Here is a 57,671-nt window from a genome sequence, read left to right on the forward strand (position 1 = left end):
TCCCTGTCGGTCCTGTTTATGCAGCAAAGGCTGGCGGTTTCTTCTTCATCGTTTTCGGTATCATTGCCTTCCTGGGCGCGACCTTTACCATCAACGCTATCTGGAACTACGGCCCCTACGATCCCTCACCTGTGCAGGCAGGAACCCAGCCTGACTGGTATGTCGGCTTCGGCGATGGCGCTCTTCGCCTGTGGCCCGGGGTTTGGCCCTGGCCCTGGGAGTTTGAGTTCCTTGGTGGAACCTGGGTTCTCAATGTTCTTCTCCCCTTTGCCTTGATGGCCGGTTCCGTCATGATGGCCATGGTCTTCTGGCCCTGGATTGAACGCTGGGTTACCAAAGACGATCGTGTTCACAACATCCTTGATCGCCCCCGGAATGCCCCGTTCAGAACTGCTTGTGGTGTAGCTGGTATTACTGCCTACTCATCCCTCATGATTGCTGCAAGCTCGGATCTCATTGCAACCCATTTCCATGTCTCACTCAACGATGTGGCCTATTGGTTGCGTGCCTCCTTTGTCCTGGGCCCCATTATTGGGTTCCTGCTCACTCAGCGCATTTGCCTGTCGCTTCAGCGTAAAGACCGTGAGCTGGTTCTGCATGGTGTTGAAACAGGTAAGGTTGTTCAGCTGCCCCACGGCGAGTTCATTGAGGTTCACAAGCCTATTGATGAATACCGCCGCTACGAGCTGGTTTCCTTTGAGTCACCTGCGCCAATTCCTGCTCAGCCCAATAAGAAGGGTAAGATCAGCTCGATTGAGAAGTTGCGTTCAGGCATCTCAAAGATTTGGTTCGAAGACCGCGTTCTTGCCGTCACCCCCACAGAACTAGAAGCTGCTCACCATGAGCATCACGGCGATCATGCTGTGACTGCTAGCTCTGCAGAATCAATCGAAAAGTAAATATAGGTTGTAGTTAGGTGTGGGGCATCCGCTTATGCGGGTGCCCCACATTTGTTTAAAGCGGTTTAATCTGTAGCGGACGAGCTTTCTCTGCTGGTCTGCCTCAAGGGGCTTATTGAGGGTATAACCCCGGCTACTCCCCTATGCCTGGAAGCAATACTGGAAGCTCAATAGATGGGCGCAAACCTTAGTGCTCGGATCATGAGTGATCTGTTTGAAAAACAGTTTGTCTCAGAGACGGCGTGTCTTGCTGCCACACAAGCTCCTTAGGCGCGAATATGCCTTCTGGGCTGTTCTGGGCTGTTCTGGGCTGTTCTGGGCTGTTCTGGGCTGTTCTGGGCTGTTCTGGGCTGTTCTGGGCTGTTCTGGGCTGTTCTGGGCTGTTCTGGGCGTCGCTTAGCCTGGTGAGCATGCCAAAAGCCTCCTGCATAGGATTGCACTAGAGTTGGAGCCCCTTAGCGAGGTTTTCAATTCGCCCCTACTAGATAGGCCCATACGGTTAGACAACCAGCTCTATCTGGCGAAAGGTAGTCATAAAACTCTAATCAACTGAAGCTAAGAGCTAAGGACTCCGTACCCCCCAGAAGGTAAAAAGAAAAACCAAACAATAAGGGGTAACTTGCCCCCAGGCGCACCCGCCGTCTCGCACAGATCTAACATGGCTTCAATACACCACTTGCAGGGAATCAAACCTTCTCATCAGCGCTCTTCCGCTAGATTTTCAAGCCAGCTACCATCACTACTCTCCCCGACAGGAAAGTACCAAACACATAAAAGCGGAGCCCATATCTTTTCAGATATGGGCTCCGCCTTACTTTTATGACCTATTGGCCCTTAGTGAGCGTGATCGCCACGGTTGTACTCATAGACCCAACCAATAACAGCGGTAGCGGCAAAAGGAATGGCCAGGAGAACAATCCACCAGTCAATTGCCAGACCGACTACAACAATGGTGCAAGCAGCGCCGATGAAGAGAGGCCACCATGACCACGGTGAGTAGAAACCATAGTCACCAGCGCCATCTGCAATCTCACCCTCAAGGTTTTCATAGGGCATATCGGGATGCCGCTTATCTGTGAACTTGAGGAAGAACCACAGGAACAAGCACATGACCGCAGTAGCCAGGATGGCCGGGAAGCCAGCCCACTCAGTGAAGTCAGTCATCACACCATAGACGATACCGACAGGAATGAGGAAGACACCGATCAGCCCAAAAATATTACCTAGAAGTTTCACGCATGTCTCCTATCGCTCGGTAGCCTGGCGGGCAGCCGCAGCAATATCGTGATTGGTTGATAGCTCGGGATGATGAAGATCCAGCGCCGGGCGTTCTGAACGGATACGGGGTAGAGCCGTAAAGTTATGGCGTGGAGGCGGGCAAGAAGTTGCCCACTCCAAGGAACCTCCAAAGCCCCAAGGGTCATCGACCTCAACACGCCTGCCTGAGCGAGCAGTTGTAAAGACATTCCAGAACCAAGGGATCATGGAGACAGCAAGAATCATTGAGCCAAAAGTTGAAAGCTGGTTCATCCAGGTGAAACCATCCTCAGGCATGTAGTCGGCGTAACGACGAGGCATGCCATCAACGCCCAGCCAGTGCTGAACGAGGAAGGTGGTGTGGAAGCCAATGAACAGCAACCAGAAGTGAATCTTTCCCAGACGTTCATTGAGCATCTTGCCAGTAAACTTAGGCCACCAGAAGTAGAGAGCAGCAAACATGCCGAACACCAAGGTACCGAAAATTACGTAGTGGAAGTGAGCAACCACGAAGTAAGAATCCGACAGGTGGAAGTCCAGCGGAGGGGTGGCCAGGATAATACCGGTGATACCGCCGAAGAGGAAGGTAATCAGGAAGCCAACAACCCAGAGCATAGGGGTCTCGAAGGTAATTGACCCCTGCCACATAGTGCCAATCCAGTTGAAGAATTTAACACCGGTGGGGATACCAATCAGCATGGTCATGAAGGAGAAGAAGGGCAACATGACAGCGCCAGTAACGTACATGTGGTGAGCCCACACGGTAACAGAGAGAGCGGCGATGGTAATGGTTGCGAAAATCAGGCCCTTGTAACCAAAAATCGGCTTACGAGAGAATACCGGGATAATTTCAGAGACAATGCCAAAGAAAGGCAGTGCCAGAACGTAAACCTCAGGGTGACCGAAGAACCAGAACAGGTGCTGCCAGAGAACGGCACCACCGTTTTCAGGGTCAAAGATGTGGCCACCGAGGCGACGATCCATGCCGAGCGCAAACAGAGCAGATGCAAGCGGCGGGAAGATCATGATGATGAGAATTGCGGTAATCAGTGTGGTCCAGGTGAACACCGACATACGCCACATGGTCATACCGGGGGCACGCATGCACAGAATGGTTGTCAAGAAGTTGACGCCACCCATGATGGTACCGAAGCCCTGCAGTGCCAGGCCAAAGATCCAGAGATCGCCACCTACGCTAGGGCTGTAGGTGGTGCTGTTCAGAGGTGCATAAGCAAACCAGCCGAACGAAGCAGCGCCCTGAGGCGTCAGGAAGCCTGCAATAGCTACCAAAGATCCAAACAGGAAGAACCAGAAGGCCAGGGAGTTCAAACGAGGGAAAGCAACGTCAGGGGCACCGATATGAAGCGGAACCAGTACGTTTGCGAAACCAGTGAACAGAGGCGTGCCAAACATCAGCAGCATGAGCGTGCCGTGCATGGTAAACAGCTGGTTGAACTGTTCCTTAGTCTGCAAGAGCTGCATACCGGGTGAGTAAAGCTCAAGGCGCATGAGTAGAGCCATGACACCGGCTAAGCAGAAGAAAATAAATGCTGCAATCAGGTACATGTACCCGATTGTTTTGTGGTCGGTGGAAGTCAGCCAATTGACGATGATGCGTCCCTTTGACTTGGGAACCACCCGCGGAACAACACTACCGGTTGTCTCCGCTGAGTACTCAAGAGTAGTCACGGGTCACCTCTTACTGGTTGGTGTTCATGTTAGGGTTACGGTTTTGCTCATCACCGAGGCGGCCTTCTTGACCGGAATCCCTCAGCGACTGGATGTAAGCGTCGTAGTCTTTCTGGCTGACTACCTTCACGTTGAACAGCATCTCTGAGTGGTATTCCCCACAGAGTTCGGCGCACTTACCCTGGTAGGTGCCAGGCTCGCTACCGGTGGTGAAGTACATGTGGTTAGTCATACCGGGGATGGTGTCGCGCTTCTCAAGGAAGGCGGGGACCCAGAATGAGTGAACGACATCATGAGACTTAAGCTGAATGTCCACGGTTGAATCCACGGGCAGGTAGAGAGTGGGGAGTGTTTCCTCAACTCCTATCTGGCCTTCCTTATCCAGGCGAGCCTGAACACCAGCAAAGTAGACATTTTCGTCGATGTAGTTGAAGTCCCAGGACCACTGCTTACCGTAAACCTCAATAGTTACGTCAGCAACATCCGACTTGGGAGCAGTAATCTCACGCTCCGCTTTATCGGAGAAGGTGAAGAAGCTGACAATCAAGATGATGGGGATTGCGGTGTAGAAAATTTCCAGGGGAAGGTGATAGCTCACCTGGCGAGGATAACCGGTTTCGTACTTGCGGCGACGGTAGGCGATAAGGCACCAAATCATGAGACCCCAGGTGACCAGACCAACTGCCAGTGCAGCGATCCAGGCACCAATCCAGAGCTCCATGATGGTATTTGCGTTATCGGTAACACCACGCCTGGTGGGCAGCCAGCCCACCTTTGCCTGTTCTGAACAACCGGTCAAGAGCAGCGCAGAAGCTGCTGTGGCAAGGACAAGTGCCTTGCCCTTCAGCCCCTTGCTGCTGGTTCGATGCTGCGAACTCACAGACGGCCCTTCCTGTAGCGATGTGCGTGCCACCCGGTGCTGTGTATGGACAGCAAGAATCCAGGTGTTAAATCTTTCATTACGAGCTTACCCTCAAATGGGCGTAAAAAGTGACAATCTGTCACCTAAGCAACGTGTCATTTCACAAGTATTTCACTATTAAAAGCAGAAAGAGGGGCACACCGTGGGTGTGCCCCTCCTGGTAAACAAGCAAGACTTAGTGGAAAGAATCTCCACAAGCACATGATCCCTGAGCGTTAGGGTTATCGATGGAGAAGCCCTGCTTCTGAATAGTGTCTTCAAAATCGATAGTTGAACCATCAAGATAAGGCACGCTCATGCGGTCCACGATAACCTCTACCCCATCGAAGTCACGGACAGCATCGCCATCAAGAACTCGCTCGTCAAAATAGAGCTGGTAAATCAGACCAGAGCAACCGCCGGGTTGAACTGCGATGCGCAGTCTTAAATCAGTGCGCCCCTCCTGCTCGAGTAAGCTGCGGACTTTGTCAGCAGCAACCTCTGTGAGATTGACACCGTGGGTGGGAAGTTCCGTGGAAACTGTTTCAGTCATTCCATGAATCCTTTCATTCGACTAATTTGCCTTTATCTTACGCCTTTATTAAATTTTGGGCGACCTGTTCGCAGACAGGTCAACTGTTAGTAGTCAAGACATTGGGAGGAAATCATCAGCGCTTCAGCCAGGATGGCTTTTTTGAAGTCTGGCAAAAAGAGCGACTCATTGGCGCTGTGGGCCCGAGTGTCGGGGTCTTCAATACCTGTGATGAGAATCTGGGCGCTGGGGAAAACCTCAGTGAGTGTCGCGATAAAAGGAATGGACCCTCCTAAGCCGGTTTTAACGGGTTCCACCCCCCAGGCTTGGGCGAAGGACGCCAGCGCGAGCTGAGCACCGTCACCATCAACTTCACCCTTATACGGGCGTCCAGAATCTACAGCACTGTATGTAATCTCAGCCCCAAACAGGTTATTTTCTGCACAGTGTCGTGCCAAAGCAGAGTGAGCAGCTGCTGGGTCCTGGCCTGGCGCAAGACGAACGCTAATCCTTGCTTTAGCAGTCGCCGCAAGAGTATTGGCTGCTTCAGATACAGGAGTGATATCCATTCCGATGACTGAAATAGCCGGCTGGGACCACAGGCGTGAAGTAATAGAGCCCTTACCAGCAAGTTTCATCGACTTGACGATACCCGAATCCGCCCTAAAATCTTCTTCAGAATATTCAACCTCAAGTTCAGGGGAAGAGATTAAACCTTCAACTGCAACCGAACCTTGAGGATCATGGAGGGTGGCAAGCAACTGAATAAGAACCGTATTCGCGTCGAGAAGGGGCCCACCGAATACCCCTGAGTGAACGGCATGGTCACTAACCTTCACCGAGATATCACCGCTTGCAACACCTCGCAGACCCACCGTGAGAGCAGGAACTCCTGCCCGCCAGTTGGCTGAGTCTGCCACGACAATATAGTCACCTGAGAGCTTCTCACGGTAAGTTGCAATGAAACTATCGAAACTGGGTGAACCCGCTTCTTCTTCACCTTCAATAAAGAGGGTGACGCCGGCTCTAAAATCATCGCCCAAGACTGCTTTCACAGCTCTAAAAGCGGCCAGATGGGCGATAACTCCAGCCTTGTCATCGGCTGCCCCACGCCCAAAAAGTCTATCCCCCTTTTGCTGAGCCTTAAAAGGTTCCGTTTCCCAGAGTTCGAGATCACCGGCAGGTTGGACATCGTGGTGGGCGTAGAGAACAAAAGTGGGGTAACCCGGGGCGGCAGGCTTCGAAGCTAGAACTGCGGGCATACCCTGCTGCCCCTTACCGTAGGTAGCTGTCAGAACCTCTGCCGAGTCAAAGCCAGCATCAAGCGCAAGCTCCTGAACCTTCTGAGCGCTCCGAGCAACTTCATCCAAATCAAAAGATTCCCAAGCCACCGAAGGAATAGCTACTAATTCTGTCAGCTCCTGGACATATTGCTCGAATCGCTCATCAATGAAGCGAGCTAGTTCATCACGTGCCGAAAAATTAAAACATGTTGTTGTCATGTATCCCAGAATACGCCGAGCCACTATAACTTTGAACAACTTGCTATTCTTAAGGGGTGTTTGGACGAAATAAGAAATCAGTAGAAACAGCGGATGCCGCAGCAATTGACTCCGCTCCCCCCGCCGCAAGCGACAAAGATAACAAGCCCGCAAAATACACGCCACCGAAGGGACGCCCTACCCCATCACGTAAGGAACGTGAAGCTGCGCGTAAGAACCCTCTCGTTCCCGCTGACCGGAAGGCCGCGAAAGAGGCTCAGCGCGCCGCAGAGCGTGAATTCCGGGCTAAGCAGCAACAGGCCCTTCAGACCGGGGATGAACGCTACCTCCCGGTTAACGATCGTGGCCCCCAGCGTCGCTACATTCGTGACTACGTTGATGCCCGTTTCAACGTAGGTGATTTTATGCTGATTGTCATCCTGTTGATTTTCATTATCGGATTGATAGTTCCCGCTACACAGCATTTAACCGCTCTACTCATGTGGGCAATGCTTCTGCTGTGGATCCTCGATTACTTCATCATGTGGCGCAAGCTCAAGAAAAAGCTAACCGAAAAATTCACCACTCTTGAACCTCGTTCTGGTCTTTACGCTTTCAACCGCACCATGATGATTCGTAGGTTCCGCCTGCCTAAACCGCAGGTAGAACGAGGAAACTACCCCAGCTAATAGAGCTCACAGGCGCATGAGAAGGGCCGCTCACCACTCGGTAGCGGCCCTTTATCGTATCTGCTGGAGACTAGGAAGCTTTCCTCAGTTTGAGGAGCTCTCGGTTGATGTGCGCAGCCCAGAGCGGCCCCTGATAGATGAAGGCTGTATAACCCTGAACCAGGTCGGCCCCAGCATCTAGCCGTTCAGCAACATCCTGAGCAGTTGTTACACCGCCTACAGAGATCAGCGCGAGCTTATCCCCTACCTCTGCTTTCAAGAGCTTCAGAACTTCAAGCGAACGATGCTTGAGTGGCTCCCCCGATAGGCCACCAGCACCGAGTTCCATGACCTTATCCATGGGGGTTATCAGCTCCAAGCCCTCACGAGCAATAGTCGTATTGGTGGCGATAATGCCGTCGAGGCCAAGGCGCAGAGCCATGGCGGCAAGGTCTCTGATATCCTCATCGGCAAGGTCAGGCGCAATCTTGACGACCAGAGGAACTCGTCGGCCTAGCACTACCCTATCGGCCTCAGCACGCACAGCGGCAAGAAGCGGCTCGAGGGTTTCGATAGCCTGAAGATCCCTGAGCCCAGGAGTATTGGGAGAACTTACATTAACCGCAAGATAATCCGCCTGAGGCGCAAGAATACGGGTGCTGATCAGATAATCCTCAATGGCCTGGTCCAACTCAACGACCTTGGTCTTACCAATGTTGATACCAATAACAGGACGTACCTTACCCCGGTATTCGGCATCAAGGTCAGCTCTAGCCGCAGCTACCCTCGGTCCAGTGTCTGCTGCACCGTTATTGTTAAAGCCCATGCGGTTAACAATTGCACGGTCCTCAAGCAATCTGAATAATCGTGGCTGAGGGTTACCAGGTTGGGCCTGGCCTGTGATGGTGCCAATCTCGACATGCCCAAAGCCCAAGTTACCCAGAGCTACGATAGCCGTACCCCCCTTGTCAAAACCAGCGGCAATTCCAAAAGGAGATGGGAACCGGATACCCATGACCTCCGTGGACAAAGAGGGGTCAGGCGAGAAGAACCTGCCACCCCACCGCGTCACACCCGTCGCTCGCAGGGTCTTCACACCCCACATACCTAGATGGTGGGCCTTTTCAGGGTCCATCGGTTTAAAAAAGAGCTTGAACAGGGTTGGGTAGATCCGCATCGGGGACCCCTTTCAGCTAGGGCATCACAACTGCCAATTTGTAAGCAAAAACTAGGGTTTGCTGACCTTATCTACCGCCCCACCGTAGCGTCTATCGCGAGAGGCGTACTCCTGGACAGCCTGCCATAAGGTGAGACGGTTTACATCGGGCCAGAGAACGTTCATGAAGACCATTTCGGCGTAGGCGCTTTGCCAGAGCAAGAAGTTTGAAATTCGCTGTTCGCCAGATGTGCGTAGGAACAGGTCTACATCGGGTAAATCGGGTTCATCAAGGTAGCGCTGGAAAATTTTTTCGTTGATGTGTTTGGCCTTCAGCTTGCCGCTAGCAAGATCCTCGGCAAGGAGGGCGGCTGCATCGGCAATCTCGGCGCGCCCCCCATAATTGACGCACATGGTCAGGGTACACAGCGTATTGTTCTTGGTCTCTTCCTCGCATTTTTCAAGGAGCGAGATGACGGACTTCCAGAGCTTAGGCCTGCGGCCGGCCCACCGAATACGGACGCCCCAGGACTTAAGCGTTTCTAATTGGCGTTCCAGCACTTCGGATGAGAAACGCATCAAAAAGGCAACCTCGTCGGGTGACCGACGCCAGTTTTCCGTTGAAAAGGCGTAAGCAGAAATGTAAGGGATGCCCATCTCAATTGCGCCAGCTACGACCTCAAGAAGTGCCGCCTCCCCCGCCCGGTGCCCCTCGTTCCTGGGCAGACCGCGCTCGTTAGCCCACCGCCCGTTCCCGTCCATCACCACGGCAACATGCTGAGGGACAAACTTACTGGGGATAGCAGGAGCTACAACACCACTTGGGTGGGCAGGTGGCTTGATGACAGTCATAGGGCTATTGTTCCTTTTCCAAGGTTGCTAGGGTCTTCAGCGGCTTATCCAACTGCCACTGCACATAATCCATGATAAGCCCGGACATTCTATGGGCTAAGACTGATGGGAACTGCCCGGTAACAGCAGGCCAGTCCCCACCAGCAAGTACCTGCAAATACTGCGGAGTCTGTGGCGGTACCGGGTAAATGCGGCTGAAATCACCCGACCGAGCGCAGCCAGTGCAGAGCAAGCCAACCTCAGGAGAATAGTAGGTAAGGCCATGCTCGAGACCGCATGATGCGCACCTAGCTAAAGCCATACTCCACCCCGCAAGATGAAGCGCTCTCAGCAGGTAGGAATCGAGAATCCGGTACGCTGGGAGCTCCCCCGCGGCCAGGGCAGATAAAGCACCAGCCAGCAGAACGAACTGGTCCTGAAGCCTATCTTGCTCGTGGGCCAGTAGCTGCTCGGCCACCTCACAGACCACAGCGGCCACCGTGTAGCGAGTGTAATCCGCAACGATAGGTCCAAGGTAGGCCCGTCGGGTCACGACCTGAGAAATCGTTGCCAAATTTTTACCGGCTGCCGCAGAAATCTCCACCAGCATGAAGGGCTCAAGACGAGCCCCAATCTTCGAACTACTCTTCCGAACCCCCTTTGCTACGGCATGGACTAGACCGTCATGCCTGGTCGCTAAGATAATGATCCGGTCGTACTCCCCCAAATCTTGGGTACGTAAAACGATAGCGCTATCACGAATGGTCTTTTTCCTTGATAGCGCTGAATTCACACTCCCATTGTGGCATAACCGCACCCCATATGCCCTGATTGGTGCTGGGGAATGTGCATCACAAGAGGCTTGACATAAGAGCCGGGGTGAGCAAAATCAGCCCACCCCGACTTAGAATTACTCCTTACTCAGAGTCACGCAAAGCACGGTTGACAGCAGAAACCATTGCCTTCAGCGACGCCCGAGTTGTTGAATTATCAATACCGATACCCCACAGAACTCGGCTACCCACGGCCGCTTCGATATACGAGGCAGCCTGCGCATTTGCGGCCGAGCCGAGGGTATGCTCCGAGTAATCCATGACGCGGACATCGACGCCCTCCTTGGCCAGAATCGACTGCAGTGCTTCGATGGGGCCGCTACCCTGAGCGACACGGTTGTAGGTATGACCGTTAATGTTTAGACCAACCCGCATGGTGGTCTCGCCGTGTTCCTCAGAATCAATGGACAGAGACTCGATGCGGTACTTACCCCATCGAGATTCCGCCTTCTGATTAGGAAGGTACTCATCTGCGAAGATATCCCACAGAGCCTTGCTAGCAACCTCCCCGCCCTGTGCATCGGTTTTAGCCTGGACAACCGCCGAGAACTCCTGCTGGGCACGCTTGGGGAGGTCCAGGCCAAAGTCCTTCTTGAGCAGGTAAGCAACACCACCCTTACCTGACTGAGAATTCACACGGATAACAGCTTCGTAGGAGCGCCCAAGGTCTTTAGGATCAATGGGAAGATAAGGAACCGCCCACACGAGCTCGTCAAGGCTCTTGCCCTGTTCAGCGGCATCCTTTTCCATGCGCTCAAATCCCTTTTTGATGGCATCCTGATGCGAGCCAGAGAAAGCAGTGAAGACCAAATCGCCGCCGTAGGGAGAGCGCTCATGAACCGGCAACTGGTTACAGTACTCGACGGTCCGCCTAATCTCGTCAATGTCCGAAAAATCAATCTCCGGGTTAACGCCCTGGGTGTACATGTTCAGACCCAGGGTAATCAAATCGACGTTACCGGTGCGCTCGCCATTACCAAAGAGGCACCCCTCGATACGATCCGCACCAGCTAGGTAACCCAGTTCAGCCGCTGCGACACCGGTTCCACGGTCATTGTGGGGGTGCAATGACAAAATGACGTGCTCACGGTTGGTCAGGTTGCGGCTGACCCATTCAACAGAGTCAGCGTAAATATTGGGAGTTGCCATCTCAACCGTAGCAGGAAGATTGATAATAACTTCGCGGCCTTGGCCGATGCCCAGTTCGTCGGTCACAGCGTTGCAGACCCGAACAGCGAACTCGAGTTCAGTGCCGGTGAAAGACTCCGGTGAGTACTCATAGGTCACCTTGGTATCGTGTACAAGCTGCTCTTCATATTTCTTGCACAAACGGGCTCCCGTGAGCGCAATGTCCAGGATTCCGTCCTGGTCCTGGTTAAAAACTACCCGACGCTGGAGGACTGAAGTCGAGTTGTAGAAGTGAACGATAGCCTTGGGAGCACCGTCAATCGCTTCAAAAGTCTTTTGAATCAGGTGCTCACGGCACTGAACCAGAACCTGAATGGTGACGTCATTGGGGATATGGCCGTCCTCGATGAGGGTACGGACAAAATTAAAGTCGGTAGCGGAGGCAGATGGGAAACCTACCTCAATTTCCTTGTAGCCCATGCGGACCAGCAGCTTAAACATAGCCAGCTTACGCTCAGTATCCATGGGGTCAATCAGGGCCTGGTTGCCGTCACGCAGGTCAACCGCGCACCACCGGGGGGCCTTCCTTATCTTCTTTTCCGGCCATGTGCGATCGGGAAGAGAAACATGAATTTGCTGGTCGAAAGGCAGGTACTTGTGCACCGGCATGGACGATGGTTTCTGGAAATTTTTCATAGCTATGACCCTTACAGATGAGGTGAGAAAATTGGCACCGGGTAGCGAATACCCGTAGCGAAGCTAAACCCGGGGCACTTCGCTACGGCAGATAAGCAGTCGCCGTGTCATCTCACGCATAGTGCCACGGTACCACGTTGGTCAACGCCAACCGGGAAAATCCAACCTCTATGTTCACTATCTGGGCTAGCGGCCGGTCAAGGCGCCCACAGCAGGAAAGAGCCGTCTAAAAAGCCCGGCTTGAGGCCCGTAGTGGGGCAATCAAGCCGGGCTTAAGAAAACTACCAGACCTAGTAACTAAATGCCTGCTGGCAGGTGACCTGATCGGCGGTCTGGCCGCTGGCTCCCCCAGCAATTTTTGCCTGAGTAGTTTGAAGCTTATCTTCGGAGGCTAAATCAGAACCGAGCACTACCTCAATACCGGTATGCAGGCTTGAAGGGGTTACCGCCGTGATTCCATAGAGGTCAGCAATCAGCTGTGCTTCTGCTTCGTAGCCGTAGGGGTAGTAAACCGTAGACGCAGGGTAGATGGTAGCCTCATCCTGAGTTGTGACGGCCGAGAAACCAGCATCCTTGGTGATAGAAGCCAGTTTATTGGCTCGCCCTGTGACCCCACTGGCGTTGGTGAACGTAACGTCAAGAGCATAATTCAGCTCTTGAGCCGTGCTGGTGGAAGGCTCCTCCGCAGGTGCACTGGGTGAGGCAGAAGGCTCAACAAGCGACTGGTCTTTCTGTAGCTTGGTGAAGAAAGCCTCTGCCTCACTCGAGAGCTGCAACTTATTCTCATCGTAGATGTAGGGCTCATGAGGAACCGTGGCAAAAACAACCTTGCTTAAGTCCACCGACGAAAAGATTGAGCCAATACCCACGAGATTACCAAGCTTAGTAAGTTCAGTGTCGACCGTTACGTTCTGGGTGATAGCCTCGGCAATTCTAAGAAGCATGGCGGGGTTAGAGAGAGTCCCCTCGGACTGTACCTTCCGTAGCAAAGATGCCAGGAAGCTCTGCTGGGCCTTAATACGCGCTGTATCGCTGCCGTCACCAAAGCCGTGACGAGAGCGAAGGAAAGCAAGAGCCTGCTCCCCCTCAACACTTGATGTACCGGCAGGAAGTTTGAGGCCGCTGTAAGTATCGTCAATCGGCTCGGAAACGCATACCTCAACCCCACCCACAACACTTGAAAGCGCTTTAACGGCATTGAAATCAACCAGCATAAAGTGATCAATGGCCACACCGGTGAGGTTGCTGATGGTAGCAACGGTACACCCCGGTCCGCCCCGTTCGAGAGACTCATTAATCTGGGTATCAGAGGTGGCGGGGTAGACTTCCCCGGTGGTTGCATCGGTGCACTTGGGGATATCAACCATGAGGTCACGCGGCAAGGAAATCACGTTCACCGCTGAGCGGTCTTCGCTCACCTGAACCAGCATCATGACATCGGAACGAGCACCGGCTTCAAGGTCCTCGGCAGAACCGTAAGCTCCGTTAGCGCCGCTACGAGTATCAGAACCGATAATCAAAATATCAAGGGGACCGCTCGCAAGGTTGCTAGAGAGCTCACCGATATTGATTTCAGCGGTATGGACGTTGCTGCGTAAACGCAATAGCGCAAACCCGCTGAAAGCAACCACCATAGTCAGCAAGGCCACGCACGATAAGGCAATCCACTGGAGCTGCCGGGATTTAATCGGCTGATTCGCCATATGTCGGCCAAGTGGCTCAACAATTCGCTGGTTGGGGGTACCCTGAGGCGCCATTCAGTTACTCCGATTCATCAATACTGGGCTCGTCCTGCTACTTTGCCTGCACCAGGATAAACAATCAAGCTGGGAAGATTCTTTTGATTTAAGCGGCTTTTGGTACTAAAAACCCAGCTTCCCGAGTGCCCTGGGATCGCGCTGCCAGTCTTTTGCCACCTTGACATGGACCGATAGGTAGACCTTGGTCCCTAGAAGTGCCTCAATATTGTGTCGAGCTTTTTGCCCAATTTCTTTGAGCCGTGCTCCACGCTTGCCAATAATGATGCCCTTCTGAGAATCACGCTCAACATAAAGGTTAACGTGAATATCGAGCAGGGCATTATCTTCGCTACGCCCCTCACGTAGCTCCATCTCTTCAACAGTGACAGCAACAGAGTGCGGCAGTTCGTCCTGCACACCCTCGAGCGCGGCCTCACGCACCAGCTCGGCAACCAGTGTTGCCTCAGGTTCATCGGTCAGTTCCCCGGTGGGGTAGAGCGGAGGCGAACTGGGAAGGTAAGAAGAAAGAAGCCTGGCAACTTCATCAACCTGGTAATCCTTAAGGGCAGAGACGGGGATAATATCTGCCCAGCCCCCCTGACCGTCAATAACAGTAGCCTGCTGAACCTGGCCTTTATTCCGTTTGGCCGCAGGGCCACTACCCTTACGGAAGGCGAGCTCTTCGCCCTTCTGCTTGGCTTCCTGGCGTTGGCGGCGCTGCTGTCGAGCGGCTCGCTCTGCACTCATGATTTCATCGCCCAGGGCTGACACCGCAAGAAGCTGCTCGGTCAGTTGCTCGTGAGAAACCTTATCTGCCTTAGTCACAATCGCAACAATCGGTTTATTGCCCGAAGCCGCAAGCTGCTGAGCAATGTAACGGTCGCCCGGGCCAATCTTCTCGTCCGCAGGAATACAGAAACCGATTACATCGACCTCAGAGAGAGTCTGAGCTACCAGGTCATTGAGCCGTTCACCCAAAAGTGTACGAGGGCGGTGCAAACCGGGAGTGTCTACCAGCACCAGTTGAAAATCTTCACGGTGAACAATACCGCGAATCGTGTGGCGAGTAGTTTGCGGGCGATTTGAGGTAATCGCAACCTTCTGGCCCACTAAAGCATTAGTCAGTGTCGATTTACCGGCATTAGGTCGGCCTACCAAAACGGCAAAGCCTGCGGTGTAATCCTCGGGAAAGGCTGCAAAATCCACTCAATAGCTCCAAAAAGTAGTGAAAAAATATCTACCCATCACTTTACAGGTAGCTAGCACCCGCCAGTTGCGAAACTACCTCCCGTCCACCCCACCGGCTGATAAAAGAGAGGTCCATCATAAACCCTGGGGCCTACCCTAGAGGGTAGGCCCCATCATAAAAGTGACGTGTGCGGAACTAATGGCTGTGCTCGTCTTCTGGTTCAGTATCAGTATCTGGGCTTACCCAGACCTGTAGGGTGCCCACCTTGTTGCGGCGGCCGCGGGAACCAATAGCTCGAATGTGGATACCCTCCACAAGAACCTCACTACCAATAATCGGTACCCGACCCAAATGCTTAGCGAGCAAGCCGCCTACCGTATCAACGTCGTCGTCTTCTAGCTCAATACCAAAGATTTCCCCGAGCTCCCAGGTGCTCAGACGGGAGCTAATCTTGAAAGTGCCGTCTTCCTGAACAGAAACCTCTGCTTTGTCGTTGTCGTACTCATCGGAAATATCTCCAACAAGCTCTTCGATCAGGTCTTCTAATGTCACAAGACCAGCTGTGCCACCGTACTCATCGACAACGACGGCAATGTGGGTTGATTCGCGTTGCATTTCTTTCAGTAGGTCCATGACCCGTTTAGATTCTGGTTCATAACGCACCGGGCGCATCAGCTCCGCTATTTTCGCTGGCTGGGAACCCTGAGTGCCAGTCCGTGTCGCGGCAACAACGTCCTTGAGATAGAGCATGCCTCGTACATCGTCAAAAGATTCCCCAAGCACCGGAATACGTGAGTAGCCCGATCGTAAAAAGAGAGAGAGCGACTGGTCAATGCTCTGGTCAACATCAACGGTTACCATGTCGGCACGGGGTACCATGATGGAGCGAATCCTGGTTTCGTCAAGCTCGAAAATGGACTGAACCATCTCGGCTTCATCGTCCTCGATAGCCTCAGAAGAGCTAGCCCTATCAACGAACTCGAGGATTTCGTCTTCGGTAAAGATGCCCGTAACCCGCTCAGAATCCCTGGGGCTGAACTTACGAGAGAGCCTCGTCAGAATAGATGAGAAGGGGCGGGTTAGAACGCCCAGCGCGTAGACAGTCCCCGCCATAGCCGAGAAAACCTGAACGTGCTTAGTGCGCCCTACCAGACGCGGAGCTACACCAAAGAAGACAAAGACCAGAACCGTCATCACCAGAAGTGTGGCTATTACACTGACCCAGGTGCGTTCAAAAAGGTCATGGGCTAGCAGGTAGAAGCAAATAATCGAGGCAACTTCAGCTAGCACGCGCCAGATACGCAAGGATCTGAAGTAAGGCTCAGGGTCTGCCAGCACTGCCCTAATACTTTCCTTGCCCGATTCTTCAGCTAAACCTTGGGCCTCGGACCGAGGAAGGTAGGTGTAAGAGGATTCAACAGCGGTAAAGAGATAGCCCAGCAAGACTAGCAACAAGACAGCAAAAAGAAGAAGGATAAGACCTACCACGGTTTAATGCCTCGTCTCAACAGGAGCTGGGCGACCTAAGAAATCTTCCAGCAAGGAACGCTGAATCCCGAACATTTCAGCTTCTTCCTCGGCAGTAGCATGGTCATAGCCCAGACAGTGCAGAATGCCGTGGGTGGTGAGTAGACACAGCTCATCGAGGGTGCTGTGGCCAGCGTCAGCGCCCTGACGGGCTGCTACCGGCGGGCAGAGTACGATATCGCCCAGAACCCCAGAAGAAGGCTGTTCAGGGGTACCCGGGGTGAGCTCGTCCATAGGGAAGCTCATGACATCGGTTGAGCCCGGTAGATCCATCCAGTCCAGGTGGATGCGCTCCATCTCCGATTCCCCCACTACTGCAATCGAAAGCTCTGTATCGGGTGCCAAGTGCATGCTCGAAAAAACGTGGGCCACCAGGCCTTCAATAGTCGCAATATCTACTGCTGCGAAAGACTCCCGGTCAAAATCACTTGCTGAGCTATCCAGCTCCTCAATTTCAAATTCTAGGTTCACTGGTTTGTACCATCTTCTTGCTCTGACACCTCAATACCGGATTTAGCCAATAGCTTTTCGGCTGCAGCTTCTATGGTCTGACGTTTAACCTTGCGATTGCGGCGGCGCTCCATAGAGGACTTTGCCTGATCCCACTTATCATAGGCATTGACGATATCGGATACGAGGCTATGACGAACGACGTCTTCTGCCTCAAGCACTGCAAGGTGGATATCATCAATACCCTCTAGAATCTGCCGAACCTGCTTGAGGCCCGAAGCCTGACCGCCCGGAAGGTCGATCTGGGTGACGTCGCCGGTAATCACCATCTTTGAGCCAAAGCCCAGACGGGTCAGGAACATCTTCATCTGCTCCACCGTGGTGTTCTGAGCCTCGTCCAGAATAATAAATGCGTCGTTCAAGGTGCGTCCACGCATATAGGCCAGAGGAGCCACCTCAATGGTGCCGGCTTCCATCAGCCTGGGAATAGACTCAGGATCGATCATGTCATGGAGCGCATCGTAAAGAGGGCGCAGATAGGGGTCAATCTTATCGTTGAGGGTACCGGGTAAGAACCCCAAACGCTCGCCTGCTTCAACAGCCGGTCGAGTCAGAATAATACGGTTGACTTCCTTGGATTGAAGGGCCTGCACCGCCTTAGCCATGGCTAAATAGGTTTTGCCTGTACCCGCAGGGCCGATACCAAACACCACGGTGTTGGCGTCAATGGCATCAACATAGCTCTTCTGGTTAATGGTTTTGGGTCGAATATTTTTGCCGCGAGAACTTAGAATATTTTGGCTCATAGCGGTTGCCGGGTGGTTCAGGCTGGCAGTCATCATGGACATTATCCGTTTGACAACCTCGGCGGTGACCTGCGTATCGTTCTCCACCAAAAGAGTGAGTTCCGCAAGCAATCGGACGGTTGTCGCCACGGTCTCTGAAGGTCCGGTAACCACGACGTCCAGGCCCTTAGGCCGAATCCTTAGGCCGGGGAAAGTCTGTTCAACCAGCCCGATATTACCGTCGTGGGGGCCAAGAACTGCCACCATTTCTGCGGTGGATTTGAAAGAGAAAGTCCGGGCTACTGAAAGCGGCCGGCTCGTAGATTGTACTGATGTAGTCATAAGTGCCCAGCTGGGCCTTCAGAGCTCCTCATTGCAGTAGCGAACAGGGGGTAGTGCTCAGGGTTTACTTTACCCGCACTATTTGAAGAAAAAACGGGTTTTGCGCAGAGTGATATTGAACAGTTCGTGATATTGAACAGTTCGCCAACTCAAGGTAGATCTCTTGAAAGCTGGCAATGAACTCTTTACCAGCGACCCAGGGCAAGATTCAGTGCCGAAATAGCGGCAGCTCCGGCTGTTGAGCTACGGAGCACCTCGGGGCCAAGCAATACGGTGTGTGCGCCGGCTTCTTCCAAGATCTCAAGCTCCCGAGGGCTAATCCCACCCTCCGGCCCCACCACAAAATAGACCTCCTCAACATCCGGGCTAAGGTGCTCTGCCAAAGCCTGTGAAAGTCGGTAGTTTGCCTGCTCATGCAGAAGTAGAAAGAGCGCCCGCTCCCCCAATTCCTGGGCCAAATCGGCCAGATCAGCCGTGCTGTGGAGCTGATAGACAGGCGGGAGCAGTGCCCGCCTAGACTGCTTGGCTGCGGCTTTGACCGTGTTCTGCCACTTGGCATGTGCTTTTGCTGCCCGCTCCATCTTCCAACGAACAATTGAGCGGTCGGCACTCCACGGTACAATACCGTGAGCGCCCAGCTCGGTGGCCATCTCAATAGCCTGGATATCTCGGTCGCCCTTGGCCAGAGCCTGAACCAGGTAGATCGAAATACCTAGCTCATCGAGCGCCAGCGACTGAACCGTTAGCAGCAAACCGCCGTCTACTGTGCCCTCCACCCTTGTGACGGCCCGGTTGCCCAAGCCGTTGACCAGGTCGATCCCCTCGCCTAACTCCGCACGTTTGACGGTCTTGGCGTGGTGGCCCTCATCGCCTAGGAGACTGTAGGCGGCCCCTGGGACCAAGGACTCAAAATCTTCGGGTGAGATGTAGTAGACGGCGTTGCTCATAACGAGTTCCTACTTGAGGTGGTCTTTGAGGCGGGAGAAGAACCCACCCTGCTTATGGGTCACTGTTTCACTCATCTTGAGATCTTCTCCGCGCAACTCCGAGAACTGCTTAAGCAGGTTCTTTTGTTCATCGGTGAGTTGGGTAGGGGTACGGACCTCAACCTGCACACGCAAATCACCGCGGCCACCACCGCGCAGGTGGTTAACACCCAGGCCCTTGAGCGTGATGACATCGCCAGACTGAGTGCCGGCTGGAATCTGTATCTCCTGCGGCCCGTCGAAAGTCTCCAAGGTGATGGTAGTGCCCAAGGCGGCAGCGGTCATCGGAACCCCTACCGCCGCAATGAGGTCATCGCGTTCGCGTGAGAAAGTGGGATCGGCCGCTACGCGAAGCTCAACGTAGAGGTCACCATTAGGTCCGCCGGCGGTGCCTGCTTCACCCTGCCCCGCTAGACGAATACGGGCGCCATCGGTTACGCCCGCAGGAATCTTGATGGTCAGGGGCTTGCGTTCACGCACACGACCCTCACCATAGCACTCGGCGCAGGGGTGCTTTATAACGGTTCCAAAGCCACGGCAGCTGGGGCACTCAACAGGCTGAACGACAGTACCCAAGATGGACTGGACCTGGCGCTGCATGTAGCCCTGGCCACGGCAGGTTTCACAGGTTTCGGGGTGGGTACCCTCAGCGGTTCCCTCGCCCTTACACAGGTCGCAGGTCACAGCGGTATCAACGGTGATGGGCTTATTGGTGCCAAAGACAGCGTCTTTAAGGTCAATCTTGACGTTGATAAGAGCATCCTGCCCCTGACGAACCCGGCTCTGCGGCCCGCGCGGAGTCGCGTTGAAAAAGGTCTCAAAGATATCCTGGAAACCACCAAAGCCGCCCGCCCCGTTAAAGCCGCCGGCTGTGCCGTTCTCGTTACCGGTTTGATCATAAATCCGGCGCTTTTCAGGGTCAGAGAGCACATCGTGAGCTAGCGAAACACGCTTAAATTCCTCAGCGGCTTCCTCAGAAGGGTTAATGTCGGGGTGCAGCTGGCGGGCTTTCTTGCGGTAGGCCTTTTTGATTTCTTCGGGGCTGGCATCGCGCGATACACCGAGGGTTTCGTAGTGACTGCTCACAGTTCTCTCTTTCAGGGTCATGGGGTACTACTAAATATGTGGAGGCAAGAAGCTGTTTTACTCCTGCCCCAAAATCTTTGACAGGTAGCGGGCTACGGCATTCACCTTTGAGACGGTTCGGGCGTAGTCCATACGTGTTGGCCCTACAACACCAACGTGTGCGTTTCCTCCAGGGCCGTAGCTACTTGCAACAACTGAGGTCTCGGCCAGCGATTTCTCCCTGTTTTCTGAGCCGATGCTGACCGCGAAACCGCGCTCATCGTGTTCCATAGTTGCCAAAAGCTTAAGGAGCACCACTTGCTCTTCAAGGGCATCGAGTACAGGTGCAATACTACCGCGAAAATCAACGGTTGACTCTGCCAGGTAGGCTGTTCCCGCTATCAGCACCTGAGAGGATACACCCTGAGCTGCCAGTAGCTGAACGGCCTGGACGAGGCTGAGCATGAGCTTGCTGCGCGGGTGAGGAGCCAGCGCCTGAGCTACCTGGGACAGAGGCTGACCCGAAAAGGCCTCAATAAGCTGTTGCTTGATAGTGACCAGTTCATCGGCTGTATGCGGGCATGCTACCGTTCGTTGGGTGACCTGCCCGGTATCGGTAATCAGTACCACTAGGACTGTGGATGTTGATAAAGAGACCAGCTCAACATGCCGTAGCGCAACCGTCGGGCCGGTCGGATACTGCACCATGGCGACCTGGTGAGTAAGCGAAGAAAGGAGCTGGACGCTACTTTTCATCATGTCATCCACGCTATCGGCGCTATCGAGCAGGGTATGGATTGCTCTCTTCTCCCCTGGTGAGAGCGGTCGCAAAGCCGATATCTGGTCAACGAAAAGCCGGTAACCCAGGTCAGTGGGCACTCTGCCCGCACTGGCATGTGGTGCCGATATCAGGCCCTGTTCTTCCAGAGCGGCCATGTCGTTGCGCACCGTGGCGCTAGAAACCCCCAACTGCCGCCGCTCAATGAGGGTCTTTGAACCAACCGGCTCCCGAGTATGCACGTATTCCTCGACGATAGCCTGCAAGACCTGAAGCCTGCGCGGATGGTCCATTTCACCTCCTGATGATGTGAGCTTTAAGGGTTTTTAGCACTGGGGATACCAGAGTGCTAAGTTACCCGTTAACTCTAATACCACTGCACTAGAATCAGAATTCAGTACGCTGATGGCTAAGGCACTTGGCCGTGTTTTCAAGGAGTTCAATGGATTATCGCGCTTCGTGGGGGTCAGCTGATCTGAGCGCCCACAAACATTCCCAATTACCCCGCGTGGTGCTCAAACCGGGGCTGGTTCTCGAAGATATGGTGAGCGGTTTTGTGGGTGCAGCTGTTTCGCTCCGCTCTGTTGGCAGTAACCGTATGGTAGGTCTTGAGGATCGGCATGGGCGGGTCAAGCAATTCCCCTTGGGCCCCGGCTTCCTCCTTGAAGGTCGACCGGTCAACCTTGTTGCTCCTGAACCGCAACAGGCTAAGCCCACCAAGCAGATTTCCCGATCCGGTTCTGTCGCCTTGGATAATGCCCCCGCTAGGACTGCCCGTGCCAGCCGAATTTGGGTCGAAGGTATCCACGACGCTGAACTGATTGAGAAAGTGTGGGGGCACGACCTGCGTGTCGAAGGGATTGTGGTCGAACCCCTCCACGGTCTTGATGATGTAGCCAGTGCCATTAGGGAGTTCGCACCAGCGCCCCACCGAAAACTCGGGATTCTAGTGGACCACCTGATTACCGGGTCTAAAGAAAGCCGTATAGCCGAAGCCGCGCTGAAAACCCCCGGCGCTCGCGGGAACGTAATGATTATGGGGCACCCCTTTGTCGATATTTGGCAGGCAGTTAAACCCGGCGTTCTTGGAATCGAGAAATGGCCCGTAATCCCCCGCAGCGAAGAATGGAAGCAGGGAATCCTCCGCCGACTCAACCGGCCTTACGCCAGACCCGAAGATATTCGAGCCGGATGGGACTCAATCCTAAAGCGCGTTGATACCTATACCGACCTTGAGCCGGCTCTGCTTGGCCCAGTAGAACAACTCATAGATTTTGTGACTCTTGAAAGCTAAACTTTCTCGGTAAATAATGTGATAAATATCGTGCGCTCACAAGACAAAAAGTCACTTATACCTATACCTTGTACACAAGCTATTGACTAGACTTGTCTGAGGCATGATCTTGGCATCGTGCCATCACTCGTATCCACCCAAGACCAAAGAGAAACCTTCTTGAAGACTGCAACTTCTCCATCGACCACCACCTACAAGGGGTCCTCAGCAACGGCATCGCACCTGTCCGTTAATGCTGACCGCAACATAGCGACTGCTGCCCACTTCGGTGGTGTACTCGGCTGTATCCCCTCCGCTGTTATCTACTACCTCTACCGGGGTCGCGGTCCTTTCACTGAGCAGGAATCACGTGAGGCGCTCGACTTCACCCTGCTTCCCACCATCGTTTTGGCTCTGGGAATTATTCTGAGTAACATCCCCGCTATCGGCTGGTTCTTCGGACTTGTAGCAGCTCTGACCTGGACCTACCTGGCTTTCTCAGCCCTTATTGCCGGCATTGTGGTAACTCGCGGTAACCCCTACCAGTACAAGTTCAACACTTTCCTTTTCACTAAGATTTTGAGCCGTAAAAAGTAGCCTCTGCTAATCTAAAAGTTCTGGGCCCCTACCTTATGCAGGTATGAGGCCCAGTTTTCTTTAGTACAGGTCGGGTAGTAGCTCCCTGGTCACGGCATCGCCTAAGAGCCGACCCTGCAGAGTGAGTCTGACCCGACCGTCAGCAAGGGCCTGCTCATCAATCAGCCCTTGACCTATAAGCCAGTCGAGGGACGAAGCGATATCGGTGCCCTGCCGGCCCTCCACCAGCCGGCTCACAGGTAATCCGTCGATGACGCGAAGCATGAGCATGATGTCTTCAAACCGTCGCGTTTCTTGACTTAAGACCTCGCGGGCCGCTGCGGGGCTTAGACCTTGCCTGACCCTTGTGGTGTAGGGAACTGGGTGCTTGAGGTTCCACCAGCGAGTCCCATCCACATGTGAATGAGCACCGGGACCAACCCCCCACCAGTCCTGGTTGCGCCAGTAGGCGTAGTTGTGGCGGCTCCTAAACTCCGGCGACTTAGCGTAGTTGGAAACCTCATACCAGTGGTAGCCTTCTTCATCGAAGATTGCTTCAGCAAGAAGATACTTATCGGCCATAGCATCTTCATCGGGCATAGCAAACTCACCCCTACGAATTTGCGCGGCAAGTTTAGTCCCCTCCTCCACAATCAGGGAGTAGGCCGAGATATGGTCAGGCCCATAAGAAACTGCCGCTCGCACGGTCTGCTCCCACTGCTCTAGACTCTCCCCCGGAGCGCCGTAGATCAGATCAAGGGAAACCTGTAAACCGGCCTCGCGGGCCCAAGCCACTACCTTAGGAACATTAGCCGGTGTGTGCGTGCGGTCAAGCACTGCAAGGACATCAGGCACCACGGACTGCATGCCAAAGGATACCCTGGTAAAGCCACCGGCTCTGAGCGTAAACAGGTCATCGCGGGTCACAGAGTCGGGGTTGGCCTCCGTGGTAACCTCCGCCCCCTTCTCCAAGCCAAATAGATTTATGGCTTTCGCCAGAATCCGGACTAAATCAGCAGCCGGCAATTTGGTCGGAGTCCCACCCCCAAAGAACACAGAGTAGAGCTTACGCTCCGGTGCTCCTGACTCTCGCAGAACCCGCTGAGCAAACTCAAGCTCAGCAATAGCATCGTCAGCATAACTGCCTAACCCAACGCCGTCACCGAAATCTTCGGTTGCGTAGGTGTTGAAATCGCAGTAACCACAGCGCACAGAACAGAAAGGAACATGCACATACAAACTAAAATCGCGTTCCTGCAAACTGGCGGCAGAATCAAATGGGATTCTGCCGTCCAAGGGTGCAGGTTGGCCTAAAGGCTGAGCCGGCATTATTTCTTTGACTTGTCCTTAGACTCTTCACCCGATGAGAGCGCCGCAATGAAGGCTTCCTGGGGAACCTCAACGCGGCCCACCATCTTCATACGTTTCTTGCCTTCCTTCTGCTTCTCAAGGAGCTTACGCTTACGCGAAATATCGCCACCGTAGCACTTAGAAAGGACATCCTTACGCATAGCGCGGATATTCTCACGGGCAATAATGCGTGACCCGATGGCAGCCTGGATAGGTACCTCGAACTGCTGGCGAGGAATCAGCTCACGCAGTTTACCGGTCATCATGACACCGTAGGAGTATGCCTTATCACGGTGAGTGATAGCAGAGAAAGCGTCGACCTTTTCACCCTGGAGCAAGATGTCAACCTTGACCAGGTCGGCCTCTTCTTCGCCGTCAAATTTCCAGTCCAGTGAAGCGTAGCCACGGGTCTTGCTCTTGAGCTGGTCAAAGAAGTCAAAGACAATCTCAGCCAGTGGCAGACGATAACGGAGCTCCACACGGTCCTGGGAGAGATAATCCATGCCCCCCATGGAACCGCGACGGGACTGACACAACTCCATAATGGCACCCACAAACTCGTTGGGAGCGATGATGGTGCAGGCGACCATGGGTTCCTTGATAATGGCTACCTTGCCTTCGGGGAACTCACTGGGGTTGGTCACCCGCTGGGAAACTCCATCTTCGCCCACAACATCGTAGATAACGTTGGGAGCGGTGGAGATAAGGTCCAGGTTGAACTCCCGCTCAAGACGTTCACGAACAATCTCAAGGTGGAGCAGACCCAGGAAGCCGCAGCGGAAGCCAAAGCCTAGTGCCGCTGAAGTCTCAGGCTCCCAGATCAGGGCAGCATCGTTGAGCTGGAGCTTTTCCAGGGCATCGCGCAGGGCCGGGTAGTCGGAGCCGTCAATGGGGAACAAGCCAGAGAACACCATAGGCTTGGGGTCCTGGTAACCTCCCAGCTCCTCACTGGCAGGCAGATGCGAACTTGTCACGGTATCACCCACGCGGGAGAGACGGACGTCTTTTACACCGGTAATCAGGTAGCCCACTTCGCCCATACCCAGTCCGTCGGTGGGTTTAGGTTCGGGCGAAATCACACCAATTTCGAGCAGGTCATGCTCCGCGCCCGTGGACATCATCTTGATTTTTTGACGCGGGGTGAGCTTACCATCAACTACACGAACATAGGTGACAACGCCGCGGTAAGAGTCGTATACGGAGTCGAAAATCATGGCGCGGGCGGGAGCATCCTGCTCCCCCTTAGGTGCAGGCAGGAGCTCCACAATACGGTCTAGAAGTTCGGGCACACCCTCACCGGTCTTACCGGAAACACGCAAAACCTCATCGGGCTCAACTCCAATCAGATGAGCTAGCTCCTCTGCATATTTATCGGGCTGTGCCGCTGGCAGATCAATCTTGTTGAGGACCGGGATAATAGCCAAATCGTTTTCCATGGCTAGGTAGAGATTAGCCAGGGTCTGGGCCTCAATACCCTGAGCCGCATCAACCAGAAGCAAAGCGCCTTCACATGCTGCCAGAGAGCGTGAAACCTCATAGGTGAAGTCCACGTGGCCGGGTGTGTCAATCATGTTCAGAGCGTAGTTAACGCCCTTGACTTCCCAAGGCATACGAACAGCCTGGGACTTAATGGTGATACCGCGCTCACGCTCGATATCCATGCGGTCAAGATACTGAGCTTTCATCTCACGCGGGGTAACAACCCCGGTAGCCTGCAACATGCGGTCGGCCAGGGTCGATTTACCGTGGTCGATATGCGCGATAATGCAGAAATTGCGGATGATGGAGGGATCAGTAGCCGCGGGCTTAGGTGGGTTGGTCGCCAAGGGTGACACGTGGGTTTGGTCCTTTCACGACTCACAGTAGCTTGCAGAAGCTCACAGGGAAGTCTCTGACGATAGAAATCAGTTAACCAGTTTCTCACACATCACGCGTGCGTGTCTGCTCGCGCGCCGCTCATAAGCGTTTATTGTAGTGACCATGAAGATCAATTTGAGAACCATCAACCAGGCGCTCAGCATCGGTCAGAAGCTTATGCGCGAATGGAACAAGTACCAGAACCAGAAGGATCGTCAGCAGGGTACCGCAGCCCCGAAGACCACCCGCTCAAAAACCACGCGAGAAACCAAACGCGAGGGTGACTACGGCACTTTTGGGACTGAGCCAGCTCAGCAGAGACCGGCAGAGAGCACTCAAGGCCAGTCGCCGGGAGTCCCCTCAAACCCTTACGCAACCGGTACAACGCCACCCCCTGCTACCAGCTCAAACACTGGTAGCTGGGAAACCGGCGGCTACCCCGGCGATTACTTCGGAACTGTAACTTTCGACTACTCCCCTAACCCCGATGGTGAAGCTGACCCCGGTGAAGTTGTATGGGCCTGGGTGCCCTTCGAAGAAGACTACACCCAGGGAAAGGACCGCCCGCTTCTGATTATCGGGAAGAGCGGCAACTACCTGCTAGGTCTCATGCTGACCAGTAAGGACCACACCAACGCCGCAACCACCGACCCCAACTATCTCGATATCGGTAGCGGCGCATGGGATAAGGAAGGCCGCCCCTCCGAGGTCAAGCTCAACCGGGTCATCCAGCTCAACCCCAGGGGTCTTCGTCGTGAAGGCGCCACTATGGATAGGGCAACCTTCGACCTGGTTGTTCAGGCCTACAACCAACGCTGAACTATCTTCAGGGCAGGTGCATAAGTGTTGCCTTAATCTCCGCCACACAGAGCCAATAAACTGATAAAGTTAATGCTTGTGTGTCCGATGGTCATCGGGCACTGCTGACTGGTTGCCATAGGCATCCCCACGCCGCTCAGTCGATGACCGGTCAGCACAGCCCTCACCGACCAATTAGACAAAAACAGAAAGTTTTTAATCGTGGCTAATATTAAGTCCCAGAAGAAGCGTATCCTCACCAACGAGAAGGCTCGCCTGCGCAACAACGCAATCAAGTCCGATCTCAAGACCTCCATCCGTAAGGTCACCGAGGCAGTTGAAGCTCAGAATGTTGAAGCAGCAACTGACGCTCTTCGTACCGCAAACCGCAAGCTTGACAAGGCTGTTTCAAAGGGTGTTCTTCACAAGAAGAACGCTGCAAACAAGAAGTCAGGCCTTGCTGTTCTGGTAAACAAGCTTTCCTAAGTTCTGGTTCCGGCCCCTCTAGCCGGCGTCTAAGAGCGAAGTGACATAAAGCCCCACACACCCTTAGGGTATGTGGGGCTTTGTGCATGCCAGGGATATTTTTGCCAGGACCTATTACCGGCTCTGTGCCGTCTGCGCAATAGCAAGGACAGCTTTTTCCAGCGGGTAGAGCGGATCAAGGTTCTCACCCTTAAGCTGGGCATCGGTATCAGCCAGAAGAGCTAGAATCTGCGCAAGGTCAGCCGGAGAATACCTGCGTGCATCACGTTGCGCGGCCTCGACCTGCCAGGGGATCATCTTGAGCTCACTTGCGAGCTGGTTAGCGCTCCCAGGTACCCCGTGAACCTTGGCGATATTACGGATACGGGCGGCCAAGGCACCAAGCAGTGGGATAGGGTCACTTCCGGTGTCCATAGCCTGGCGGACAAGCTTGATGGCTTCCCTGCTGTTACCGGCAATAGCAGCATCGGCCACCTTAAAGGCTGTGACCTCGGTTCGGCCTCCGAAGTATCTGTTGATAGTCTCCAGAGTAATCTCACCGGGTTCATCGGAGGCCAGCTGTCGAGCCGCCGATGCCAGCTCAGCTATATCGCTGGAAGCAGCTGCCAAGGTGGAGGCGGCAAGGGGGTCAATACGCCGACCAGCTTCCCTAAACTCATAAATCACAAAATCTACACGGTCACGTTCGTTCTTGAGAGATTTGCACTCAACTACTGGGTAATTCCTGTTAGCACGGATGGTGTCTAAGAGTTTCTTTCCGCGGTTTCCCCCGCTGTGGTGAAGGATAGTCAGGGTTGAAGCCTGCGGAGTCTGGCAGTAGGCCAACATATCGGTCAAAAAGAGGTCGTTCATCTGTGCAAGCTGTTCGACCTCAATAATTTTGGGCTCGTCAAAGAGAGAAGGGCTAGCTAGGACCCCTAGCTGGCCAGCTTTGTAGTCTTTAGCTGAAAGTACCGATAGCTCATAGGCCCCGTGTTCTTCAGCAAAGAGCTTGCGGAGCCGTTCCTTCGCTCGTTGGGCAAAATATTCCTCGGGTCCGTACAGTAGGGCTACTGCCGCCAGAGGAACTGTCCTCCAAGCCTTGTCTGCAGTGGACGGTCGTGATTTTGATGAGCGTGCCATGGGCCTCCTTCGTGCCCTTCCATCTTGTCAGAAAATCTTTGGGCGTGCAGGTTAACGAGAAGTGATGAGGTGTAGACCATCGTCATGGGAGCTCACCGCGATATGGCCCTGTTGGTCTGTCCTCTTAGTAGCTATGCCCTGTTTCTCTAAAAATTCCATAATGCTGGGGTGAGGGTGGCCGTAGCTGTTGCCCTGTCCCACTGAAACTACAGCTAGCTGAGGTTTGACAGCGATGATGAGATCGGTCCCGCTCCCCCTGGACCCGTGGTGGGCGACCTTAAGCACTGCTGAGGGCAAGGCTGAGCCGTAGTTTTTGATGATGCTATGGGCAGCTTCCGCCTCTAGGTCGCCTGTGGTGAGTACCGTGAGGTGCTCCTCTTGCGAGTTCAAGGGCGCGATATCCCAGCGCATCACCAGCGAGGTATTGTTGGTCCAGCTTGAGCTATCTGATTCACCGGGTATCGCTTGCGGTTCGGACGGTGGCCACAAAACCTCTGCGGTAGCTTGTACCCGGTGATTACTGAGGGGAAAGCCTACAGAGCTCCCCTGCTCAAGGGAATGCAGTGCCGGTTGATGCTGTAGCTGCCGGGAAACGTGACCTTCTAGCTGGTTGAGTTTTTCTGAACCAAAATAGGGGCTTACCACTACATTCTTCACGGGTAGGGAGGCCAAAGCCCAAGAGTAGGCACCGTAGTGGTCGCTGTGCTCGTGCGTGAGCACGACTGCCTCTAGTTCGTCGATGCCAGCCCAGTCCAGACAGGTTTTAAGTGCTTGAGGGTTATCCCCTGTATCCAGGAGGATGGCAGAACTATTGCCTATTCTGATGAGGTGGGCATCGCCTTGGCCAACGTCGCAGGTAATCCACTGCCAGTCAGCTGGGGCCTTATCTCTTGATGAAAAGCGTGGAGTGATAAGTACGAACAGAAGAACCACAATGAGGCAGAAGAGCACCAGATTGGCCCATTTTCGTGCTGGGTCTTTTCTCCAGGAACCGGGTAAGAGGTTATTCAAAGAAGGTGTTCTGCTCACGCTATACCGCTCTCGCCAACATCAAATAAGGCAGGAACTCTTGAATCCTGCGGAGTGTTAATCCGGGCATCGGTCACCAAAACTATGGCACTGACAGCCGCCACGCCAAAGAGCGTCAGCAGTAGGTTGTGGGGGCTCACCTCTAAAGGGATGCGACTACCGGGGAGGTCATAGCACCAGCGGCTTACCCAATGGACGGTTTGGGCGCCCAGGCCACCGCATTGGAGGAAGAAGCTAGCTACCTGATCAGCATAATTCTGGCTTGAAGCTAGGAGGGCCGCTAGGCCGGCCAAGGTAATAGGGGCAACGAATGGGGCCACCAGGATATTCGCAAGAACGGTATAGGGGTAGAAAGACTCTGAAAGGAGCAAAATAACCGGTGCACACCATAGAGAAGCCGCCAAAGGAAGAGCTAAGACTTCAGCCAAGAGTAAAGGAAAAATATGGCAGAGGAGACGCGTTATGGCAGGTGCCAACAGCATCAGCGAGGCTGTGGCGGTGACGGATAGCACGAACCCGTAGTCGGTTGCCAGTTCGGGTGATATAAACAGCAAACCGATAAGGCAGCTTGAAAGCAAGGTAAGCCGGTAGGCCCCGTGCCCCAGCACAAGACCTACCGCACCGAGCAGGCCCATAGTCCAAGCCCTTAATACCGAACCGTCCGGGCCGACAACCGAGACGTAGAGGGTGGCAGCGCCCAGACCAGAACAAATCAGAAGTAACCTGGGTAGGCCCAGTTGCTGAACCAGCCGGTAGGCCAGTACGAAGATGAGGGTGATATTGGAACCGGATACGGCTGTGAGATGAGTGAGCCCTGAGGCTCTTAAAGCATTGACCGCCTGCTCTGAAAGCGGAGTATCGTCCCCGTATGCCATCCCTAAGACCAGCCCGGCCTCATCCGCACCTATCTCTCTAGTCGCCTTTGCCCGTAGCTCGTTTTTGAGAAGAAAAATAGCGGGAGCTGATGGGGCACCGCCCTGGTACCGTAGCGCCCCTTTGACGCTGTAGTAGCTACCCTGAATACGAAATCTACCTACACCGGTTACTGAGCTTCCGGGAACAAACAGCTGCTCTGTGTAGATATGAAGGCTGATAGCTGCCTCGTAGGTGCTGGGATACTTCGATAGCTGGTGAGTGGCAACGGTCGTCCTGTAGCCTCCCCGAGTGGCCGGTTCGGAGTTCACAACCTGGCCGGCAAGCCGTAAGCCCTGACCGTTGAGCTCTTGGAGTAGGTCTAACCTAGCTGGGTAATCTTTGCCCACCATAATGACGGCTTGCAGACAACAAAGCAGGAGCGCAAAGGCTAGACAGGCCTGTAATCCCCCGTGAATCCTGGTGCTGATTCTGCTTATTCTGAGAGTCAAGGGCCGATAGGAAAGGCACAGCAGGAAAGCAAGTAAGAGCAGGAGGACCAGAGCCACTCTGAAAGGGTATAGGTGCGTAAGGGCAGTAAAACACCAGAGAGAAAGTGCCGCAGGAAGGAGCCGTATATCTGTAAAACGAGGTTGCGCCAGCCGATGCCAGCTCAGGGCCCGGGATTGGTGCCAGCGCTTGCGAAGGTACTGTGCAGATCCCATTAGACGGTCACCAATGGCCTGAGTTTTTCCAGTTTAGCCGGCCCGATACCTGATACCTGGTCTAACTCGTCAACGGACTGGAAACCTCCGTGCTCTTCACGCCAGGCTATGATCGATTCAGCAAGTACAGGACCAACCTGGGGCAGAGTCTGCAGCTCGCTAGCTTCTGCTGTGTTGATGTTCACCAAATGATCGGTAGCAGAGGAACTACCGGCGGAGCTACTTGCCTTTCCTTGGGTAGCCTGTGCGGGTGGCAGGACGGTTTCCTCCCCCACCGCCGGAACATATATTTGCCTCCCATCCATGACCGGTTCAGCCAGATTGATAGCCGAGGTATTTGCATCGGGCCTAGGCCCACCGGCAGCAGTAAGTGCGTCGTTGACGCGGCCCCCCGGTTTAAGCTCGTAGAGGCCGGGAGAGATCACAGCACCGGTCACATGTACTAGGACAGCACCACCTGATGCGGCTGAACTGCTACTGGTGGGCGTACTAGAATCTGAGGTGTTGCTTGGCTCCTGCCTGGACCGAGCACCTGCCTGTTCCTGTGCCGGAGCAGAAACGGGAGAGATGACTTCTTGGCTACCTCTTGAACCTCCTACTACCGGCCACAGGGCAAAGCCGGAAAGAACCAGTGCAAGGATAATAAGCGCTCCGGTAGGTACCTTCCAACGAATCACCGATGCCTGAGGGGCTGATAAAGAGCTATGAGCTGACTGCGCCTGCAGGGCCTGTTCAATCAGTAGCCGGTGGCGTGGGCGTGAGCTGCCGACCTGTTCTGAAGGTTGAGCTGGATCCTCACCGGGGGCAGGACCTCTTGTCGTAATCAGATAATCTGTGAGTCGATCAGGCCTATCATCCTCGCAGTCGTAGGGTTCTGGCCAGGCCTCCTGCGAAAGGTCGGGGCTCTGAAAGTGCTGTTCTTTCATGCCGACAGGTTAGACCGATCGGTCCTAGCGACCTGTATTCAACCCTAGCTGTGGAAGGCCAGGGCACTGTTATTCTCCAGCACTTAGCTCATCAGTTAGTGAAAAAGGTGAATACATGACGCGGCTGTAGAACACGATGCTCACAGGCGGCCCACCTACCAAAGCCTAGAGCACAACGGTTGCAAGAGCACCCAGGCCTGCGTGGGCGGCGAGAACCGGCGGTAGCGGGCTAAGCTGAGCTTGCTCAGCTACTTGACCGAGCCTAGTTTTAAGTTCTTTTGCCTGCTCCACATTCCCGCTGTAGTGGATAGCAACGACCCTGCCAGCCCTCTGTATCAGTGATCTGGCTTCAGAGGTTTCTAAAGTGATGTCTAAAGGCAACTCACCGGAGCGTTTACTACAAGCATCATGAGTGAGGGCTACGAGGCGTTCAATAGCCTTTGCCGTGGTGCGTGGGCGTTCAAGGTAGCTTAGCTTGCCGTCCAGAACGGTTGCCACAGGTCGAATTTGGAACATCTGCCCAACCATTGCAAGGGCTGGGCTGACCCGACCGCCCCGTTTGAGAGCGTCTAGGGTTGGAATAAAAAAGAAGAGCTCGGTGCTTGAACACAGCTCTTCAGCCAGAAGGCTTGCTCTTTCTAGGTCGCCCTCCTCGGCCAACAACCGGTGCAGGCGGGCAACCGGCTCCCCCAGACCCATTGCAAGGTTGAGAGAGTCCACCACCGCAACCGGGATATCAACCATGGACGCGGCCAAGCCTGCTGCATCGCAGGTGCCAGAAAGCTCACCCGACAGGTGTACCGAAACAACGCCCTCAAACCCTTGCTGGGCGAAGTCCTCGTAAATATCAGCCAGGGCCCCGGGAGCCACCCCGGAAGTGGTAACCTGCTGGCCCTGAACATGGGCCATAGCAATAGCCTCATCAACGGTCATGGAGTCCAGGCTATCAACCGGCTGATTGTCGATTGAAACCGGTAAATCCGCAATGGCAAAGCCGCCCGCACTGAGCAGAGCTGCCAGCAGCTCTATAGGCAGAGCGGAAGAAGAATCGGTAACGAGAGCAAGTGAACGCACCCTCCTACTCTACCCCTTCTGCTGTCTAGCACCCTTAACAGAAAGCAGGCGGGATGCCACCCAGATTGGTGGCACCCCGCCTGAAAACAGCCAAGAAATATTAGATGACGATATTCACGAGCTTAGGGGCACGAACAATTACCTTGCGGATTTCAGCCCCAGCCAGAGCACGCTGAACGGCTTCAGACGCTAGAGCTAGCTTCTCAAGGTCTGCCTCGGAAATGTCCTTGGCAACCTCCAGACGGTCCTTGAGCTTGCCCTTGACCTGGACGATAGCGGTGACTGTCTCATCAACCAGCTGGCTCTCGTCAACGGCAGGCCAACCGGCGGTCAGAACCGGGGTATCGTGGCCCAGCAGGTGCCAGGCGTCCTCAGCGGTGTAGGGGGCATAGAGTGAAAGCAGGATCGCAATAGCCTCAGCCGCCTCGCGGACCGCGGGGTCAGCCGCACCAGCGCCAGAGTCAATCACCTTGCGGGTGGCGTTCACCAGCTCCATGGTTTTAGCAACAGCAACATTGAACTTGCCGTTTTCTACCAGATTTCCGGCTTCAAAGATGGTGCGGTGAACCAGCTGGTGCAGGCTCTTATCGCCGGTGGCGCCGTCAACACCGGGTTGGCTGCTGACATCGTTGGCTACACGCCAGGCGCGTGCCAAGAACTTCTGCATACCTGCGGGTGATACATCGGCCCAGTCCACATCGTCTTCGGGCGGGGAAGCAAAGACCATGACGGTTCGGATAGCATCGACACCGAACTTATCCAGCTGCTCACCCAAGTCAACGCCGTTGCCCAGGGACTTGGACATAGCCTTACCCTGGTTGAGAACCTGGCCCTGATTCATCAGAGCCTTGAAAGGCTCTGAATGGTCAATCAGGCCCAGGTCACGAATGACCTTGGTGAAGAAGCGTGCGTAGAGCAGATGCAAGATAGCGTGCTCAACACCGCCAACATACATGTCAACCTGGTTCCACTTCTTCATCTGCTCGGGATCAAAGATGCCAGCATCGAAGTTGGGGGAAACATAGCGCAGGAAGTACCAGGAGGAATCCACAAAAGTGTCCATGGTGTCGGAGTCACGCTTGGCATCCTTGCCACATACGGGGCAGGGAGCGGTATTCCACTCGGTGGCCGCAGCAAGAGGTGACTGGCCCTTAGGGGCCAGGTCTTCGCCCGAGAGGTTATCGGGCAGGAGAACAGGTAGCTGGTCCTCGGGCACCAGCTGCTCACCGTGCTCTTCACAGTGGACTACAGGAATCGGGCAACCCCAGAAACGCTGACGGGAGAGCAACCAGTCACGCAGGCGGAAATTGACTTTGCCGCTACCTAGGCCCTTCTCTTCCAGCATCTCAATTACCTTGGAGATTGCCTCGGCCTTGTTGAGGCCGTCCAGGGGGCCAGAGTTGATATGGACACCGTCACCGGTGGTTGCAAGACCTGAAACCGCAGGGTCTTCCTCGCCAGTCTCAAGAACGGTAATGACGGGAATATCAAACTTGCGGGCAAAGTCCAGGTCGCGCTGGTCGTGGGCGGGCACGGCCATGAGCGCACCTGTACCGTAGTCAGCTAGGGCGTAATCAGAAGCCCACAGCGGTAGCTTATCGCCGGTGAGCGGGTTGATTGCGTAACGGCCTAGGAAGACACCGGTCTTCTCTCGGTCAGTGGCCTGGCGGTCAATGTCCGATAGAACCTTGATCTTCTCTCGGTAGGCCTCCAGAGCCGCGCGCTGATCATCGGTGACCAGTTCGAGGGCCAGATCGGCATCGGCAGCCACGATGAAGAAAGTAGCACCGTATAGGGTATCGGGGCGGGTTGTAAAGACATCCACACTGCTAGCGGGCTTACCCTCAGCTGCCTCAAGGGCGAACGTAACCTGCGCACCCTCAGAACGGCCAATCCAGTTCCGTTGCATCGCCAGAACACGGTCAGGCCAGTGCCCTTCAAGCTCCTTCATATCGTCCAGGAGTTCTTGGGCGTACTCGGTAATCTTGAAGTACCACTGGTTCAGAGACTTCTTAGTGACCTGGGTATGGCAGCGCTCGCACTCCCCGTTAACAACCTGCTCGTTAGCGAGTACGGTCTGGTCCTTGGGGCACCAGTTGACCTGCGAGAACTTACGGTAGGCTAGGCCCTTCTTGTAGAACTGCTGGAAGAGCCACTGGGTCCACCGGTAGTATTCGGGGTCTGAGGTGTGCAGGCGGCGCGACCAGTCGGCCATAATGCCGTACCGTTTGAAAGAACCTGCCTGGGTCTCAATGTTCTTGTAGGTCCACTCTTGAGGGTGGGTGTTATTTTTGATAGCCGCGTTTTCAGCGGGCAGACCAAAGGAGTCCCAACCGATAGGGTGCAAAACGTTGTAGCCCTTCTGCTTCCAGAAACGGGCAGTCACATCGCCAATAGCGAAGGCCTCGGCATGACCCATGTGTAGGTCGCCGGAGGGGTAGGGGAACATATCCGCTACATAACGAGTTTCTAGACTTTCATCATCGGTGGGTTCAAAGACCTTAGTCTCTTCCCAGTAGGGCTGCCACTTGGCTTCCATGGCACGGAAGTCCCAGGTGGTTTCGTTCTGTTCGGTAGGTTCTACCTGGCCAGTCACGGTGTTTCCTGTCTGTCATTCGATTCTGGAGCACCATTTTTGGGCACACCAAAGCCAAAGCTGTCAATCATTTGTTACCTAGTGTACCGCGCCTCGGCAGGGTTTACCCCGCCCGTCTGCTGGGTGAGAAAGCATACCTTGGGTGAAAACGGGTACAGTGTTTTGGTAAAGGAGTTGATGATGCCGTTGGATACCTCAGAACAGCAGCCCTCGGTCTTTGAACCGGTACCCACCATCAAGATGCGCGGGCACCTTCACGAGGGTGTAATTGCCGGTGCCCGCTGCCGCTGGTGGGTCTACGGCAAGGAAGATGCCCCTCCCCTGGTTCTAATTCACGGTTTTCGGGGTGACCACCACGGGTTGGAGCTCATAGCCCAGGGCCTAGAGGACTACTGTGTCTATATCCCCGACCTACCTGGGTTTGGCAGAAGCGAGGCGATCCCCGGTGCTGAGCACACGATATCTAGCTATGCGGCCTGGCTGGTTGACTTCATTGAACTGACAAACCCTGGCCCCGTCCACCTGGTCGGCCACTCTTTTGGGTCTATTATCACTAGCTACACGGCGCTAGTCCGCCCCCAGCTTTTCACCCGGCTCACCCTCATCAACCCCATCTGCCAGCCTGCCCTGGAAGGCGAGCAGAAGATTATGACCCGTCTGGCCGAGCTTTACTATGGGGCGGGCGCCTGTCTCCCCTCGGGTCTGGGATTTGCTCTGCTCCGTTCCCGGCTGGTGACCAGGCTCAGTAGCGAGTATATGATGAAGACCCAGGACCCAGAGCTTCGCGCCTTTATCAACAGCCAGCACGACGCCTATTTCGGCTCATTTGCCTCCCGCGATGCCGTCCTGCAAGCCTACCGGGCCTCCATATCGGCCACTGCCGCTGATTTTGCGCCCTCAGTCCCCCTGCCCGTTCAGATGATTGTTGCCGAAAAAGACGACCTGGGTACCCTGGAACTTCAAGAGCAGATGGCCGCTTCTCTGCAGCAGGGACGTTTTGATCTGATCCCCGAGGTGGGCCACCTTATTCACTACGAAACACCCTTACGAGCAGCCGCTCTCATTAAAGAATTCAACCGTGAAGGGCTAGAACTGTGAAGCTAATCGTTGATGCACGCTACACCCGCATTGGCTTTCACGATGGAATTAGCCGCTATACAGCATCACTCCTGACAGCTCTACATGAGCTGATAGAGAGCCAAGATAGCCACCTGCCACGGGACTTCCAGCTAGTCATGGCTATCCACGACCTTCGCCAGCTTGAGATGCTTCCGCCTCTGCCTTACATCACAATCTGCTCACCAACATCTGCCCTTGAACCTCTCGCGGCCCTCCAGCTGAATCGTCACAACCCTGACGTAGTTTTTTCTCCCATGCAGACCATTGGTTTGGGCGGTTTAGGACGCAAATTCAAGCTAATTCTGACCCTTCACGACCTGATCTACTACAGCTACCCTACTCCGCCCTCCTTCCTGCCCCTGCCCGTACGCCTGGGCTGGAGGGTCTTCCATTCAACCTACGCTCCCCAGCAATACCTGCTCAACAGCGCAGATGCTGTTGCAACGGTATCGGCGACAACGGCAGATCTCATAAGACAACACAGCCTGACACACCGCTGTCTTGTCGAGATCCCTAATGCCCCCCAGCCAGGGAGTATTGTGACCGAAGCTCAGGCGCTTGCAGCGCTTTCGACCCGTACCAAAGACCTGATCTATATGGGTTCCTTCATGCCCTACAAGAATGTGGAGACCCTACTGCGGGCCATGAAGTTCCTGCCCGACTATCGCCTGCACCTGCTCTCTAAAATTAGTCCCCACCGGAAGGCTGAATTACTGCCACTGGCCGGTTCCAACGTCACCTTCCACAACGGTGTGAGCGATGAGGAATACCGCAATTGGCTGGGGCGCGCCCACGCCCTGCTCACCGCCTCAAAGGAGGAGGGCTACGGCCTGCCGGTTGCTGAAGCACAGGCCGCCGGTTGCCCCGTTGTACTCAGCGATATCCCTATCTTCCGTGAGATAGCTCCGAAGGCCCACTTTGCCAGCACCCATAACGCCTGGGAATTTGCGCAGGCAATACGAGGTCTGTCCGCCCCGGCTGTTGCCCAGCAGGCGGTCAGAGCAGGATTAAAGGATTCTCAACGCTACAGCTGGCAGGCCAGCGCACTCACACTAGTTGAGACAGCAATGAAGCTCTACCAAGGGCAGGCGGAAGCCTAGAGGATATCTAGGCCGTCACACCTAATCTGGACTGGCTCGCTCTTATGCAGGGCAGCTAGGGATGCCTTTGTTGCTCTGAGGTGATGGGTGAGACTAGGCCCCTGCGCATAGGTAAAGAAGATAATGGCGCGGTAGAGATCTCCCTCGGGTTCACCGTCGTAAAACCCTGTAGGGTCAGCTAAAGCTACTGGCCCGCTCACCCGCACTTGGTCAGGTAGTTCAATAGCGTCCAAGAAGGTCTGGACAGCTTTTTCACTGCCCGTAATAGCAGCGGTACGAACAGCCGGTGGTAGGCCAATCTCGTTGCGCTCATCCATCTCCCACAGGGCAAAGCCCATGGGATCCCAACGGATAAGGGCTTCAAGCGTGGGTGAAGGGCTAGCTGTCGTGACCACGCGGCCACCCACCGCAAAAGAACGCACCAGCGCTGCGGCGTTGAACCAGCGACGCAAAGCGGTCTCCGGTGCCCGCAGCGAATCAAACTGGAGCATGCGATCAGCATCAAGCAAGAGCGCCGCAGAGTAGCCACCTTGGGCTACCGGCTCCCCGCCAGGAGTGGCAATGACCAGGGCCGGTTCGGGGCCGATAGCGGGGCGGATATTCTCGCCACTGGAGGTGATCACCGGTACACCAGGGAAAGCCCGGCCCAGTTCTTCGGCGGTGCGTAAGGCACCGGCTGCGCCGGTACGCCAGCGGTCATAGCCGCATTCGATACAATGCCAGCCCTGGGCCAGATGACCGCACCAACCGCACTGGGGGGCGCTACCTCCGCCAGGTACAATCATAGGTCCGCGGCAGTCTGCGCAACGTGCTGGCATACGACACCGCTGACAGCTGAGCGCAGGAATGTAGCCAGCCCGAGCTACCTGTATAAGAACGGGCCCCGTTTCGAGGGCGTCTTTGGCTACAGCGAAAGCCTGGTGCGGGATACGGGCTATAGCAGCCAGCGGGTCCCTAGCCAGTGCGTAGTCATCACCCGTTGTCATAACCCTGGGTGTAAAGGAGCGGACCAGTTCTCGTTCGGCCCCGATAAAACTGGCCCAGCGGGTGCGTACCAAGCGCGCTGCCTCGCTGGAAACTGCGTAGCCCATGAAGAGAGCCGCCGTGTTTTCTTGGCTAGCCCTCAGCAAAAGGACGTCGCGTGCGTGGCAGTAGGGCGACCGCTGTTCAATGAGTGAAGAGTCCCCATCGTCCCAGCAGGCTACCAGTCCTAAATTAGCAACGGGGGCGTAGGCCGCTGAGCGCGTTCCAATCACAATGCGCACGGCCCCGCATCTGGTCAACAGAAAGTTACGGTACCTTATGGTGGGCTGGTCGTGTGCTGTTAGCTGGACGAATGCTGATGCCGGAACCAGCTTATTCAGAGCCTGGGCAAGGCGGTCCAGGCTTTTGCGGTCAGGAACGAGAGCTAAGGCTCCCCTGCCGGTGCTGGCGGTAGCCACCAGAGCTGAGGCAAGTAGGTCCTCCCAGCTCCGTTCGGGGTGCGAGGGTAGGACGGCCATAACTGCCCGCGCCTCTGCACCTGCTAAAAGGTCATCGCAGAACTCGGGACCGTTGGTATAGTCAGCAAAGCCTTCCAAATCCACCGGTGCTATTTCCAACGGTTCAGCACGATAGGTGTGGGTCAGGCCGTGCTGGCCGGGGCCGCTATCGCCCTTTCGCGGTAGATAGGGTTTTTCAACGCTGGCAACACGCGGTGGAATCGCAAGGCGCAGGATATCGGGAATCAGCCCCGCATACCTATCAGCTAGCGCATCAGCAAGCTGAAAAACCTGGGGTGAAACAACGGAAACCGGTGAGATTACTTCTTGGAGGGGTAGCAAGCGTCCCGCGACACTGCTTGTTGCTGCCCTTTCACGAATCCAGCCTGAGACGGTCCGGTTGTTGAATTTCACGCGCACCCGCACACCGGGCTGTGCTTGGGCATCAAGCGAGACAGGAATGCTGTAATCGAAGAGCCTGTCCAGGTGCGGTAGCGGACTATCAATGTGAACCCTTGCTACGGGTAGATGCCCGGCCTGCGCTTCGGCTGGTACAGCATCAGCCTGCTGGGGCGAAGCAAGGTCGAATCCCCGCAACAAATCAAGTTGCGGGGATTCGTAAGAAGGCACCTGAGTCATGAGGACATTATATTAGATGCCCGCTGCAGCCTTAAGCTCGCTGACCCGGTTGGTCCGCTCCCAGGTAAACTCACGTTCTTCGCGGCCGAAGTGGCCGTTGGCTGCGGTCCTTGCGTAGATTGGCCGGCGCAGTTCCAGGTCACGAATAATAGCTAGGGGGCGCAGGTCAAAGACCTCGCGGATAGCGTGTTCGATGGTTGCTACCGATACCTTCTCGGTACCGAAAGTTTCGACGTAGATACCCACCGGAGCGGCCTGGCCGATAGCGTAGGCTACCTGGACCTCGGCGCGGTCCGCAAGACCGGCTGCCACGATGTTCTTGGCAACCCAGCGCATAGCGTAGGCAGCGGAGCGGTCAACCTTGGACGGGTCCTTGCCTGAGAAGGCACCGCCTCCGTGGCGTGCCATACCACCATAGGTATCGACAATAATTTTGCGGCCGGTTAGACCGGCATCGCCCACGGGGCCACCCTGAACGAAACGGCCAGCCGGGTTGATAATGAACTTTGCGTTTGAGGAATCACAGTCAAAAGAGGCCAGAACGGGTTCAATGACGTGCTTACGAATATCGGCATCGAGCTGAGCCAAATCGTAGTCTGCCGTGTGCTGGGTAGAAACCACCACGGTATCGACAGTGACGGGTTTGAAGTTATCGTCGTAACCGAGCGTTACCTGGGTCTTACCATCGGGGCGTAGATTAGGCAGAGTTCCCTCTTTGCGTACCTGTGTCAGTCGTTCGGCTAGACGGTGGGCCAGGTAGATAGGAGCGGGCATGAGAACATCGGTCTCCTTGGTCGCGTAGCCGAACATGATGCCCTGGTCTCCTGCGCCCTGTAGATCAAGGTCATCGGTTGCGGTTCCCTGGCGGGCCTCAAGAGAGTTGTAGACACCCGAATTGATATCGGGTGACTGCTCGCCGATGGAAACTGATACGCCACAGAACTCACCGTCAAACCCGTGGGTTGAGGAATTGTAACCAATTTTAAGAATGGTCTGACGGACAATCTGGGGAATATCGACGTAACCGTTGGTGGTCACTTCACCTGCAACGTGAACCTGGCCGGTGGTGACCAAGGTTTCTACAGCGACGTTAGAGAGCGGGTCAACGGTCAGCAGAGCATCCAGAATGGAGTCTGAAATCTGGTCGCAAATTTTGTCGGGGTGTCCTTCAGTGACGGACTCACTGGTAAACAAACGGAGATGGTTATTTTCAGTCACGGTTCTACTGTACTTCTCTCAATGAAAGCGGGCTATAAAGTTAACTACTGTTGGGTTTGTTGCGCGATATGAAGCAGAAGCGCACGAGCCACGTCTTCTTTAGTGCCTTGGGCGACCAAGTGCTCTCCCCCATCTTTGGGCAAAAGCGTAACTGTGTTATTATCTGCTCCGAAACCTAGCGTAGGGCTGACGGTGTTTACGGCCAGATAGTCGCACCCTTTTCGTGTCAGCTTTGCTTGACCGTACTCCAGCGGGGTAGCCGTGTCATCGCCGGTCTCGGCCGCAAACCCCACGATAGTCCTTGGTCCCCCCTCAGGATTGTTCTGGCGGTGCAGGACGATTTCACGCAGGATATCGGGATTACGCACTAGACGAATAACCGGATCGGCCAGCGGATCATCGGTCTTTTTAATCTTGGAGTCGGTGTAGTCTGCAGGCCTGAAATCAGCAACTGCTGCCGCCATGATTACCATATCCGACTCAGATAAGGCGTCGAATACAGCCCTGCGCATCTGCTCGGCGCTGGTGACAAGGGTCAGTTTATCTAGATCTGACGGTGGCCTGACTTCTAGGTTGGCTCCAATCAGATGAACCCTTGCCCCTAAGTCGGTTGCTGCTTGGGCAAGAGCAACCCCTTGCTTACCCGATGAGCGGTTGCCCAAGAACCTGACAGGATCTAAGGCCTCCCTTGTGCCACCTGCAGTAATCAGCAGCCTCTGCCCTGCAAGTGGCTTCGAGACAGTCTCAGCGCAGGAGCCCTGTTCCCGGCCCCAACCAAGGACAGCTAGGGCTTGAGCGTAAATTTCTTCAGGCTCAGGTAGTCTGCCAACCCCGGAATCTGGGCCGGTGAGCCGGCCAACAGCAGGCTCAATAAGCCGGTAGCCATAGGACCGAAGCGTGGCTACATTGGCCTGGGTGGCAGGGTGCTCCCACATCTGGGTGTGCATAGCGGGTGCCAGAATAACTGGGGCATGGGTGGTCAGAACTGTTGCCGACAGCAAATCGTTTGCCCGACCCGCTGCAAGGCGGGCCATCAAATCTGCTGTAGCCGGTGCAATAATCACTGCATCGGCCTGCTCAGCCTGGCGCACATGGTTGACCTCGGGCACTCGCTCAAATACGTCTACAGAGACAGGGTTACCGCTGAGAGCCTCGAGTGTGGGCTGCCCAATGAACTTGAGCGCGGCTTGGGTGGGGATAGCGATAACCTCATGGCCCGCTTTACCAAAAAGACGAAGGAGCATTGCTGCTTTATATGCAGCAATGCCCCCTCCAATGCCTATAACGACTCGCATCGGTGATGAGCTGCTAGGCCTGCTGAGTGCCATCTGCATCGACGTACTCTACAAAAGGTTCATCGATGTAGAAGTCATTGCCGGGAAGGAAAGCGCTGGGCTCATCTTCGTGAATCAGGGTACCGTTTTCGTCGAACTGGCCGTCCTTGATGTGTCGTGACTCAATCAGGCCTTCGTTGATTTCACGCATAGCCACGGAAAGTGACTTTTCGTTGGGCTCAGAATCAACCAGAGGACCAACATGATCGTAGAGGTTCTCGTGAAGCTGAGAGTAGTAGGCGTTAATCTGGCGTGCACGGCGAGCACCAAAAATCACCAGACCGTACTTCGACTCAGCTTTTTGGATCAGAGCGTCTGCGCTGGGATTGATGATACCTTCATCGTTGTGTGCGTTTGCCACTTAAGACTCCATCTTGACTATGCTTGCTGGCCATCGAAAATAACGACGGCATAAAACTCTACCTATACTATCGGTCAACGGTTTTTTTGTCACGCAAAAGGGCGGCGTCTTAGGGTGATGTTCCCCTAGTCTGCCGCCCCGTGCCGTAAAACCTAACGCCCAATACCCATGAGCTTGATAATCTCTTCAGCCGCTTCGGCTACTGTCTCGTTAATGACAGTGTGGTCAAACTCGGGTTCAGCTGCTAATTCAATTTTGGCTGTTTCCAGGCGACTCTCTTGCTCCTGCGCTGATTCCGTTCCGCGACCAATCAGGCGGGCAACAAGCTCATCCCAACTGGGGGGAGCAAGAAAGATGAGCTGAGCTTCGGGCATGGCATTGCGGACCTGACGTGCCCCCTGCAAATCAATTTCTAGCAATACATGCTTACCCGCATCGAGCTGCTTCTGCACCATAGAACGAATCGTGCCGTACTTGTAGCTATTGTGAACGGTAGCCCACTCCAGCATCTGCCGGTTTTCAACCATGGAGCTGAACTCTTCGTCGGAGACAAAGTAGTAGTGGACACCGTCTTCTTCGCCGGGGCGGGGATCACGGGTCGTGGCAGAGACAGAGAACCAGACCTCCGGGTAATGCTCACGGATGTAAGCAGAAACCGTCCCTTTGCCGACGGCGGTAGGGCCAGCAAGTACGGTGAGCTGAGGTGTGGCTGTCTGTTCTGTCATGCGGTGTTCCCTATCGATCGAGAAGGTTAATAAGCGCCTTACGCTGGTGGATGCCAAGGCCACGCAAGCGACGGGAGGCGGCGATATTCAGGTCGTTCAAAATGTTTTCGGTCCGAACCTCACCCACGCCCGGTAGGGAGGTGAGCAAATCGGTCACCTTAAGTCTAGCGACTGCTTCATCGGTTTCAGCGCGCTTAAGGACCTCTGCAATGGTGATTTGCTTGGTCTTGACAGCATTCTTAATTTCTGCGCGGGTAACGCGAGCTTTCTTGGCCTTTTCGCGGGCGGCTGCGCGCTGTTCTTCGGTCAGAGGTTGTAGAGGCATAATCGTATCCTTCTGTGCGAGGTGCCGTTACCGGCAACGGGGGTTCATAAGGTGTTGGGTAGGGTGAATCTGAGCAGATGCTCATTTTTTTGGGGGTGATACACGCCTACTGCGAACCAACATTTACAAATTAGCATGTCAGAGGCGATTATGGAAGATGTTACCCATGAGTAACACGAAACAATATAAAAAATGGTGGGAAATTGAATAATTCCCCACCATTTGTATGATTACTCTGCCTTGAGAAGCGCTTTGATCAATTCGTCTCGCGAACGTTCGGCGGCGTTTCTCAAAGATATAGCATCAGGTCCCGACACAAGTACACCGCGGCTCGAATTAACAAGCACTTGTTGTTTAACCCCGGTAAATACTTTATAAAGATCTAACGCACTTGCGCCCTGTGCACCATACCCAGGAGCAAGGATTGGCCCGTTGAAGCTGGCTAGGTCTATACCAAGCTCCTGAAGAGCTGGACCCACTGTTGCCCCGACCACCAAACCGCACGGCCCCATAACAGACCAGTGGCCTTGAGCGTTCTCCTGGTAAGCGGCATCTACAATTCCCTTAGCAACAGAGTGCTCCCCACCGATATGCTGAACAGTCTTGCCCTCAGGGTTAGATGTCAAAGCAAGAACAAAGACGCCGCGCGAGGTCTGCGCTGCCTGATCAAGAGCTGGCCGAAGCGATTCAAAGCCCAGGTAGGGGCTCAGAGTTACAGAGTCTGTTGCCAGAGGTGAACGCTCCCCCAGCCAGGCATCGGAATAAGCGGCCATAGTGGAGCCAATATCGCCGCGTTTGGCATCAGCAATAATCAGCACATCGGCATCAGCTGCCACCCGGTGCAGTTTTTCAAGTACGGCCAAGCCAGCAGATCCGTGGCGCTCAAATAGGGCAACCTGAGGCTTGAGCGCTGCTGAAACGGGCCCGCAAGCTTCAAGCACTGTCAAAGCAAAGGCCTCTAAGGACTCCGGGGTATCAGGCAGGTCCCAGGCAGAAAGCAAACCCGGGTGGGGATCAATCCCTACGCACAGAGGCCCGCGCGACTCCATAGCCGCTGCAAGGCGATCGCCGAAACCTACCCGGGCACTCATGCCTGCTCCTGAGTCAGCGCGGCAGCAATGGAAGCGCCGTGTTCCTGTAGGCTCATGACTCCCCAGCTATACTCACGCAGAGCGTTGATACCCTGAACAGCAGCACCGAATTCTGAAACCGTGGTCATGACCGGGCAACCAACCGAGGTAGCAGCCGCACGAATCTCGTAGCCGTCGCCACGGGCCTGGCCACCGGAGGGAGTATTGAAAATCAGGTTGATTTCGCCATCACGAATCAAATCAACGATGGAACGCTCCCCCTCAGGTGTATCAGCGATCTTTGCAACAACTTGCGATTCAACACCGTTTCGTCGGAGCACCTCTGCGGTACCGCCTGTTGAAACAATCTCAAAGCCAAGCTGCTGAAGCATCTTGACGTAAATAATCGAGTTGCGCTTGTCGCGGTTAGCCACCGATACGAAGACCTTACCCTCAGTCGGTAGGCTGGAACCGGCTGCCTTCTCAGCCTTAGCGAAAGCGGTGTCAAAGAAGCGGTCCAGGCCCATAACCTCACCGGTAGAGCGCATCTCCGGGCCCAGCAGGGAATCAACAACGATACCTTCGGGGGTGCGGAAGCGACTGAAGGGGAGCACCGCTTCCTTGACAGCAATCGCGGTACCAGCGGGCAGTGAAGCTCCGTCCATGCTAGCGGGCAGGTAGCCCTCGGCCTTCAAATCGGCAATGGTCTTACCTGCACCAATCAGAGCTGCGGCCTTAGCGAGCTGTACACCCGTTGCCTTTGAGACGAAAGGAACAGTGCGCGAAGCGCGGGGATTGGCTTCAATGACGTAAAGAATCTCAGAAGCGACAGCGAACTGAATGTTAATCAGACCCCGTACACCAACACCCTGAGCGATTTTGAGGGTTGCCTCTTTGACCTGCTCAACAAGATCGGGGCCGAGCGTGATCGGCGGCAGGGCACAGGCCGAGTCACCAGAGTGAATACCGGCTTCTTCAATATGCTCCATGACCCCACCTAAGTAGAGCTCCCTTCCATCATAGAGAGCATCAACGTCAATCTCGACAGCGTCCTCGAGGAACTTGTCGATGAGGGCAGGCTGAGAGGGCGAAATCTCGGTTGCATTTTCCAGGTAACGGGCCAGCTGTTCTTCACTGTAGACAATCTCCATGCCACGGCCACCCAAGACGTAGGATGGGCGAACCAGGACCGGGTAACCTATCTCGTCAGCAACCTTCTTGGCGTTCTCAAAGGTGAAAGCCATGCCGTTCTTGGGTGAAATCAGGCCGGCTTCTTCCAAGACGCGTGAGAACTCACCGCGGTCTTCGGCTAGGTCAATTGCCTCGGGCGAGGTACCCAGAATCGGAATACCAGCAGCCTTAAGCTCCTGAGCCAGCTTGAGCGGGGTCTGCCCACCGAGCTGAACAAAGACACCCATCAGACCTCCAGTTCGGCGCTCTGCCTCAACAATCTCCAGGACGTCCTCTAGGGTGAGGGGCTCAAAGTAGAGGCGAGTGGAGACATCGTAGTCAGTGGAGACAGTCTCGGGGTTGCAGTTAACCATGACGGTCTCATAGCCGGCCTCACGCAGGACCAAGGAGGCATGCACGCAGGAGTAGTCGAACTCGATACCCTGGCCGATGCGGTTTGGCCCTGAACCAAGAATCATGATGGAGGGCTTATCGTGGTGCGCTACCTCATCTTCAAGATCGTAGGAAGAATAGTGATAGGGGGTAAAAGCCTCAAACTCAGCTGCGCAGGTATCTACAGTCTTGAAGACCGGGCGGATGTTGAGAGCATGGCGGATACCCCGAACCACTGCCTCGTTCATGCCCAGAATCTCACCGATTTGCGCGTCGGAGAAGCCATGTCGCTTAGCGAGGCGCAGGGTCCGCTCGCTGAGTGTCTTGGACTGGGCGATTTCAGCAGCCACCTCGTTCAGCAGAACCAGCTGGTCCAGGAACCAGGGGTCGATGGCCGTTGCTTGGTAGATCTGTTCAACGGTGGCACCTGCAAGCAGAGCTCGCTGGACCTGGAAGATACGCTCGGTGGTTGCCACCTTGCTACTTTCAATCAGCTCTGACAGCTCAGCAGAACTGAGCTGGGGCTGGTCAAAACGGAAGGTCGAGCCCTTTTGCTCCATGGAGCGCATAGCCTTTTGCAGAGCTTCAGTAAAGTTACGGCCCAGAGCCATAGCTTCTCCCACACTCTTCATGGTGGTAGTCAGAGTGGGGTCAGCCGCAGGGAACTTCTCAAAGGCAAATCGGGGAACCTTAACCACAACGTAGTCAAGGGTAGGTTCAAAGCTAGCCGGAGTCTTCTGGGTAATATCGTTGGGAATTTCGTCTAGGGTGTAGCCCAGCGAGAGCATGGTTGCGATCTTTGCGATGGGGAAACCGGTTGCCTTGGAGGCCAGAGCTGAAGAGCGCGACACACGGGGATTCATCTCAATGACGATGATACGGCCGGTAGCCGGGTCAATGGCGAACTGGATGTTGCAGCCACCGGTATCAACGCCCACCTCACGAATCACCTTGATAGCGATATCACGCAGGCGCTGGTACTCACGGTCGGTCAGAGTGAGGGCCGGGGCAACCGTGATGGAGTCACCGGTATGAACACCAACCGGATCAAAGTTTTCGATGGAACAGACGACAACCACGTTATCGTTCTTGTCCCGCATCATTTCCAGCTCGTATTCTTTCCAGCCCAGGATTGACTCTTCGAGCAGGACTTCGCTGGTGGGGCTGTATTGGATACCGGCACCGGCAATGCGGTGCAGGTCGGCCTCATTGTAGGCCATGCCGGAGCCAAGACCACCCATGGTGAAAGATGGGCGAACCACCATGGGGTAGCCCAGTTCTTTGGCCGCTTCAAGGGCTTCCTCCATGGTGTGAACAATGACTGACCGAGCAGATTCGCCACCAGCACGTTCGACGACACCCTTGAAGGCTTCTCGGTCTTCACCCAGGTTGATAGCCTCGATGTTTGCACCGATAAGCTCAACACCATACTTATCCAGGATTCCCTGTTCATCGAGTGAGATAGCCGCGTTCAAGGCGGTCTGGCCACCCAGGGTAGGCAGGATTGCGTCGGGCTTTTCCTTGGCAATGATTTTTTCAATGACTTCTGGGGTAATCGGTTCTATGTAGGTGGCATCGGCGAACTCGGGGTCGGTCATGATGGTGGCCGGGTTGGAGTTGACCAAAATGACGCGTACACCTTCATCTTTGAGCACGCGGAGGGCCTGTGTACCTGAGTAGTCGAATTCGGCGGCCTGACCGATAACGATGGGGCCTGAACCGATGACCAGAATTGATGTGAGATCGTGACGCTTGGGCATGGTTCTTTTCCTTAGTTCTTCTTTTCGAGCATGAGATCAATGAAACGGTCAAAAAGGTAGGCCGAATCGTGCGGGCCAGCCGCGGCTTCTGGGTGGTATTGAACCGAGAAGGCCGGGATGTCGAGGCAACGCAGACCTTCTACGACCTGATCGTTGAGGCCGATATGAGAGACCTCTACACGACCAAACTCTGAGTTGGGGGCGGTCACAGGGCCATCAAGCGGTGCATCAACAGCGAAACCGTGGTTCTGGGCAGTAATCTCTACCTTGCCCGTGGTGCGGTCAAGCACGGGCTGGTTAATGCCACGGTGGCCAAAAGGTAGCTTGTAGGTGCCAAAGCCCAGGGCACGGCCCAGCAACTGGTTGCCGAAGCAGATTCCGAAGAAGGGAGTGCCGGTTCGCAGGATGTCCTGGAGCAGTTCAACCTGCTGGTCGGCTGTCGAGGGATCACCTGGGCCGTTGGAGAAAAAGACACCGTCAGGTCTCAAGCCCTTGATTTCTTCAAGTGTTGCGGATGCAGGAAGGACATGAACACGCACACCGCGCTCTGCGAAGCGCTGAGGAGTCATGGCTTTAATCCCAAGGTCAAGAGCAAGCAGAGTGGCCCGCACAGGGCCGTCCCAGCCCCAGTCAGCCGGTTCAACAGTGTAGGCGGCCTCAACGGAGACGCGATCTGCCAGCTTCTGCCCCTTCATGGGCGCGGCTTCTTTGACCTTTTCAAGCAGTTCAGAAACAGGCTGTTCTGCATGGCTACCGGTAAAGATACCGGCCCGCATGGCACCGGCGCTGCGCAGGTGACGGGTCAGAGCGCGGGTGTCGATGCCCTGAATACCCACGATGCTCTGCTCAATCAGTTCTTCATCCAGAGAACGCTCGGAACGCCAGTTGGAAGGGCGACGAGCCGCATCACGAACCGCGTAGCCGGCAACCCAGATACGTCGAGATTCAGCGTCTTGCCTGTTGACGCCCGTATTACCGATGTGGGGGGCGGTCTGGATAACGATCTGCCCTGCGTAGGAGGGGTCGGTGAGGGTTTCCTGGTAGCCGGTCATGCCGGTAGAGAAAACCGCCTCGCCCAGAGTAGAACCTATAGCTCCGTAGCTTTCACCACGGTAGACGGTGCCGTCTTCAAGGACAAGGACGGCGGTTTGGGGGGTACTGGCTTGCTGAGACAAATTCACACTTCCTCTTGATCTTGGTCGGTTAGGCCGCAGTTAGCGGCTAAGAGTTGAGACAGGCCAATCGGGCAGGGTTGTGGATGCCTGCGGCGCGATAGCCCGGATAGCGGAGAGCAAAGATTGCTTATCGATGGCAAACTGAGTGCGGAAGCCGGTATCGACTGCGTTTCCGTTCAAGGACCAGGACACCATGACCAGGCCGTCCTTTTCAACGAACTTGCCGCTCATACCTGACTCTGTTCTCACGGCAATAATGTCGGTCGCGGGAATCCAGATATCTTCGGCACCATCACGTGCAATAATCAGTGCATCGTCAAAGACAAAGAAAGTTCCTGCTGCCTTGACTCCCAGGGTTTGGGTAGCGATTCTATCGAGCCAGTCCCCCATGATCGTGGTGGCAATGTAAACACCGGGGACGGCCAGGACGGATTCGGCATCGTCGTAGTGGGCTGGTACGGGGGGCAACTCCCCCACCTGTACCTGCCGCTTTTGACGACTTTTCCAGCCTGCCCGCATTGCCCAGAAAATAAGGAGGCAGAGGAGGGCCAGAATGAGGGTGGGGATGAGCTTTTCCTGCACGGGGTTCTCTAATCTGTGGTTGGTGCCCAAATTAGGCAGCGGGAACGGGGGAATTGAGTTTGCCATCAAGCACGGTGGGGTGGCCGCTGTAGAAAGTGGCAACAACCATGCCGGGGACTTCGAGACCGCGGTAGGGGTTGTTTTTACCCTTGGTTGCCTGAGCCTGCGGGTCAATCAGGCGGGTCGCTGCGGGGTCAACCAGAACTAGGTTTGCTGGTTCTCCGGCTTCTAGGGGGCGTCCCTGCTGGTTGGCTAGACCAATTTCAGCAGGCTTGGTGCTCATGATTCGGGCGACATCAGCCCACCTGATGTACCCGCTGTCGACCAGGGTTTTCTGCACGATGGAGAGAGCCTGTTCAAGCCCGGTCATCCCGTTAGCTGCACATGCCCACTCACAGTCCTTGCTTTCTGCCGGGTGCGGGGCATGGTCAGTACCGATGATGTCAATAATCCCATCGGCAACTGCCTGGCGCAGGGCCAGAACGTCCTCTTCGGTCCGTAAGGGTGGGTTGACCTTATAGACGGGGTCGTAGGTTCTCACCAGCTCATCGGTTAGCAGTAGATGGTGGGGGGTTGCCTCTGCGGTGACGTTAATTCCCCGTTCTTTGGCCCAGCGGATGATTTCTACCGAGCCCTTGGTGGAGAGATGGCAGATATGCAGACGCGAACCAACGTGATCTGCAAGTAGTACATCGCGGGCAATGATAGATTCCTCAGCTACCGCGGGCCAGCCAGCCAAGCCTAGCTCAGCTGATACCTTGCCCTCGTTCATCTGGGCGCCTTGGGTCAGGCGCGGCTCCTGGGCGTGCTGGGCAATGACACCGTTGAATGTCTTGACGTATTCCAGGGCGCGGCGCATCAAGGCCGGGTCCCATACGCACATGCCATCATCCGAGAAGACGCGTACCTGAGCACGTGAATCTGCCATAGCACCAATTTCTGAGAGCCGCTCTCCTGCCAGGCCTACGGTGACGGCACCGATAGGTTGAACGTGAACCCAACCCGATTCGCGGCCCAGCTCATAGACCTGCTCGACAACACCAGCGGTATCGGCTACAGGCTTAGAGTTAGCCATTGCAAAGACTGAGGTGTAACCGCCCAGAGCTGCCGCACGGCTGCCGGTTTCTACGGTTTCTGCGTCCTCTTGGCCGGGTTCACGAAGGTGGGTGTGTAAATCGACCAGGCCGGGCAGAGCGATGAGCCCCTTAGCCTCAATGATTTGAGCTTCAGCGGCTTGAAGGTTCTCCCCCACTTCAGCAATCTTCCCGCCGCGAATGAGAATGTCGGCGGTCTTTTCACCGAGCAGTGATGCTCCCTTGATGAGATAAAGATGAGAGGTCATAGTGTTCTCTTTTCCTTGCGGGGTTAGGAACCCGAGTAGAAGTCAGCGGATGAGCCACCGGTCATGAGTAGATAGAGCACGGCCATACGGACCGATACGCCGTTAGTGACTTGGCGAAGCACCCAGGAGCGGGGTGAATCAGCCGCTTGGGCACAAATCTCTAGACCTCGGTTCATGGGGCCGGGGTGCAGAATTGCGGTTTCATGGCTAGCGCTATCAAGCCTGATAAAGCGTTCAGGGGTAAGCCCCCAGCGGCGGGAATATTCTTGGCTGGAGGGGAAGAAAGCGTCGTTCATACGCTCTTTTTGGATGCGCAACATCATGATGGCATCAAGGCCTGACTCAATCGCATCGTCAAGGTCGTAGTAAACTTCTGCTGGCCAATGTTCGATTTCCACCGGTAGCAGGGTCGGTGGTGCAACAAACTTAACGGTTGCACCTAAGGTGTGAAGTAGCCAGAGGTTGGAGCGGGCTACACGGGAGTGCAGGATATCGCCCACAATGGCGATCCGCATGCCCTCAAGGGTGAGTCCTCGGGTCTCGCGCCCCTCAACACGGGCCTTGAACTGCCGGAGAGTCATAGCATCGAGCAGAGCCTGAGTAGGGTGGGCGTGGGTTCCATCACCGGCGTTGAGAACAGGCACATCAATCCAACCTGCTTGGGCTAAACGCTGGGGTGCCCCGGAGGCACTGTGCCGGATAACAACTGCATCAGCCTTGATAGCCGCTAAGGTCTGAGCAGTGTCTTTAAGAGATTCGCCCTTGGAAACAGAAGACCCTTTGGCGGAAAAATTGATGATATCTGCAGAGAGCCGCTTCTCTGCTGCCTCAAATGAGAGGCGGGTGCGGGTGGAGTCCTCGAAGAAAAGATTAACAACGGTTCTGCCTTGAAGGACGGGCAGTTTTTTGACCTCGCGCTGGCCGATTTCACCCATGTAATCGGCGGTGTCGAGAATATCGAGAGCTTCTAGCAGGCTCAGGTCTTGGGTATCCAGTAGGTGTTTCATGCACCAGCCCCCTGTTTGGTTGATGCCTTCTGAATAATCACTACTCGGTCGCTGATAGCGTCTATGCTCTCCAAGAGGACTTTGACGGATTCGCCGGAGCTGGTGGGCAGGTTCTTTCCCACATGGTCAGCCCGGATAGGTAGTTGCCTGTGGCCCCGGTCCACGAGAACGGCTAACCGAACTACCGCTGGGCGACCGTAATCTTTGAGGGCATCGAGAGCGGACCGAATGGTCCGCCCTGAGTAGAGGACATCGTCGACCAATACCACATTCTTGCCGTCAATCCCGGCAGCCGGTAGGCGCGTTGGCTGTGGGGTTCGCCCGGGCATAGACCTGAGATCATCACGGTACATGGTGATATCGAGTTGGCCGAGCGAAAGGGCTGGATTAAAGCCGGAATCAGTCTGCGCTATCTTAGCGGCGATCCTTTCGGCAAGAGGATATCCTCGGCGTGGAATACCCAGCAGAACCAGATTTTCACTGCCCTTGTTGGCTTCCAAAATTTCGTGTGCAATGCGCGTGAGCGCACGCTCTATGTCGGCTTGCTCCAGAATCACTCTCTGGTGTTCTGGGTCTGAAGATACACCGGTGGTATCCATCATGTGCCGGCCTCCTTCCCCGCCTCACAGGACGGACTTAAAGGTTGCTGTCGCACTTCAATTTACCATGTCAGGTTACCCGGTGGTATGAGGACCACAAAAAATATTACGTACGGGACGCACCTTATCGCTGTGCAGTCCCAAGGCCCGAAGGCAAAATCCCCACCTGCTCAATGAGCGGGTGGGGATAAAAAGTAGGAACTATGCCAGAAGGGTCGGCTTAACCTGGCGCAAACGATCCAACAAACCGTTGACAAATTTGGGTGAGTCATCGGTTGAGAGGAGCCTTACCAGGCCGGTGGCCTCTGAGATAGCTACCGCATCGGGAATCTCATCATTGTAGAGAAGCTCCCAGGCACCAAGTTGCAGGGCAACACGGTCTACACTGGGCATGCGGTCCATAGTCCAGTCCTGCGAATAGGTTTCAATGTACTCCCGAATTTCTTCGGCGTGGTCACGGACACCGCGAACCACCTGCTCGGAGTACAGGGAAATCTGTGCTGAGGTATGCATACGTCGACGGGTAAGAACATCAAGGATGTCATCGCCACGCTGGTCAGCTTCAAACAGGACTTCGAGGGCACGAAGTCTAGCTTTGGTTCTTGAATTCACGGTACTTAGTCGTTGACGCGACCCAGGTATTCACCAGTACGGGTGTCAACCTTAACCTTTGTACCGGTCTCAAGGAAGAGAGGAACCTGAATCTCAGCGCCGGTTTCAACGGTTGCAGGCTTGGTGCCACCGGTTGAACGGTCACCCTGCAGGCCGGGCTCGGTGTAGGTAATTTCGAGGACTACAGATGCGGGCAGTTCAATGTACAGAGGTGAACCCTCGTACATGGCAATAGTAGCTGTCTGGTTTTCCAGCATGAACTTAGCGGCATCGCCCACGGTAATCTCAGAAACATTGATCTGATCGTAGGTCTTGAGGTCCATGAAGACATAGTCAGTGCCGTCCTGGTAAAGGTACTGGTAGTCTGAACGGTCAACGGTTGCAGTCTCAACCTTGGCACCTGCGTTGAAAGTCTTATCAACTACCTTGCCGCTGGTGACGTTGCGTAGCTTGGTACGGACGAAGGCACCACCCTTGCCGGGCTTTACGTGCTGGAACTCGATAACGGACCAGAGATTGCCATCAATTTTCAGAACGACACCGTTCTTGATATCTGCGGTAGTAGCCAACAGACTCTCCTCTAATAAATAATTTTTCAATAAGCGTTGCGGGTTAAACCGTAGACCAGTCTACCGCTTCCCCCGGGTGATTGTGCGATTACTTGGCGAGTTTCACACCGTCTGGGCTTTTGCTATAGCGGCTATGCCGCGACCTCTTGGTAGGTCATGAAGAGAATTGAGTCATCGGGAACTTCGTAGATACGGGGCCTAGCCAGCCCTTCAAGCACCACAAACCGCAGAAGACTACCGCGAGCCTTTTTATCTCGGCGCATAGTTTCTAGTAGCTTTGTCCAGCGATCGGCCGGGTAAGTGATCGGCAGATTGAGAGACTGACAGATCGCGCGTGTACGCTCCACCGTTGCCTCGTCCAAGTAGCCGGCAGCCAGTGACAGCTCAGCAGCAAAGACCATGCCAACTGCTACCGCAGCACCGTGACGCCACTGGTAGCGTTCAGCATGTTCAATAGCGTGGCCCAGAGTGTGCCCGTAGTTGAGGAACTCACGGCGGCCACTTTCTTTCAGGTCTTCAGAGACAATCTCGGCTTTGACCCTAATTGACCGCTCAATAAGTTCACGTACCACATGGGACTGAGAATCACGGACCTTGGAGGGGTTCTGCTCAATCAGATCGAGAATAACCGGGTCGGCAATAAAACCACACTTGACGACCTCCGCCATACCGGTCAATAGCTCATGCTCCGGCAAAGTTCGTAAGACACCCAGCTCGCAGAGCACAGCTGCCGGCGGGTGGAAAGCACCCACCAGATTTTTTCCCTCGGCAGTGTTAATGCCGGTTTTCCCCCCGACGGCAGCATCCACCATGCCCAGTAGAGTTGTTGGGATGTGGATAACGCGTACTCCACGCAACCAGGTGGCAGCAACAAAGCCAGCCAGGTCCGTGACCGCCCCACCACCGACCGCAATCACCGCGTCGCTGCGGGTAAAGTCGTTCTGGCCCAATACCTGCCAGCAGAAAGCCGCAACCTGAATGTGTTTGCCCTCTTCAGCATCGGGAATTTCAGCCGAAAAAGCTTCAAAGCCGGCTCTACGCATCTGATCCATGACAAGCTCACCGGTCGAGCGGAGTGCTCTGGGATGAATCACCAAAATCCGCCGCGTACGTTGTCCTAGAATCTCGGGGATTTGTCCGAGCAGATCATGGCCAACCAGCACCCGATAGTTTTCGCTCGGCTGTGAACCTGTTACCGGAATGACGGTTGTCTCTCTTGTAGTCATGCTCCACCTTTTCGGGTTGTGATGATGAAGTTCTGTATCTCGGCGGTCATAGCGGTGATACTTCTGCCGCCTCTGGCATCGAGCGTATAACTGGCTAGAGACTCATAGCGTTCCCTCCGCGACTCGAAAATTTCCGACCATTTTTCCACAGGATTAGGTTGCAAGAGAGGCCTGGTCTTGCTGTTTTGGATACGCGGTGCCACAGTTTCTGCATCGACCTTGATATACACCACAGTCTGATTCTTTAGAATCTCAGCGACGGCGTCAGTCATAGGTGCTCCCCCGCCCAGAGAAAAAATGGTGTTTCGTCGGGCAGGGGAAGACAGGACTTCTTCAATGACAGCGGCTTCAATTTTACGGAATTCAGTTTCGCCGTAGTCTCCGAAAATCTGTGAAATCTTTCCGTACTTCTCGACAATCAGATGGTCTGAATCAAGGAACTCGTAACCGTAAAAGCGAGACAAGTGGGTGCCAATATAGGACTTACCAGCAGCCATGGGGCCAATCAAGACAACGGGGCGGGACTTTTCGATATAGGTTTCTTGAACCTCTCGTACCTGGTTAGGAGCCAGAACCTCAGTCATATCGATCGCGTGGGTACGGGACCGGGAGGGCATGGTTACTTGCTCCACCCTGCTACCTTAGATTCCCAAGCCAGCGACTTAGGAATAGCCGTCAGGTAGGCATCCAGGTTGCGCCTGGTCTCGGCAATGTTATCGCCCCCAAACTTCTCGAGAGCGGCATCGGCAAGCACCAGCGCTACCATAGCTTCGGCAACCACGCCTGCGGCGGGAACAGCACACACGTCAGAACGCTGATGGTGCGCCTTTGCTACTTGGCCGGTTGAGGTATCAATAGTCGCCAGAGCCTTGGGCACGGTTGCAATTGGTTTCATAGCCGCACGAACGCGCAAGAGGTCGCCAATGGTCATGCCGCCTTCAATACCGCCGGCCTTGTTAGAAGCACGCTGGACTCCTGCATCACCCGGAAGGATTTCATCGTGCGCCTCAGTGCCAGGCCTGCGGGCAGTTTCAAAACCGTCACCGACTTCAACACCCTTGATAGCCTGAATCCCCATCAGAGCTGCGGCTAGACGTGCATCCAGACGACGGTCCCAGTGCACGTAAGAACCCAGTCCCGGGGGCAAGCCGTAGGCCAGTACCTCAACAACCCCGCCCAGGGTCTCACCATCTTTGTGGGCCTTATCAATACATGCCACCATAGCCTCAGAGGTTGCGGCATCGAAACAGCGAAGCGGATCAGCGTCCAAGGCCTGCACATCGCGCGGGGTGGGGCGAGCAGCATCTGCGGGGGCCTCTACCCCAGCTATCGCTGTAGTGTGACTGACTAGCTCAACATCAAGAGCCTTCAAAATCTGAGAGGCAACTACGCCAAGGGCAACGCGGGTTGCGGTCTCGCGGGCACTAGCGCGTTCAAGCACCGGGCGAGCCTCATCGAAGCCATACTTTTGCATACCGGCAAAATCTGCGTGGCCGGGGCGGGGGCGGGTCAGAGCCGCGTTGCGAGCACGGCCTTCAAGCAGTGCGGGGTCTACCGGGTCAGAAGACATGACATCGACCCACTTAGGCCACTCGGTATTGGCTATCTCAAGCGCTACGGGTCCGCCCTGGGTCTTGCCGTGGCGAACACCGCCCAGGATACGCACAGCATCTTCCTCAAACTTCATTCGTGCGCCACGACCGTAACCGAGCCTGCGACGGGCCAGAGCGTCGCGCACCATCTGGCTGGTCAGCTCAAGACCGGCAGGGACACCTTCGATAATTCCGACCAATGCTTGGCCGTGTGATTCACCGGCTGTTAGCCAACGCAACATCTCTAACCTTCTTTATCATTACCTGTGGGTCTACTGTCTAAGATTTCCAAAAAAGCCCGGTGATAGCAACTCTTGCACCACCATTCGGGCTAACCTACATGCCCAGTGCGCTCGGATCACTGACCTGCTGGGGTAGGTACCCCGTCAGCGGTAGGTCCACAGCCTTTCGCATAGCTTCCAGGACCTGCTGCTCGTAAGGTAGATAATCTTCAAGCGACCGGCCCGTGAAGAGCCTGACCTGGTCCACTGCCTGGTACATGAGCATTTCAAGGCCGCTGGTTACCCTCCCGCCAGATTCTTGGTAAGCCAAGGCTAGCTTGGACGGCCAGGGGTCATAGGACACGTCAAGAAGGTAGCCCGCTCGCTGTGCGCGGGGCCCTGTTTCGACCACCTTGTCGGCTGCCCCCGCAGGTAGCGTACTGATTGTCAGCTCA

Annotated in this window: 52 protein-coding genes (2 of these 52 only partly in view); 8 read left to right on the forward strand and 44 right to left on the reverse strand. The window is 55.0% G+C overall.

Annotated features, from left to right (window positions below):
* A protein-coding gene (locus ACN08Y_RS04710; RefSeq protein ID WP_419104502.1) for a cytochrome b crosses the window boundary here: on the forward strand, window positions 1-899 show its 3' portion. It extends 766 nt beyond the left edge of the window; 899 of the gene's 1,665 nt are visible here — the last part of the coding sequence; its start codon lies off the left edge, out of view; the stop codon is at window positions 897-899.
* An 834-nt stretch (window positions 900-1,733) separates the two neighbouring features.
* Here the strand turns inward: ACN08Y_RS04710 and ACN08Y_RS04715 are convergent.
* From ACN08Y_RS04715 to ACN08Y_RS04735, 5 genes are all read right to left on the reverse strand, one after another.
* Window positions 1,734-2,135, reverse strand: coding sequence for a cytochrome c oxidase subunit 4 (locus tag ACN08Y_RS04715; protein WP_419099696.1), 402 nt, complete (start codon window positions 2,133-2,135; stop codon window positions 1,734-1,736).
* A gap of 9 nt (window positions 2,136-2,144) precedes the next feature.
* Window positions 2,145-3,845 (reverse strand): cytochrome c oxidase subunit I, encoded by a 1,701-nt coding sequence (ctaD, locus tag ACN08Y_RS04720; protein WP_419099695.1) that lies wholly within the window; start codon window positions 3,843-3,845, stop codon window positions 2,145-2,147.
* A gap of 10 nt (window positions 3,846-3,855) precedes the next feature.
* On the reverse strand, window positions 3,856-4,725 hold the full coding sequence (gene coxB, locus ACN08Y_RS04725; protein ID WP_419111982.1) for a cytochrome c oxidase subunit II: 870 nt from the start codon (window positions 4,723-4,725) through the stop codon (window positions 3,856-3,858).
* A gap of 217 nt (window positions 4,726-4,942) precedes the next feature.
* Window positions 4,943-5,299, reverse strand: a complete 357-nt coding sequence (locus ACN08Y_RS04730) for a HesB/IscA family protein (RefSeq protein ID WP_419099693.1) — start codon at window positions 5,297-5,299, stop codon at window positions 4,943-4,945.
* An 86-nt stretch (window positions 5,300-5,385) separates the two neighbouring features.
* The gene (locus tag ACN08Y_RS04735) at window positions 5,386-6,780 is read right to left on the reverse strand and encodes a M20/M25/M40 family metallo-hydrolase (protein WP_419111983.1); all 1,395 of its coding nucleotides are present in this window, start codon (window positions 6,778-6,780) and stop codon (window positions 5,386-5,388) included.
* A 56-nt stretch (window positions 6,781-6,836) separates the two neighbouring features.
* Here ACN08Y_RS04735 and ACN08Y_RS04740 point away from each other — a divergent pair, with 56 nt between their 5' ends.
* Window positions 6,837-7,448 (forward strand): DUF3043 domain-containing protein, encoded by a 612-nt coding sequence (locus ACN08Y_RS04740; RefSeq protein ID WP_419099691.1) that lies wholly within the window; start codon window positions 6,837-6,839, stop codon window positions 7,446-7,448.
* Window positions 7,449-7,518: 70 nt separating this feature from the next.
* On the opposite strand, the gene ACN08Y_RS04745 is transcribed toward ACN08Y_RS04740, so the two are convergent.
* From ACN08Y_RS04745 to hrcA, 12 genes are all read right to left on the reverse strand, one after another.
* On the reverse strand, window positions 7,519-8,604 hold the full coding sequence (locus ACN08Y_RS04745) for a quinone-dependent dihydroorotate dehydrogenase (protein WP_419104504.1): 1,086 nt from the start codon (window positions 8,602-8,604) through the stop codon (window positions 7,519-7,521).
* Window positions 8,605-8,655: 51 nt separating this feature from the next.
* Window positions 8,656-9,435, reverse strand: coding sequence for an isoprenyl transferase (locus ACN08Y_RS04750; protein WP_419099689.1), 780 nt, complete (start codon window positions 9,433-9,435; stop codon window positions 8,656-8,658).
* Window positions 9,436-9,439: 4 nt separating this feature from the next.
* Window positions 9,440-10,207, reverse strand: a complete 768-nt coding sequence (gene recO / locus ACN08Y_RS04755; RefSeq protein WP_419104506.1) for a DNA repair protein RecO — start codon at window positions 10,205-10,207, stop codon at window positions 9,440-9,442.
* A gap of 124 nt (window positions 10,208-10,331) precedes the next feature.
* Window positions 10,332-12,071 (reverse strand): 2-isopropylmalate synthase, encoded by a 1,740-nt coding sequence (leuA, locus tag ACN08Y_RS04760; RefSeq protein WP_419099687.1) that lies wholly within the window; start codon window positions 12,069-12,071, stop codon window positions 10,332-10,334.
* Window positions 12,072-12,361: 290 nt separating this feature from the next.
* Window positions 12,362-13,774 (reverse strand): LCP family protein, encoded by a 1,413-nt coding sequence (locus ACN08Y_RS04765; RefSeq protein ID WP_419099686.1) that lies wholly within the window; start codon window positions 13,772-13,774, stop codon window positions 12,362-12,364.
* Between the two features lie 159 nt (window positions 13,775-13,933).
* Window positions 13,934-15,016, reverse strand: coding sequence for a GTPase Era (locus tag ACN08Y_RS04770; protein WP_419099685.1), 1,083 nt, complete (start codon window positions 15,014-15,016; stop codon window positions 13,934-13,936).
* Between the two features lie 178 nt (window positions 15,017-15,194).
* Window positions 15,195-16,487 (reverse strand): hemolysin family protein, encoded by a 1,293-nt coding sequence (locus ACN08Y_RS04775; protein WP_419111984.1) that lies wholly within the window; start codon window positions 16,485-16,487, stop codon window positions 15,195-15,197.
* Between the two features lie 3 nt (window positions 16,488-16,490).
* Window positions 16,491-16,997, reverse strand: coding sequence for an rRNA maturation RNase YbeY (gene ybeY / locus ACN08Y_RS04780; RefSeq protein WP_419111985.1), 507 nt, complete (start codon window positions 16,995-16,997; stop codon window positions 16,491-16,493).
* Window positions 16,994-18,103, reverse strand: coding sequence for a PhoH family protein (locus ACN08Y_RS04785; protein ID WP_419111986.1), 1,110 nt, complete (start codon window positions 18,101-18,103; stop codon window positions 16,994-16,996). Before ACN08Y_RS04785 ends, ybeY begins: the two co-directional genes overlap by 4 nt.
* 185 nt (window positions 18,104-18,288) lie before the next feature.
* Window positions 18,289-19,050 carry a 16S rRNA (uracil(1498)-N(3))-methyltransferase gene (locus ACN08Y_RS04790; RefSeq protein WP_419111987.1) on the reverse strand — a complete coding sequence of 254 codons (762 nt, stop codon included), beginning with the start codon at window positions 19,048-19,050 and terminating at the stop codon, window positions 18,289-18,291.
* Between the two features lie 9 nt (window positions 19,051-19,059).
* Window positions 19,060-20,175: a molecular chaperone DnaJ gene (gene dnaJ, locus ACN08Y_RS04795; protein ID WP_419111988.1), complete on the reverse strand. Its 1,116-nt coding sequence runs from the start codon at window positions 20,173-20,175 to the stop codon at window positions 19,060-19,062.
* A 57-nt stretch (window positions 20,176-20,232) separates the two neighbouring features.
* Window positions 20,233-21,225 carry a heat-inducible transcriptional repressor HrcA gene (gene hrcA / locus ACN08Y_RS04800; protein WP_419099679.1) on the reverse strand — a complete coding sequence of 331 codons (993 nt, stop codon included), beginning with the start codon at window positions 21,223-21,225 and terminating at the stop codon, window positions 20,233-20,235.
* Between the two features lie 149 nt (window positions 21,226-21,374).
* Here hrcA and ACN08Y_RS04805 point away from each other — a divergent pair, with 149 nt between their 5' ends.
* Window positions 21,375-22,226: a DUF3097 family protein gene (locus ACN08Y_RS04805; protein ID WP_419111989.1), complete on the forward strand. Its 852-nt coding sequence runs from the start codon at window positions 21,375-21,377 to the stop codon at window positions 22,224-22,226.
* A 159-nt stretch (window positions 22,227-22,385) separates the two neighbouring features.
* Window positions 22,386-22,802 (forward strand): DUF4870 domain-containing protein, encoded by a 417-nt coding sequence (locus ACN08Y_RS04810; protein WP_419099677.1) that lies wholly within the window; start codon window positions 22,386-22,388, stop codon window positions 22,800-22,802.
* Between the two features lie 60 nt (window positions 22,803-22,862).
* Here the strand turns inward: ACN08Y_RS04810 and hemW are convergent, their stop codons facing one another.
* Both hemW and lepA read right to left on the reverse strand, forming a co-directional pair.
* Window positions 22,863-24,110 carry a radical SAM family heme chaperone HemW gene (gene hemW, locus ACN08Y_RS04815; RefSeq protein ID WP_419111990.1) on the reverse strand — a complete coding sequence of 416 codons (1,248 nt, stop codon included), beginning with the start codon at window positions 24,108-24,110 and terminating at the stop codon, window positions 22,863-22,865.
* On the reverse strand, window positions 24,110-25,966 hold the full coding sequence (gene lepA / locus ACN08Y_RS04820; RefSeq protein WP_419099675.1) for a translation elongation factor 4: 1,857 nt from the start codon (window positions 25,964-25,966) through the stop codon (window positions 24,110-24,112). Before lepA ends, hemW begins: the two co-directional genes overlap by 1 nt.
* Before the next feature lie 145 nt (window positions 25,967-26,111).
* Between lepA and ACN08Y_RS04825 the strand changes: the two genes are divergently transcribed.
* Entirely contained in the window at window positions 26,112-26,807 is a 696-nt protein-coding gene (locus tag ACN08Y_RS04825) for a type II toxin-antitoxin system PemK/MazF family toxin (RefSeq protein WP_419111991.1), read from the forward strand.
* A 201-nt stretch (window positions 26,808-27,008) separates the two neighbouring features.
* On the forward strand, window positions 27,009-27,272 hold the full coding sequence (rpsT, locus tag ACN08Y_RS04830) for a 30S ribosomal protein S20 (protein ID WP_419099673.1): 264 nt from the start codon (window positions 27,009-27,011) through the stop codon (window positions 27,270-27,272).
* 114 nt (window positions 27,273-27,386) lie between these two features.
* Here rpsT and holA read toward each other — a convergent pair whose 3' ends face one another.
* From holA to leuS, 6 genes are all read right to left on the reverse strand, one after another.
* Window positions 27,387-28,394 (reverse strand): DNA polymerase III subunit delta, encoded by a 1,008-nt coding sequence (gene holA / locus ACN08Y_RS04835; RefSeq protein WP_419110413.1) that lies wholly within the window; start codon window positions 28,392-28,394, stop codon window positions 27,387-27,389.
* Window positions 28,395-28,445: 51 nt separating this feature from the next.
* On the reverse strand, window positions 28,446-29,423 hold the full coding sequence (locus ACN08Y_RS04840; RefSeq protein WP_419111992.1) for a ComEC/Rec2 family competence protein: 978 nt from the start codon (window positions 29,421-29,423) through the stop codon (window positions 28,446-28,448).
* Entirely contained in the window at window positions 29,420-30,688 is a 1,269-nt protein-coding gene (locus ACN08Y_RS04845; protein ID WP_419111993.1) for a ComEC/Rec2 family competence protein, read from the reverse strand. The genes ACN08Y_RS04840 and ACN08Y_RS04845 overlap by 4 nt, the downstream gene beginning before the upstream one ends.
* Before the next feature lie 311 nt (window positions 30,689-30,999).
* Window positions 31,000-31,926, reverse strand: a complete 927-nt coding sequence (locus ACN08Y_RS04850) for a helix-hairpin-helix domain-containing protein (protein WP_419111994.1) — start codon at window positions 31,924-31,926, stop codon at window positions 31,000-31,002.
* A 165-nt stretch (window positions 31,927-32,091) separates the two neighbouring features.
* Complete coding sequence (locus ACN08Y_RS04855; RefSeq protein ID WP_419111995.1) at window positions 32,092-33,000, reverse strand: DegV family protein; 909 nt, start codon at window positions 32,998-33,000, stop codon at window positions 32,092-32,094.
* Between the two features lie 100 nt (window positions 33,001-33,100).
* Window positions 33,101-35,539, reverse strand: coding sequence for a leucine--tRNA ligase (gene leuS / locus ACN08Y_RS04860; protein WP_419112053.1), 2,439 nt, complete (start codon window positions 35,537-35,539; stop codon window positions 33,101-33,103).
* Between the two features lie 237 nt (window positions 35,540-35,776).
* On the opposite strand from leuS, the gene ACN08Y_RS04865 reads away from it, so the two are divergent.
* Together ACN08Y_RS04865 and ACN08Y_RS04870 are read left to right on the forward strand one after the other, a co-directional pair.
* The gene (locus ACN08Y_RS04865; RefSeq protein ID WP_419111996.1) at window positions 35,777-36,694 is read left to right on the forward strand and encodes an alpha/beta fold hydrolase; all 918 of its coding nucleotides are present in this window, start codon (window positions 35,777-35,779) and stop codon (window positions 36,692-36,694) included.
* Window positions 36,691-37,815, forward strand: coding sequence for a glycosyltransferase family 4 protein (locus tag ACN08Y_RS04870; protein WP_419111997.1), 1,125 nt, complete (start codon window positions 36,691-36,693; stop codon window positions 37,813-37,815). Before ACN08Y_RS04865 ends, ACN08Y_RS04870 begins: the two co-directional genes overlap by 4 nt.
* On the opposite strand, the gene ACN08Y_RS04875 is transcribed toward ACN08Y_RS04870, so the two are convergent.
* From ACN08Y_RS04875 to ACN08Y_RS04965, 19 genes are all read right to left on the reverse strand, one after another.
* The gene (locus tag ACN08Y_RS04875; protein WP_419104521.1) at window positions 37,812-39,935 is read right to left on the reverse strand and encodes a primosomal protein N'; all 2,124 of its coding nucleotides are present in this window, start codon (window positions 39,933-39,935) and stop codon (window positions 37,812-37,814) included. The genes ACN08Y_RS04870 and ACN08Y_RS04875 overlap by 4 nt on opposite strands.
* 12 nt (window positions 39,936-39,947) lie before the next feature.
* The gene (metK, locus tag ACN08Y_RS04880) at window positions 39,948-41,153 is read right to left on the reverse strand and encodes a methionine adenosyltransferase (protein ID WP_419111998.1); all 1,206 of its coding nucleotides are present in this window, start codon (window positions 41,151-41,153) and stop codon (window positions 39,948-39,950) included.
* 44 nt (window positions 41,154-41,197) lie between these two features.
* Window positions 41,198-42,448 (reverse strand): bifunctional phosphopantothenoylcysteine decarboxylase/phosphopantothenate--cysteine ligase CoaBC, encoded by a 1,251-nt coding sequence (gene coaBC / locus ACN08Y_RS04885; protein WP_419112054.1) that lies wholly within the window; start codon window positions 42,446-42,448, stop codon window positions 41,198-41,200.
* Between the two features lie 13 nt (window positions 42,449-42,461).
* A complete protein-coding gene (rpoZ, locus tag ACN08Y_RS04890; protein ID WP_419099662.1) occupies window positions 42,462-42,848 on the reverse strand; it encodes a DNA-directed RNA polymerase subunit omega in 387 nt (128 codons plus the stop codon).
* 152 nt (window positions 42,849-43,000) lie between these two features.
* Window positions 43,001-43,573, reverse strand: coding sequence for a guanylate kinase (gmk, locus tag ACN08Y_RS04895; protein ID WP_419099661.1), 573 nt, complete (start codon window positions 43,571-43,573; stop codon window positions 43,001-43,003).
* 10 nt (window positions 43,574-43,583) lie between these two features.
* Window positions 43,584-43,898, reverse strand: a complete 315-nt coding sequence (mihF, locus tag ACN08Y_RS04900; RefSeq protein ID WP_419099660.1) for an integration host factor, actinobacterial type — start codon at window positions 43,896-43,898, stop codon at window positions 43,584-43,586.
* Window positions 43,899-44,128: 230 nt separating this feature from the next.
* Entirely contained in the window at window positions 44,129-44,989 is an 861-nt protein-coding gene (gene pyrF / locus ACN08Y_RS04905) for an orotidine-5'-phosphate decarboxylase (protein WP_419104524.1), read from the reverse strand.
* Window positions 44,986-48,291, reverse strand: coding sequence for a carbamoyl-phosphate synthase large subunit (gene carB, locus ACN08Y_RS04910; RefSeq protein ID WP_419111999.1), 3,306 nt, complete (start codon window positions 48,289-48,291; stop codon window positions 44,986-44,988). The genes pyrF and carB overlap by 4 nt, the downstream gene beginning before the upstream one ends.
* An 11-nt stretch (window positions 48,292-48,302) precedes the next feature.
* Window positions 48,303-49,472, reverse strand: a complete 1,170-nt coding sequence (carA, locus tag ACN08Y_RS04915) for a glutamine-hydrolyzing carbamoyl-phosphate synthase small subunit (protein ID WP_419112000.1) — start codon at window positions 49,470-49,472, stop codon at window positions 48,303-48,305.
* A 33-nt stretch (window positions 49,473-49,505) separates the two neighbouring features.
* The gene (locus ACN08Y_RS04920) at window positions 49,506-50,048 is read right to left on the reverse strand and encodes a hypothetical protein (protein WP_419104527.1); all 543 of its coding nucleotides are present in this window, start codon (window positions 50,046-50,048) and stop codon (window positions 49,506-49,508) included.
* 31 nt (window positions 50,049-50,079) lie between these two features.
* A complete protein-coding gene (locus ACN08Y_RS04925; protein ID WP_419110402.1) occupies window positions 50,080-51,390 on the reverse strand; it encodes a dihydroorotase in 1,311 nt (436 codons plus the stop codon).
* A gap of 23 nt (window positions 51,391-51,413) precedes the next feature.
* Complete coding sequence (locus ACN08Y_RS04930; RefSeq protein WP_419099654.1) at window positions 51,414-52,397, reverse strand: aspartate carbamoyltransferase catalytic subunit; 984 nt, start codon at window positions 52,395-52,397, stop codon at window positions 51,414-51,416.
* Window positions 52,394-52,999 carry a bifunctional pyr operon transcriptional regulator/uracil phosphoribosyltransferase PyrR gene (gene pyrR, locus ACN08Y_RS04935; RefSeq protein WP_419099653.1) on the reverse strand — a complete coding sequence of 202 codons (606 nt, stop codon included), beginning with the start codon at window positions 52,997-52,999 and terminating at the stop codon, window positions 52,394-52,396. Before pyrR ends, ACN08Y_RS04930 begins: the two co-directional genes overlap by 4 nt.
* 198 nt (window positions 53,000-53,197) lie before the next feature.
* Window positions 53,198-53,608, reverse strand: a complete 411-nt coding sequence (nusB, locus tag ACN08Y_RS04940; protein ID WP_419099652.1) for a transcription antitermination factor NusB — start codon at window positions 53,606-53,608, stop codon at window positions 53,198-53,200.
* A gap of 5 nt (window positions 53,609-53,613) precedes the next feature.
* Complete coding sequence (gene efp, locus ACN08Y_RS04945) at window positions 53,614-54,177, reverse strand: elongation factor P (protein ID WP_419099651.1); 564 nt, start codon at window positions 54,175-54,177, stop codon at window positions 53,614-53,616.
* A gap of 131 nt (window positions 54,178-54,308) precedes the next feature.
* Window positions 54,309-55,403, reverse strand: a complete 1,095-nt coding sequence (gene aroB / locus ACN08Y_RS04950; protein ID WP_419099650.1) for a 3-dehydroquinate synthase — start codon at window positions 55,401-55,403, stop codon at window positions 54,309-54,311.
* Entirely contained in the window at window positions 55,400-56,020 is a 621-nt protein-coding gene (locus tag ACN08Y_RS04955) for a shikimate kinase (protein ID WP_419112001.1), read from the reverse strand. Before ACN08Y_RS04955 ends, aroB begins: the two co-directional genes overlap by 4 nt.
* Window positions 56,021-56,022: 2 nt before the next feature.
* Window positions 56,023-57,237, reverse strand: coding sequence for a chorismate synthase (gene aroC / locus ACN08Y_RS04960; RefSeq protein WP_419104530.1), 1,215 nt, complete (start codon window positions 57,235-57,237; stop codon window positions 56,023-56,025).
* A 94-nt stretch (window positions 57,238-57,331) separates the two neighbouring features.
* Window positions 57,332-57,671: the end of a shikimate dehydrogenase gene (locus tag ACN08Y_RS04965; protein WP_419112002.1), read on the reverse strand. Its footprint extends 587 nt past the window's final position; the window shows 340 of its 927 coding nt (coding positions 588-927); its start codon lies off the right edge, out of view; its stop codon occupies window positions 57,332-57,334.

The organism is Rothia sp. P5764 (genome assembly GCF_048512965.1).
In the GTDB taxonomy this organism is placed as follows: Bacteria; Actinomycetota; Actinomycetes; order Actinomycetales; family Micrococcaceae; genus Rothia.

Coding starts and splice junctions, on each gene's coding strand:
- ACN08Y_RS04730 (WP_419099693.1), bottom strand. CDS start 5,299: ATGACTGAAACAGTTTCCACGGAACTTCCCACCCACGGTGTCAATCTC.
- ACN08Y_RS04735 (WP_419111983.1), bottom strand. CDS start 6,780: ATGACAACAACATGTTTTAATTTTTCGGCACGTGATGAACTAGCTCGC.
- ACN08Y_RS04745 (WP_419104504.1), bottom strand. CDS start 8,604: ATGCGGATCTACCCAACCCTGTTCAAGCTCTTTTTTAAACCGATGGAC.
- ACN08Y_RS04750 (WP_419099689.1), bottom strand. CDS start 9,435: ATGACTGTCATCAAGCCACCTGCCCACCCAAGTGGTGTTGTAGCTCCT.
- leuA (WP_419099687.1), bottom strand. CDS start 12,071: ATGAAAAATTTCCAGAAACCATCGTCCATGCCGGTGCACAAGTACCTG.
- ACN08Y_RS04765 (WP_419099686.1), bottom strand. CDS start 13,774: ATGGCGAATCAGCCGATTAAATCCCGGCAGCTCCAGTGGATTGCCTTA.
- ACN08Y_RS04785 (WP_419111986.1), bottom strand. CDS start 18,103: ATGACTACATCAGTACAATCTACGAGCCGGCCGCTTTCAGTAGCCCGG.
- ACN08Y_RS04790 (WP_419111987.1), bottom strand. CDS start 19,050: ATGAGCAACGCCGTCTACTACATCTCACCCGAAGATTTTGAGTCCTTG.
- hrcA (WP_419099679.1), bottom strand. CDS start 21,225: ATGGACCATCCGCGCAGGCTTCAGGTCTTGCAGGCTATCGTCGAGGAA.
- ACN08Y_RS04805 (WP_419111989.1), top strand. CDS start 21,375: ATGGATTATCGCGCTTCGTGGGGGTCAGCTGATCTGAGCGCCCACAAA.
- hemW (WP_419111990.1), bottom strand. CDS start 24,110: ATGCCGGCTCAGCCTTTAGGCCAACCTGCACCCTTGGACGGCAGAATC.
- ACN08Y_RS04825 (WP_419111991.1), top strand. CDS start 26,112: ATGAAGATCAATTTGAGAACCATCAACCAGGCGCTCAGCATCGGTCAG.
- holA (WP_419110413.1), bottom strand. CDS start 28,394: ATGGCACGCTCATCAAAATCACGACCGTCCACTGCAGACAAGGCTTGG.
- ACN08Y_RS04845 (WP_419111993.1), bottom strand. CDS start 30,688: ATGGTGGGCAAAGATTACCCAGCTAGGTTAGACCTACTCCAAGAGCTC.
- ACN08Y_RS04850 (WP_419111994.1), bottom strand. CDS start 31,926: ATGAAAGAACAGCACTTTCAGAGCCCCGACCTTTCGCAGGAGGCCTGG.
- leuS (WP_419112053.1), bottom strand. CDS start 35,539: ATGGAAGCCAAGTGGCAGCCCTACTGGGAAGAGACTAAGGTCTTTGAA.
- ACN08Y_RS04865 (WP_419111996.1), top strand. CDS start 35,777: ATGCCGTTGGATACCTCAGAACAGCAGCCCTCGGTCTTTGAACCGGTA.
- ACN08Y_RS04875 (WP_419104521.1), bottom strand. CDS start 39,935: ATGACTCAGGTGCCTTCTTACGAATCCCCGCAACTTGATTTGTTGCGG.
- coaBC (WP_419112054.1), bottom strand. CDS start 42,448: ATGCGAGTCGTTATAGGCATTGGAGGGGGCATTGCTGCATATAAAGCA.
- gmk (WP_419099661.1), bottom strand. CDS start 43,573: ATGACAGAACAGACAGCCACACCTCAGCTCACCGTACTTGCTGGCCCT.
- mihF (WP_419099660.1), bottom strand. CDS start 43,898: ATGCCTCTACAACCTCTGACCGAAGAACAGCGCGCAGCCGCCCGCGAA.
- pyrF (WP_419104524.1), bottom strand. CDS start 44,989: ATGAGTGCCCGGGTAGGTTTCGGCGATCGCCTTGCAGCGGCTATGGAG.
- carB (WP_419111999.1), bottom strand. CDS start 48,291: ATGCCCAAGCGTCACGATCTCACATCAATTCTGGTCATCGGTTCAGGC.
- ACN08Y_RS04925 (WP_419110402.1), bottom strand. CDS start 51,390: ATGACCTCTCATCTTTATCTCATCAAGGGAGCATCACTGCTCGGTGAA.
- ACN08Y_RS04930 (WP_419099654.1), bottom strand. CDS start 52,397: ATGAAACACCTACTGGATACCCAAGACCTGAGCCTGCTAGAAGCTCTC.
- pyrR (WP_419099653.1), bottom strand. CDS start 52,999: ATGATGGATACCACCGGTGTATCTTCAGACCCAGAACACCAGAGAGTG.
- aroB (WP_419099650.1), bottom strand. CDS start 55,403: ATGACTACAAGAGAGACAACCGTCATTCCGGTAACAGGTTCACAGCCG.
- ACN08Y_RS04955 (WP_419112001.1), bottom strand. CDS start 56,020: ATGCCCTCCCGGTCCCGTACCCACGCGATCGATATGACTGAGGTTCTG.
- aroC (WP_419104530.1), bottom strand. CDS start 57,237: ATGTTGCGTTGGCTAACAGCCGGTGAATCACACGGCCAAGCATTGGTC.